Source organism: Stieleria magnilauensis (genome assembly GCA_007753675.1).
Classification (GTDB): Bacteria; Planctomycetota; Planctomycetia; order Pirellulales; family Pirellulaceae; genus Stieleria; species Stieleria magnilauensis.
Genome location: CP036432.1, coordinates 3682686 through 3740356 on the forward strand (window position 1 = coordinate 3682686; position 57671 = coordinate 3740356).

General features: G+C 55.9%; 41 protein-coding genes and 1 tRNA gene (1 of these 42 only partly in view). 29 read left to right on the forward strand and 13 right to left on the reverse strand.

What is annotated here, in order from left to right; all coding sequences use genetic code 11:
- The 4 genes from TBK1r_RS13035 to TBK1r_RS13055 all read left to right on the forward strand — a co-directional run.
- Window positions 1–1548, forward strand: partial view of a heavy metal-binding domain-containing protein gene (locus TBK1r_RS13035; RefSeq protein WP_419581296.1) — the 3' portion only. 693 nt of this gene lie to the left of the window's left edge; only the last 1548 of its 2241 coding nucleotides appear in the window; the start codon falls outside the window, past its left edge; it ends in the stop codon at window positions 1546–1548.
- A gap of 40 nt (window positions 1549–1588) precedes the next feature.
- On the forward strand, window positions 1589–5116 hold the full coding sequence (locus TBK1r_RS13040; RefSeq protein ID WP_145211068.1) for an efflux RND transporter permease subunit: 3528 nt from the start codon (window positions 1589–1591) through the stop codon (window positions 5114–5116).
- A 506-nt stretch (window positions 5117–5622) separates the two neighbouring features.
- Complete coding sequence (locus tag TBK1r_RS13045) at window positions 5623–6672, forward strand: hypothetical protein (protein ID WP_419581297.1); 1050 nt, start codon at window positions 5623–5625, stop codon at window positions 6670–6672.
- A gap of 311 nt (window positions 6673–6983) precedes the next feature.
- Window positions 6984–7748, forward strand: coding sequence for a GNAT family N-acetyltransferase (locus tag TBK1r_RS13055; RefSeq protein ID WP_419581298.1), 765 nt, complete (start codon window positions 6984–6986; stop codon window positions 7746–7748).
- Between the two features lie 29 nt (window positions 7749–7777).
- Here TBK1r_RS13055 and TBK1r_RS13060 read toward each other — a convergent pair whose 3' ends face one another.
- The 7 genes from TBK1r_RS13060 to TBK1r_RS13090 form a co-directional block, all read right to left on the reverse strand.
- Window positions 7778–9073: a PP2C family protein-serine/threonine phosphatase gene (locus TBK1r_RS13060; protein WP_419581299.1), complete on the reverse strand. Its 1296-nt coding sequence runs from the start codon at window positions 9071–9073 to the stop codon at window positions 7778–7780.
- Between the two features lie 293 nt (window positions 9074–9366).
- On the reverse strand, window positions 9367–10428 hold the full coding sequence (locus tag TBK1r_RS13065; protein WP_419581300.1) for a potassium channel family protein: 1062 nt from the start codon (window positions 10426–10428) through the stop codon (window positions 9367–9369).
- A gap of 1 nt (window position 10429) precedes the next feature.
- Window positions 10430–10717 (reverse strand): metal-sensitive transcriptional regulator, encoded by a 288-nt coding sequence (locus TBK1r_RS13070; RefSeq protein ID WP_145211084.1) that lies wholly within the window; start codon window positions 10715–10717, stop codon window positions 10430–10432.
- 132 nt (window positions 10718–10849) lie between these two features.
- Window positions 10850–12367 (reverse strand): multicopper oxidase domain-containing protein, encoded by a 1518-nt coding sequence (locus TBK1r_RS13075; protein WP_145211087.1) that lies wholly within the window; start codon window positions 12365–12367, stop codon window positions 10850–10852.
- 86 nt (window positions 12368–12453) lie between these two features.
- Entirely contained in the window at window positions 12454–13908 is a 1455-nt protein-coding gene (locus tag TBK1r_RS13080) for a TolC family protein (RefSeq protein ID WP_419581301.1), read from the reverse strand.
- A 290-nt stretch (window positions 13909–14198) separates the two neighbouring features.
- Entirely contained in the window at window positions 14199–16592 is a 2394-nt protein-coding gene (locus tag TBK1r_RS13085) for a heavy metal translocating P-type ATPase (protein ID WP_145211093.1), read from the reverse strand.
- Between the two features lie 367 nt (window positions 16593–16959).
- Complete coding sequence (locus TBK1r_RS13090) at window positions 16960–17868, reverse strand: hypothetical protein (protein ID WP_419581302.1); 909 nt, start codon at window positions 17866–17868, stop codon at window positions 16960–16962.
- A 903-nt stretch (window positions 17869–18771) separates the two neighbouring features.
- On the opposite strand from TBK1r_RS13090, the gene TBK1r_RS13095 reads away from it, so the two are divergent.
- Entirely contained in the window at window positions 18772–18960 is a 189-nt protein-coding gene (locus TBK1r_RS13095; RefSeq protein WP_145211099.1) for a hypothetical protein, read from the forward strand.
- A 268-nt stretch (window positions 18961–19228) separates the two neighbouring features.
- Entirely contained in the window at window positions 19229–19855 is a 627-nt protein-coding gene (locus TBK1r_RS13100) for a 3'-5' exonuclease (RefSeq protein WP_419581303.1), read from the forward strand.
- A gap of 289 nt (window positions 19856–20144) precedes the next feature.
- Here the strand turns inward: TBK1r_RS13100 and TBK1r_RS13105 are convergent, their stop codons facing one another.
- Window positions 20145–21410 carry a hypothetical protein gene (locus TBK1r_RS13105; RefSeq protein ID WP_145211106.1) on the reverse strand — a complete coding sequence of 422 codons (1266 nt, stop codon included), beginning with the start codon at window positions 21408–21410 and terminating at the stop codon, window positions 20145–20147.
- A 165-nt stretch (window positions 21411–21575) separates the two neighbouring features.
- Between TBK1r_RS13105 and TBK1r_RS13110 the strand changes: the two genes are divergently transcribed.
- Together TBK1r_RS13110 and TBK1r_RS13115 are read left to right on the forward strand one after the other, a co-directional pair.
- Window positions 21576–22406 (forward strand): ParA family protein, encoded by an 831-nt coding sequence (locus TBK1r_RS13110; RefSeq protein WP_419581304.1) that lies wholly within the window; start codon window positions 21576–21578, stop codon window positions 22404–22406.
- A gap of 3 nt (window positions 22407–22409) precedes the next feature.
- Complete coding sequence (locus TBK1r_RS13115; RefSeq protein ID WP_145211112.1) at window positions 22410–23318, forward strand: ParB/RepB/Spo0J family partition protein; 909 nt, start codon at window positions 22410–22412, stop codon at window positions 23316–23318.
- Between the two features lie 137 nt (window positions 23319–23455).
- On the opposite strand, the gene TBK1r_RS13120 is transcribed toward TBK1r_RS13115, so the two are convergent.
- A complete protein-coding gene (locus tag TBK1r_RS13120; protein ID WP_145211115.1) occupies window positions 23456–24937 on the reverse strand; it encodes a WD40 repeat domain-containing protein in 1482 nt (493 codons plus the stop codon).
- 321 nt (window positions 24938–25258) lie between these two features.
- Here TBK1r_RS13120 and TBK1r_RS13125 point away from each other — a divergent pair, with 321 nt between their 5' ends.
- Together TBK1r_RS13125 and TBK1r_RS13130 are read left to right on the forward strand one after the other, a co-directional pair.
- Window positions 25259–26119: an ArdC-like ssDNA-binding domain-containing protein gene (locus TBK1r_RS13125; protein ID WP_145211118.1), complete on the forward strand. Its 861-nt coding sequence runs from the start codon at window positions 25259–25261 to the stop codon at window positions 26117–26119.
- A gap of 929 nt (window positions 26120–27048) precedes the next feature.
- Complete coding sequence (locus TBK1r_RS13130; RefSeq protein WP_145211121.1) at window positions 27049–28020, forward strand: serine/threonine protein kinase; 972 nt, start codon at window positions 27049–27051, stop codon at window positions 28018–28020.
- Between the two features lie 6 nt (window positions 28021–28026).
- Here TBK1r_RS13130 and TBK1r_RS13135 read toward each other — a convergent pair whose 3' ends face one another.
- Both TBK1r_RS13135 and TBK1r_RS13140 read right to left on the reverse strand, forming a co-directional pair.
- Window positions 28027–29541 (reverse strand): hypothetical protein, encoded by a 1515-nt coding sequence (locus tag TBK1r_RS13135; RefSeq protein WP_145211124.1) that lies wholly within the window; start codon window positions 29539–29541, stop codon window positions 28027–28029.
- Window positions 29538–30581 carry a protein kinase domain-containing protein gene (locus TBK1r_RS13140; protein ID WP_145211127.1) on the reverse strand — a complete coding sequence of 348 codons (1044 nt, stop codon included), beginning with the start codon at window positions 30579–30581 and terminating at the stop codon, window positions 29538–29540. Before TBK1r_RS13140 ends, TBK1r_RS13135 begins: the two co-directional genes overlap by 4 nt.
- Before the next feature lie 209 nt (window positions 30582–30790).
- On the opposite strand from TBK1r_RS13140, the gene TBK1r_RS13145 reads away from it, so the two are divergent.
- The 15 genes from TBK1r_RS13145 to TBK1r_RS13205 all read left to right on the forward strand — a co-directional run bounded on the left by TBK1r_RS13145 (window position 30791) and on the right by TBK1r_RS13205 (window position 41154).
- Entirely contained in the window at window positions 30791–31129 is a 339-nt protein-coding gene (locus tag TBK1r_RS13145) for a hypothetical protein (protein ID WP_145211130.1), read from the forward strand.
- Window positions 31126–31761 (forward strand): hypothetical protein, encoded by a 636-nt coding sequence (locus TBK1r_RS13150; protein WP_145211133.1) that lies wholly within the window; start codon window positions 31126–31128, stop codon window positions 31759–31761. The genes TBK1r_RS13145 and TBK1r_RS13150 overlap by 4 nt, the downstream gene beginning before the upstream one ends.
- 137 nt (window positions 31762–31898) lie before the next feature.
- Window positions 31899–32450, forward strand: coding sequence for a hypothetical protein (locus tag TBK1r_RS38575; RefSeq protein ID WP_419581305.1), 552 nt, complete (start codon window positions 31899–31901; stop codon window positions 32448–32450).
- 16 nt (window positions 32451–32466) lie between these two features.
- On the forward strand, window positions 32467–35151 hold the full coding sequence (locus TBK1r_RS13155; RefSeq protein ID WP_419581306.1) for a type IV secretory system conjugative DNA transfer family protein: 2685 nt from the start codon (window positions 32467–32469) through the stop codon (window positions 35149–35151).
- Between the two features lie 32 nt (window positions 35152–35183).
- The gene (locus TBK1r_RS13160) at window positions 35184–35786 is read left to right on the forward strand and encodes a hypothetical protein (RefSeq protein ID WP_145211139.1); all 603 of its coding nucleotides are present in this window, start codon (window positions 35184–35186) and stop codon (window positions 35784–35786) included.
- Window positions 35787–36085: 299 nt separating this feature from the next.
- Window positions 36086–36451, forward strand: coding sequence for a hypothetical protein (locus TBK1r_RS13165; RefSeq protein ID WP_145211141.1), 366 nt, complete (start codon window positions 36086–36088; stop codon window positions 36449–36451).
- 157 nt (window positions 36452–36608) lie between these two features.
- The gene (locus TBK1r_RS13170; protein WP_145211144.1) at window positions 36609–37067 is read left to right on the forward strand and encodes a hypothetical protein; all 459 of its coding nucleotides are present in this window, start codon (window positions 36609–36611) and stop codon (window positions 37065–37067) included.
- A 104-nt stretch (window positions 37068–37171) separates the two neighbouring features.
- Window positions 37172–37429 (forward strand): hypothetical protein, encoded by a 258-nt coding sequence (locus TBK1r_RS13175; RefSeq protein WP_145211147.1) that lies wholly within the window; start codon window positions 37172–37174, stop codon window positions 37427–37429.
- A gap of 55 nt (window positions 37430–37484) precedes the next feature.
- A complete protein-coding gene (locus TBK1r_RS13180; RefSeq protein WP_145211149.1) occupies window positions 37485–37769 on the forward strand; it encodes a type I restriction endonuclease subunit M in 285 nt (94 codons plus the stop codon).
- A gap of 190 nt (window positions 37770–37959) precedes the next feature.
- On the forward strand, window positions 37960–38220 hold the full coding sequence (locus TBK1r_RS13185) for a hypothetical protein (protein WP_145211152.1): 261 nt from the start codon (window positions 37960–37962) through the stop codon (window positions 38218–38220).
- Between the two features lie 71 nt (window positions 38221–38291).
- Window positions 38292–38624, forward strand: coding sequence for a hypothetical protein (locus tag TBK1r_RS13190; protein ID WP_419581307.1), 333 nt, complete (start codon window positions 38292–38294; stop codon window positions 38622–38624).
- A gap of 83 nt (window positions 38625–38707) precedes the next feature.
- Window positions 38708–38872 carry a hypothetical protein gene (locus TBK1r_RS38580; protein ID WP_419581308.1) on the forward strand — a complete coding sequence of 55 codons (165 nt, stop codon included), beginning with the start codon at window positions 38708–38710 and terminating at the stop codon, window positions 38870–38872.
- Window positions 38869–39432 (forward strand): MT-A70 family methyltransferase, encoded by a 564-nt coding sequence (locus TBK1r_RS13195; protein ID WP_145211155.1) that lies wholly within the window; start codon window positions 38869–38871, stop codon window positions 39430–39432. The genes TBK1r_RS38580 and TBK1r_RS13195 overlap by 4 nt, the downstream gene beginning before the upstream one ends.
- Before the next feature lie 28 nt (window positions 39433–39460).
- Window positions 39461–39664 carry a hypothetical protein gene (locus TBK1r_RS13200; RefSeq protein ID WP_145211158.1) on the forward strand — a complete coding sequence of 68 codons (204 nt, stop codon included), beginning with the start codon at window positions 39461–39463 and terminating at the stop codon, window positions 39662–39664.
- Between the two features lie 5 nt (window positions 39665–39669).
- A complete protein-coding gene (locus tag TBK1r_RS13205) occupies window positions 39670–41154 on the forward strand; it encodes a recombinase family protein (protein ID WP_145211161.1) in 1485 nt (494 codons plus the stop codon).
- On the opposite strand, the gene TBK1r_RS13210 is transcribed toward TBK1r_RS13205, so the two are convergent.
- Both TBK1r_RS13210 and TBK1r_RS13215 read right to left on the reverse strand, forming a co-directional pair.
- Window positions 41142–41215 (reverse strand) — tRNA-Pro (locus TBK1r_RS13210). The two genes, TBK1r_RS13205 and TBK1r_RS13210, sit on opposite strands and share 13 nt — an antisense overlap.
- Window positions 41216–41976: 761 nt before the next feature.
- Window positions 41977–43590 (reverse strand): class I SAM-dependent methyltransferase, encoded by a 1614-nt coding sequence (locus TBK1r_RS13215; protein ID WP_419581309.1) that lies wholly within the window; start codon window positions 43588–43590, stop codon window positions 41977–41979.
- Window positions 43591–43998: 408 nt separating this feature from the next.
- Between TBK1r_RS13215 and TBK1r_RS13220 the strand changes: the two genes are divergently transcribed.
- The 4 genes from TBK1r_RS13220 (at window position 43999) to TBK1r_RS13235 (ending at window position 57614) form a co-directional block, all read left to right on the forward strand.
- A complete protein-coding gene (locus TBK1r_RS13220; protein ID WP_145206998.1) occupies window positions 43999–45270 on the forward strand; it encodes an IS110 family RNA-guided transposase in 1272 nt (423 codons plus the stop codon).
- Between the two features lie 660 nt (window positions 45271–45930).
- Window positions 45931–51297 carry a carboxypeptidase-like regulatory domain-containing protein gene (locus TBK1r_RS13225; RefSeq protein WP_145211167.1) on the forward strand — a complete coding sequence of 1789 codons (5367 nt, stop codon included), beginning with the start codon at window positions 45931–45933 and terminating at the stop codon, window positions 51295–51297.
- Between the two features lie 281 nt (window positions 51298–51578).
- Entirely contained in the window at window positions 51579–52550 is a 972-nt protein-coding gene (locus TBK1r_RS13230) for a hypothetical protein (protein ID WP_145211170.1), read from the forward strand.
- 39 nt (window positions 52551–52589) lie between these two features.
- Window positions 52590–57614 (forward strand): vWA domain-containing protein, encoded by a 5025-nt coding sequence (locus tag TBK1r_RS13235; protein WP_145211174.1) that lies wholly within the window; start codon window positions 52590–52592, stop codon window positions 57612–57614.
- The last annotated feature ends 57 nt before the right edge of the window (window positions 57615–57671 follow it).

Consider the following 57671-nt stretch of genomic DNA (forward strand, 5'->3'; position numbering starts at 1 on the left):
GTAGATGAAGGCGATGACCTCGCTCTGATCTACAGCCCCAAGCTCTACTCGGCTCAGACCGAGTACGTCACCAGCCTGGATAGCAAGTCGGTGGGACGGTTCAGCATCAACAGTCCCAACATGCAAGCGATGGCTCGTGAGAACCTTAGCGAACTGGGCATGACCACCGAGCAAATTGATGATTTGCGTGATAGCCGAAAGCCGCAGTCACGCATCCGAATCAAATCACCACAAACGGGAACCGTCTTAGAGAAAGCAGCCGTCGAGGGTGACTATGTCAAAACCGGTCAGAAGATTTACCGCATCGCTGACTTGACCTCCGTGTGGATGATGCTGGATTTGTTTCCCGACGATGCCGCGTCAGTTCGATTCGGCCAACAGGTCGAAGCCGAGATTCAGTCGATGCCGGGCGAAGTTTTTACGGGCCGAGTCGCGTTCATTGATCCAACGGTCAATCCAACCACTCGCACCGTTCGAGTGCGTGTCGAAGTCATGAACTACGACGGAAAGCTGCGTCCTGGAGATTACGCGACGGCTCGCATCAGCGTGCCCGCGATTCCTGCCGACATGGTCTACGATCCCGCCTTGGCTGGGAAATTCATTAGCCCGATGCACCCGCAAGTCATCCGCGATGAACCTGGGGATTGCCCGCTGTGCGGAATGGATCTCATTCCGACATCGCAACTCGGCTACTCGCCAGAACCGGTCACGGCCCAGCGCGTCGTGACCGTGCCCCGTGACTCGGTGCTGCTAACTGGTCAACACGGAGTCATCTATGTCGAAACCGAGCCAGGACGCTTTGAGATTCGCCGCGTGACCGTTGGCGCGATGAACGATGATGATGCAATCATTGTCGAGGGGATGAGTGCGGGTGAGACCGTTGCCACAAACGGCAATTTCTTAATCGACTCGCAAATGCAGCTTGCTGGCAATCCATCGTTGATGGACCCGAGCAAGGCACCGAGCTATTCACCTGGTCCACTCGAACTTCCCAAACGCGAACCAGTCATGCTGGCAGGTGAGTCCGGCAAGAATTTCGACCGTGCTTATGACGCCTACTTCGAGATTCAATGTGCGATGGCGGCCGACCAAACGCCTCCGCCCGTGGCACTCAATACGCTGTTGGATTCACTGAACAAGTTAGAAATGCTACCCGACGTTCCCGACGATGCCCAATCGCGATTTGCAAGCGCACGACGTGGGGCTTCGAGAATGGACGGATCACTCGAAACAGCCCGCGAAGCTTATCGCAGCGTCAGCCATGCCATGTTGCACGCCGCAACCATGGCTCGCGGGCCGAAAACGGCGAAGCAGCTGACTCACTATTTTTGCCCGATGGTTCCCGGCGGAGGTGGCGACTGGATGCAGCCCGGTGGCGAATTGCAAAACCCATACTGGGGCAGCGAAATGCTGACATGCGGCGAAGTAGTAGGGGATATGGGAGTGAAGAGTGAGGAGGTGGGAGTGACGAGTGAGGAGACGAGAATGAGGAGTGAGGTGGTGTTGAAACCCGACCCGGACGGTGTAATCCGTCTGTCCACCAAGTAACTCCCCACTCCTAACTCCCCACTCCTAACTGGCAAAAAAAATGCTTAACTTAATCATTCGCTTCTGCGTCAAAGAGCCATGGCTGGTCGTCTTCCTGACAATCGGGCTGAGCGTGGGTGGGTGGTTCGCATTCAAAGCGGTACCGATCGACGCAATTCCCAATGTCGGTGAAAACCAAGTCATCGTGCTAACGCCATGGCCCGGTCGTTCGCCCAAGGACATTGAGGATCAAGTTACTTACCCGTTAAGTGTATCGTTACTGGCGGTTCCCGGCGCTGAATCCGTGCGTGGCAAGAGCATGTTCGGTTACAGCTTTGTGCAGGTCACATTCAAAGACGAAATTGACTTTTACTGGGCACGCAGCCGTGTTTCTGAGCAGCTCGGAAGCGCGGCATCTCAATTGCCCGATGGTGTTGTTCCGCAACTAGGTCCCGATGCAACGGGACTGGGGCAAGTCTACTACTACACTCTGCAGCCGCCAGAAGAAGGCATGAGCCTGGCGGAGCTTCGCAGCATGCAAGACTTCGTTGTCAAGTATGAATTGCAAGCCGTCGAGGGCGTGAGCGAAGTGGCATCCATCGGTGGTTACGTCCGGCAATATCAAATCGAAGTCGACCCCGATAAGCTCCGCTTCTACAACGTCTCGCTTGACAAACTAGCGATGGCGATCAAGGGATCAAACTTGGATGTGGGTGCCAAGACCGTCGAGACGACTGGCATGGAATTCATTGTCCGCGGCAAGGGGTTTCTCGGCACCGACGGTGATAAGTCGAAAGCAATCACCGACATCGAAGAAACCGTTATCCTGCAGCGGGACGGCGTTCCGGTTCGCGTCAGCGATGTCGCTCAAGTCCAGCTCGGCCCTGATTTCCGACGTGGTGCTCTCGATTACAACGGAGCCGAAGCGGTAGGTGGCGTGGTCGTGATGCGATACGGGGAAAACCCTCGCGTTGTGATTGACCGCGTTAAGGACAAGATCGCAGCAATCACACCGGCGTTACAGGGAGTGAAGATTCATGGCGTCTATGATCGCAGCGGGCTGATCGACGAAACAATGGCGACGCTGACTCATGCGTTACGTGACGAGATCATCATCACTGCCATTATCATCCTGCTATTTTTGTTGCACATTCGCAGCAGCTTCGTGGTCGCGATCTGCTTGCCCGCCGCCGTGCTCATGTCCTTCATTGCGATGCACTTCGTCGGAGTGGAGGCGAACATCATGTCACTTGCGGGAATTGCGATCGCGATTGGGACGATGGTCGATATGGCGATCATTGTGTCCGAGAACATCTACCAGCATTTGGCGGATTGGGAGAAAGAAGATAGGGCGATTGGTACTCGAGGAGATCGAGAGAAATCGAGAACGGAAGTCGTCTATGAAGCTACAGTCGAGGTTGCTCCCGCAGTCGTGACGGCCGTGTTGACGACGATCGTCAGCTTCTTGCCGGTCTTCTTCTTGACCGGGCGTGATTATCGACTGTTCTCACCGCTGGCGTACACGAAGACGTTTGCAATCGCCGCCGCAATGATCACGGCGGTGACGATTGTGCCCGCACTCAGCCGCATTCTGTTGCGAAGCGCCAACTATCGAAAAGTGAATGCGCTGATTGCAGCGATTTCGCTCTCGGGACTGTTGGCCGCCATGTCGCACTTCATGTGGGGCGATGACTTGGGTGGGTACTTCGGTGTGGATTCATGGATCATCACTTTCGCTGCGGGCGTGATCGGATTTGTCGGCGGTTGGCAGCTGCTTCGCGAGCGGATTCGCCCGATTGAAGAGATTCCTTCGAGTCGATTCGTTCGCTGGATTTACGCTGCCCGATTGCGTCATGCTCTCAATCACAAGGCGTTCGCGCTGTCGTTTCCGGCAATGTTGCTGGTGCTAGGTGTAGGAGCTTATTTCGGGATGCCAACGGTTCTTCAGCCTGTAGAAAGAACCGCTCGGGTTTTCGGTGCAGAGCTGAATGACTTCCCTGGTTATGTCGATGCCAAACATGTTTTCACTGGACTCCAAAGTGACGACTGGATCGCTCTGGATGAGGGCAGTTGGTTCTACATGCCGACGCTATACCCGGCGGCCAGTTTCTCGCAGGCCATGCAGGTGCTGCAAACGCAAGACGTGTTAATTGGACAAATTCCTGAAGTCAAAGACGTGCTTGGGAAAATCGGACGCGTCGAATCGGCGCTTGACCCAGCTCCCGCTGCGATGGTTGAAACGTACGTCATGCTCAAGCCCGAAAGCCAGTGGCGTGAGGGCGTCACCGCACGCGACGTTTGGGATGAGATCAACAAGGTCGCCACGCTGCCCGGCGTCACTCCCGCATCGGCTTTGCAACCGATCGAAGGTCGTGTGGTGATGTTGCAGTCCGGGATCAAGGCACCGATGGCGATTCGTGTCTACGGCGATGACCTGACGACGCTCGCCAGCGCCGCAATGAATGTCGCCGGAACCTTGAAGAAATCGCCTGTTATCAATGAGGGAACGGTGAATCCGGACATCGTTCTTGGCAAGCCCTACATCGAATTCACCGTCGATCGTGAAGCGGCGTCACGCTACGGAATGAGTGCGTCGATGGTCAATCAAGTGATCGAAACGGCGCTGGGCGGAATGAATCTTATCAAGACGGTCGAGGGTCGCGAACGCTACCCGGTGCGATTGCGTTACAACCGAGATTTGCGTGAGCGGATCGACCAACTCAATCGACTGCCGGTTGTGACCCACAGCGGTGCCGTGGTTCCGCTTGAGGAGCTTGCAACTCTGGAAACGACTTGGGGTCCTGGCGCAATCAATAGTGAAAACGGTCGGTTGGTCGCTCACGTTTCCTTTATGACCAACGGGTCGAAAGGCGATTTGGAATCCGTGACGGCAATTGAGGAACAACTCAGGGAAGCTCAATCGCTGCCGCCCTCACACCCCGACCACCTGGGTCTTCCCGCCGGGTACTCATTGGAAGCAGTCGGTAGTTTCCGCAACCAGATTGAAGCTAACCTTCGATTGATGTGGATCATTCCCGTCGTAATCATGATCAATTTGTTGTTGATCTACTTTGAGTTCCGCAATCTTCCCATTGCCATGGCAGTGTTCACCGGTATCCCGGTCGCCTTTGCGGGAGGCATGATCTTGGTCGCCTGGATGGAGGTTGAGCTGAATACAGCCGTCTGGGTCGGATTCATTGCGTTATTCGGTCTGGCGGTCGACGATGGTGTCGTGATGGCAACGTACATTCACCAGTTGCTGCAAAAGCGAAAGGTCAGCAGCGTTCAGGATATTCGGGACACTGTCTACGAAGCAGGGCTGAAACGCATTCGACCCTGCATGATGACGACGGTGACGACGCTAGCCGCCCTGATTCCCGTTTTGATCGCGACCGGCCGTGGTGCCGACGTCGCTCGGGCGATGGCGATTCCTGTGTTTGGCGGCATGCTGGCCGAGCCGTTCACGTCGTTCATCGTCCCCACGCTGTATTCCGCTTATTTGGAGATGAAAATGCGATTCGGCATGAAGGACGAACTCTGGGAAGGGACTGAGGAAGTGCCCAAGGAGGAGTTGATGAAAGCTGCGTGAAGAAAGATGGGGAGTGAGGAGTGGGGATTTACAGCACCAAACTCCTAACTCCCAATTTTCTTCAAAACCTTGTGAAGAAACCAAACTGACCGAGCATCTAACCCACATCCAACGAATTCTACGACCGAACGGATTGGTCGTGAAACTTTAACGGAGTCTCAACCATGAAACATAAAATCCTACTTACAGCCGCATTGATTGCCGTCGCTTCGGTGTCGACTTCCAGTGCACAGCACAATCACGCTGGCCATAATCACGCGATGCCCGGTCAAACGGCGACCGCTCAAATGACTCGTCCGGTCGCTGGGCCTCACGGAGGGTCGCTAAAACAAGCAGGCGCTGTTCAGTTAGAGACGGTGGTGTCGCAAGGCGGCATTCAGATGTTCGTCTTCGACCGAAGTGGGCAACCGCTTTCCGTCGATCGTGGTCGTGGGGCTGCGTCCCTACGAGTCGAAGGCAACGCGAAACGGTATCGCTACGACTTGCTGCCTGACGGTAAAGGCGGCTTGACCGCTCCCGTCAATCTTTCGCAAATTGCTGGGCGTCAGATCGAAATTGAAATCCAGTTGGTTGGCATCAATGCTGCTGGCGGCCAACCATTAACGCTGAATGAAGTGGCGACAGTGCCTGCGAGCGAACTTCAGCTCGCAGCCGCCGCAATCGCTCGGCAAAAAATATGTCCGGTCAGTGGAAAACCACTCGGTAGCATGGGTGATCCCGTCGCCGTAGACGTCAACGGTCAACGCGTATTCGTTTGTTGCGGAGGCTGCGTCAGTGCAGTCAAGTCAGACCCGGCCAAGTACGCCGCAGGGCGTCCACAAATCACCGTTGCGACTTCCACCGCAGCGGATGCAGCAGCGATCGCCGCACAAAAGGTCTGCCCCGTGATGGATGAGCCTCTCGGTGGCATGGGCACGCCCATCAAGGTAACGATCGGCGACAAACCAATTTACCTCTGTTGCAAAGGCTGTATCAAGAAAATCCAAGCCGAACCTGCGAAATACCTCGCGATGGTTTACGGAGATCAGAAGGGGAGTGCGGGAGCGAGGAGTGACGGAGCACCTGCCTCCAATCCCAACATCACGGTCACTGCGGCAACACAGGCCGATGCCGCCATGATTGCTCAGCAAAAAGTCTGTCCCGTGATGGACGAACCACTTGGTAGCATGGGCGATCCAATCAAGGTGATGGTCGGTGATAAACCAATCTTCTTGTGTTGCAAAGGTTGTATTAAAAGAATCAAAGCCGATCCAGCCAAATACCTTGCGATGGTTTACGGCGCTGGCTCGACTGGTTCCGTACCTGCTGGAACCGAACAAGTCCGCGAAGGCATTTTCAAGGTCAGTGCCGAAGACGCACCCTTTATCGCAGCGCAAAAGAAGTGCCCCGTGATGGATGAGCCACTCGATGCGATGGGCGGACCTTACAAAGTTCACGCCGCTGGCAAAGCGATCTACATCTGCTGCCCCGGTTGCGCAAAAAAGATTGCTGCTGAGCCTCAAAAATGGTTGGCTGTCCTCGCGCAGCAAGGAGTCAGCGCCCCGCTGATTCGGTAACGAGTAACGAGCTGGGAGTGAGGAGAGAGAAATTGCAACTCCCAACTCCTCACTCCTCACTAAAAAACGCGGGGGCGGTGTCCCTGGAAATCGCGGCTCGTTCGAGGTCGAAAGTCACGCCGTCCCCGCCCTTTTACTCTTTTGAATGACATGGATTGTCAAAATGAATATCAAACGAAATGTTTTGCTTGTCGCTGCCGCGTGCTTTCTGTTTTCAACGACAGGTTGTGCTACGAGTCGGATTCCGTGGCTTGCAAAGAAGGAAGAGACTTCTGCGATGGAAAGCTATGTAGCTCAAGCCGCATCGAACATTGAGTACAACACCGAAGTTGATTTCGATCGCGACTATCAACCAAGTGCGCAGCCGGTTGCCAGCTACACAACTCCACCCGCTCGGACCGCGTCGCGATCTAGTGGCGGATCAGGCGAGAGTTGTTCCAGCGGATGCTGTCACTGATGAGTCTCTTCACAAGCATCAAATACCTTCCTATCGGGTAGTGCGGCGTTTCGCCATTGCCAACGTCTGCTGCTTCTTTGCGGCAGAACTCGGCGACCTGCAGATGACCAACCTGCCCGATGGGATGGTGTTTACGGAATTGACAGCTCCAATGCTCGACGATCTGTGTGCCGACTATCCAGACCACTTCAGTGACGAGCATCGCAAGCTTCTTGCAAGCGAGCGAATTCGAGGCTTTGCGGTTTTTTACGATCAATCGCTTGCGTCGTTCTTGTGGCTGGCCATCGAAAACGTGCCTGGAGAGATCAACCACGACGGACACCCGGCGACGCAAATGCCTCTCTACCTTCCTGATGCCGTGGGCTACGTCTTCAATGTCTTCGTGAAGCCTGAATATCGGGGGCGAAGATTGTACGGAGCGATGATTGCTCAATTGGCAAATTGCTTAGGCAGCGAAGGTTTTACCGGGCTAATGCTAACGACCGAAGGCTCGAATTATCGCGCGTTAAGCAGTGTCCGACGGATGGGTTTCCGGATGGTTGGACGCAGCATGCTATTCGGCATTGGCGGCTTCACATTGGCGAAGTATCCCGGACAACCGATGTTGGGTGGTATTTAGACGGGACGCTATGCTGGCGACACCAGAGCTTAGCCGACTTGAGCGACAAGCAACGTCGTGTCGTCGAAGGCGGCCCGCCCCTCGCGAAATTGATGCAGTTCGCTGGCAAACCGTCGCACCAAGGACTTAGCGTCGTCCCCGCTTCCCACGGAAACAACGCTTTCAACACGGCCGGTTCCAAACTGATCCTCGCTCGGATTGAAAGCTTCCGTGACGCCGTCACTGACAATGACGATCTTCGTGCCTTCACAAACGTTGACGCTGTGATCTTCGTAGGTCGTGCTATCTTCGACGCCCAAAATCAAGTCGCTATGCTCAAGGCGCTCGACAGGTCCATCTCCGCTTTGAATGAACGGGAGTTCGTGCCCGGCGTTGGCATACACGACCTGCCGCCGCAAACTGTCGACGCGAACAAGTACCATCGTTGCGAAGTGCCCCATCACGACGTACTCATAATACTTGCGGTTCACATGATCGAGAATCTCTGCCGGGCGATTCGATAGTTTCGCTGCGTCAGTGACAAAAGATTTCAGTAAAGTCGCTGCCATCGCAGCGGGGACGCCATGACCTGAAACGTCGGCGACGCATAGCAATGTTGATCCATCGCTGAGCTGGATCACATCGTAGTAGTCACCACCAACATCGTCGGCTGGCTCAAAGAGTTCAGCAACCTGCACGCCCTCTAATGCCTGGCTCTTGGGACGTAAGTTTTGCTGAATCGACTTTGCTTTTTCCATGTGGACACGGCGGTCTTGCTCGACCGCGTCCAGTTTTGCCCTCATCTCGTTGATCTGTTCCCCCAAATACGCTAGCTCGCGGCAGCTATGAACATCGACATGAGCGTTCAAGTCTCCACTGCCAATTCGCTGCAACGACGCCTCCATCCTTCTCATCGGTTTGGTAACAATCTGCCGTATGACGAGGCTCACAAGCGCCGCAGCGATGACGCCTCCCAGCAGGACCGCGATCATCTGTCGAAATAGGGCCTCCCGGGCGACGGCAAGGATGTTTGATCGCTTCTCCGAGACGTACACGCGACCTGCTGGTCCATCAAAAGAACCCACAACCATGGATTCGGCCATTGGCATCGAATTTGGATTCCCGGTCGCAGCCGCCATCATTGCATCGAACATATCTGAGGATGCTCGTCCGTGTGATTGAGCTTGCAAATTTTGGCCTTGCCACCGGAGTGCAATATGATGTCCTGGCGAATCTTGCGAGTTCATTCTCGCACAGACGCTATCGACCAACTTTTGCACGGCATCGCTGCCACTATCGTCGATCGCAACCGCCGACTCGTACAAAGTTTTCGCTTCTTCGGCCAACGCAATCCGAGTCTGCTGGACCTCACGCCGAATCCGTAACCGGTGATCAACCACGAGAAAAGTCGCGACCAGAATCAATAGGAACGAATTGACGGCAAGCAACAACTGTCTCGCCAATGGAAGCCGTCGCCAGAACTGGGGAGTAGGTATTCGTTTCATTGGCTCGGAGATTGACCGGGGACGTTCGCGATAGTGGGGCTGTCCGCTTGGATGCTTGCTACATAGGCGTTCTTCACATGTTCTTCACCAGCCGTGGAGATTCTTGAAAAAATCGCCCCATGGCCCGCAAGCATTCATTGCTGTTGGTTTGATTGCTGCCGAGGATGACTGTACGAACAGTGTTCAAGTGCATGGAGCTTACCTGCCCATTCTTGGCAAAGGGTTTCATAGCTAGCTGCGAATCTTTTCGTGTCATCGCATTGCACGTCGTGATCAACTTCAAAAACCTGGCTGACAAACTGATCTGCGACTTGCGGTTCATTGAAATGATCGTTTGATGTGCAGATGACAAAATGTCGTTCCGCATCATCGAGCATTTGCATACTCGCATTCCAAATGCGATCAATCGGTTCAGGGTTGCTTGGTGAACTCAAGTGCTTTGTTGCCCTGAGAGCTCGCAGGATCGTCGAGACTTCCAAGCAGAAGCGGAGCATCTGGCTCATGGCATATCGAGACTCCGAAAAACGGAAGTAGTGCAAGGCCGGATAGAAGTGGTGCGACTCCAGGAGTTCCGCCAGGTTTGACGAAAGCGTGTTGAGATCCTGCTGAAGAAGCGACCAGTCTCCCGACAACACATGCGGTTTCAAATAGATAATCGCATTCCCCGTTCGCTGCGTTCGGAAGTCAATTTCGCAGGCAAACTGGTTTCGTCTCGCAAGAGCCGAATAGATCGCAATGACGTACGCTAAGACAAGCGTGAAGAAGCTAAACCCCAGCCCCGCCGCCGTGACCGTTGAAATCTTCGTCCATGCCGTCGTGGGAACCAAGTCACCAACCCCAAGCGTGGTGATCGTAAATCCTGCATAATAAAATGCAGTCACGAATGACTGATCCGTTGGTTGCGTCCCGCTTGATATTATTCCAGTTCCTAGCTGGGGCCACACAACCAAGCTGATGCCGAACACCAGCAGTGAAGCCCAACAGATTGTCTGAGTGACGAGAAGAATCGGACCGCTAAAGACGATGAGTGGGCTGGGCCGGATGAACCGTGCGCGAATCACATCATGAAAGATGCGATTGATTGCTTTGGTTACCGGCCCCACGACTGCTCGGGGATGAAGGACAGCCATGAAGGTTTCCCAAACGCCCAAAGCACTCACCAGCAGTCCTGCGGTCGTCAGGAAGACATCGGTCACGCTAGTCGATCACGCTTGCGTACTTTCGGAACAGACTGATCAACTCTTCAAGCTTCTGTTCTCGATCGGCGGACGGACCACCTTCGAGAGCCTCGACGACACAAGTCTTCAAGTGCTGTTCCAAAACGATTTGACCAACCTTGCCGAGAGCACCTGTCGCTGCCGACAATTGCATCAAGACATCCACACAATATTGATCCTCTTCGATCATGCGGCCAACAGCTTCGACCTGTCCGATGACACGCCGGAGTCGATTGTTGACCTTCTTTTTCTCTTCGTCTGAGAGCATTGGAAACGCTTACGAAAAATGGCTTTGGTAGCGGAAGTCGTTGAGACTATCGGGCAGCAGGGGTCGAAACTCTAGACGAGTTCCGCTATGAATCCCTGATTTTAACCGGCAAACGCCTTCGCTGTTAGGCCGCTACATCTTCATTCCAGGCATCAACTTTTTGCCAGAATTGTACTTGGAGATGTCTCCAAATCGTCTCACGATCTCGGTGAAGACCTCGCCAGGTTTCACGGTCTCATTGGTTTCCATGACTTTATGGTACAGGTCCTCCGGCATGACTCGTAGCGTTGTCATCAGTCCCATCACCGCCATTTCCGCCATCGGACGCATGCCCATCATCTCGCGGCGCGAGCCGATCTTCTTCATCATCGCATCAGACATGTTCATGCCCTTCATCTCTTGCGGATAGCCGGGGGTCCCGAAGCCAGGGTCTTGGCGAATCGAATCAACGGCGGGTCTAGAATCAAGGTTGGCGAGGTATTGGTCCACCGAGGTGTTCTTTCGCATCCGCGGCCCGACTTGTTCGGTCATGTGGTTCATCATGTGATGGACCATGTGACAATGAAACATCCAGTCGCCGGGATTGTTTGCGATGAACTCGAAGTCAGCAGCTTGTGCGATGCCGATTAGTTCCGTGTTGCGTGGAATCCAAGCAGAGTGCGGAGTGCGGGCACCTTCGCGACCGGTTAGCCAAAACGTATGACCGTGAAGGTGGATTGGATGGTGCTGCATCGGTGCAAAATTCATAATTCGCACTCGCACTCGCTCGCCGTGCTTGACGACCAGTGGTGTTGTGTAGGGACCGCTGCGACCGTTAATCGTGTGCCAGTTCCAATCCATCTTCCAACTGTCAGCGATATTTTGCGAACTGTCGATGAAGAAGTTCTGGAAGATCAATCCGAAGTCACGGTCCACCGGTGGATCAAAGACTTTCTTGGGATGGACGATGAACCATCCCACCATTCCAAACGCTTCTTGCATGGGCACGTGCGAGTGGTAGAAAAACGTGCCTTCCTCATGAACATCGAACTCGTAAACAAAGGTCTCGCCCGGCTTGATCGGTTCTTGGCAAAGCTCCGATGCACCGTCCCACTGAACCGGAAGCTCCAAACCGTGCCAATGCACATATGTGTCTTCGGGTAGTTCGTTGGTAACAACAAACCGCACTCGATCTCCTTGGGTGACTTCGATCGTCGGCCCCGGCATGCTGCCGTTGTAGCCGTACACGTTCATCTCATAGCCGGGCAGAAACTCTCGCTTAACCGCCATCGGGACAAGTTGAAACTCCTTGACTCCGCCAACCATCTTGTAGGGAAGCTTATCCAAGTCGGGAGCTTCAAATGGAGCCGGGCCATCGGAAGCCGGTCGAAATCCCGGCATCAATTTGCCAAGGTAGTAGTCACTGTTGGGATCATTGCCGCGAGACGGTTTGAATCGCGAATAACCATCGTATTCGGCTTGAACCTCCGAGTCGGCTGGAATCTGGGGAGCTGCCTGTTCGCCGTGCTGATGCGACGACATTCCCTTCATGTCCATTGGCATCGGTTCTTGCGCCTGTGCATTTCGGCCAAGCAAGTTCCCAACGGCTCCCGCCGCGGCGGCCAGCGATCCTGCGGTTAAGAAGCGTCGGCGGTCTTCGGTGTTTGACATTCGTTTTTCCGATTGTTTGTTGGGTGGTGTTTCGTTTCAATCGTGCAGAGACCTGTAGCGGACGCCGCCAAGGCTTTCTGCCTGACTTATCTCGGCTTGGCTACCGCATCAATGTGCCCCGGTGGCACAGGGCCGTCGGCAGCCATGAGTCCCCCGCGGAGAAGGAAGCCGTTGATCATCGTTTCCTGTTGGCGAACGACTTTGAACTGGTCGATCTGCTCCATTCTGGCTTGAAAATAGCCGCGTTGGCCTTCCAAGACTTCCGGCCAAGCGATCCGATTTTCTTTGTAGCTAACGAGCAATTGCCGATAGGCCGCCCGCAGCTCGGGAATCACGACTCGATCGTACTCCGTGGCATGTTGTAGAGCGGTGGCGTAGGCCCGATAGGCTGACGCCAAACGCTCTTTCAGATGCAATTCCATTCGTTGAATCTCGAATTGCTGTCGTCGCAAGTCTTGGCAAGCCTGGCGAATCGTTCCTTGGTTGCGATCGTAAATCGGCAACTCGATTTGAACGCCGGCGTTGTAAACGTCGTCGCCATTGCTGAAGTTGTAGCCAGGCCCGCCCTGGATCGTGATGTCAGGAATCCATTCCACCTGTTCGCGCCGGACAGTGGTTTGATCCACTCGTAGTTTCGCCCGCGCGGCCAACACTTCGGGACTTTCCATCACTAAACGAGAGAGAACGTTGTCGAAGGACTCCAACGCATCGCTCGGACGTAACTCACCTTCAGTCGGTCCCATGGATAGCGGAACACCGACGATTGCGGATAGACGCCGCAACGCATCGCGGTACTCGTTCTCGGTCGCCATCCGTTCTAAACGCTGCTTTTGCAGCATGACGTTGGCGCGTCGAACCGCCGTCAAATTGGCTTGCCCTTGGTTGTACTGTTCGCGAGTCGTCACGGCACCGTCTTCGGCCGTCTTCTCAATCTCTCGTTGAAGTTCGAGTCGCATAGACGCCGCCAAAGCCTCGATGAATTGAACTTCGACAGCATTCGTCACGCGGTAAGTCTGTGCAATCGCGAGGTGCTCGGCGACATGTGCGCGTTGCCGATATTTCAAACGACTCAATTGCAGTTTGCCAGCGGTTACGAAACGCTGAGAGACCTCGAACCCCTGAAACTCCCCCGCGCTGCCGTCACTACCAATCTTCTCGCCGACATACATCAAGACCGGGTTTGGATAAAGACCTGCCTGCAACGCTTTGGAAGTTTCCGCCGAAACGTGCAATCTCGCTTGCTGGATGGTCGGGTTGTTTCCCGCTGCCAGCGCCAAGACGGTATCAAGCGTGTGAGTTTCAACCGCTCCATTGTCCGCGTAGTCATACGCCGTGTCGAAATCAGCAAACCCACTTGGCATATCGGGCAGCGGGGGCAAGTCGCTCTCAGGAACCACTCGGTCGTCGACACCGCCGAGTGACTGTGTCATTGACCGATCCATGCTCATCATCTGTCCCATCGAGACGTCCTGAGCAACCGCCGTTTGATAAGTTGTCGCCGCCGTCACTGCGATCAACAACTGAAGTAGTTTTAGTTTCATTGCTTCCGAATCCTTGGAATGATGCCGAGTCGTATTCAAACCTTCGGCCAAATACCCGTACCGGGTACAGCGGCGAGTGAATGAAGGCGTCGTCGACTCAGTATTCATTCCGCTTGTAATGATTGGGCAAGAATTAGCCGCCGGTCGGACTGTCCGAATGTTTCAGCAAAATTTAGACGATGCTTCGACGGATCGTCACCCGGTAATGCCTCTCCCAACCGGGTTGTCAGGCAAACGCTACCGACGCTAATGACGACGACGGGTTTCATGATCACAAACAATTTAGCTTTCTAGGTCAGCGAAGCTCGACGCAACCTCAACGCATTCGCGATCACCGACACGCTGCTTAAACTCATCGCCGCTGCCGCGATCATCGGACTGAGCAGCATGCCGAAGACCGGATATAGAAGTCCAGCCGCAACCGGAATTCCGAGCGTGTTGTAGATGAAGGCGAAGAACAAATTTTGACGAATGTTGCTCATCGTCTTGCGGCTCAAGTTTGCCGCCGCCGCGACGCCTCGTAGATCACCACCGACGAGTGTCACGCCTGCCGATTCGATCGCCACTCCGGTTCCCGTCCCCATCGCGACTCCCACGTTGGCCTCCGCCAATGCCGGTGCGTCGTTGATTCCATCCCCACACATCGCGACAGTCTTGCCATTGTTTTTCAGCTCTCTAACAAAGTCATGTTTTTCCTGCGGTGACACGCCCGCATGAAACTCGTCAATGCCTAATTTCGACCCGACCGCCTTCGCAGTCGGTTCCGCGTCCCCAGTCAGCATGACCACTCGCAACCCTAGCTCGTGCAAGGTCTTGAGCGCTGCGGGTGTCGATTCCTTGATCGGATCGGTGATCGCCAGTATCGCAGCCAATTGATTGTCAATCGAAACAAACACCACCGTAGCACTCTCGGCCTGATGTGACCCAGCACGACTTCGTCCTGCTTCAACGTCCGCGACACCTTTCTCATCCAGCAAATCCGCTTTGCCAATCAATACATCGCGACCATCCACGCGAGCGCGAACACCTCCACCAGTGATACTGTTGAAATCAATCGCCTCGACGACATTCAACCCATCCGTTTTTGCCCGCCTGACGACCGCTTGGGCCAAGGGATGCTCGCTTTGTGCCTCAACTGCAGCGGCGAGTCTTAGCACGTCCGCTTCTTGCCAGTCACTAAACGTCTCGATGGCCGTCACTTCAGGCCGACCCTGCGTCAACGTTCCAGTCTTGTCCACCACGATCGTGTCAACATTCTCCATTACCTCTAGCACCTCCGCGTTTTTGATCAGCACGCCTTCTTTCGCACCCCGCCCTACACCAACCATCACCGACATCGGCGTCGCGAGTCCCAACGCACAAGGGCAAGCAATGATGAGTACCGCGACGGCAGCAACAAACGCATGAGCCAACTGCGGTTCTGGGCCGAACACGGCCCAGCCAATGAATGCAGCAATCGAGCAGACGATCACCGCGGGAACAAAGTACCGAGCAACCACATCGACCAGCTTTTGAATCGGTGCCCGGCTTCGCTGAGCATCTGCAACCATTTGCACGATGCGGCTCAGCACGGTATCGCCGCCCACGCCAACCGCTTCCATCACCAACGCGCCGGTTTGGTTCAGCGTTCCACCGGTAACGTCGTCGCCTTCCGATTTCTTCACCGGAATCGGCTCGCCAGTCAACATCGACTCATCGACGCTGCTTGATCCATTGAGCACGCGACCATCGACGGGAACTTTCTCACCAGGGCGGACTCGCAGGCGGTCGCCTTTATGAATCGCTTTCAGTGCGACTTCTTCTTCACCATCGTCGGTGATTCGGTGTGCGGTCTCGGGTGCGAGTTGCATCAGTTCGCGAATCGCTCCGCCAGTTTGTTGACGCGCCCTCAGTTCCAAAACTTGGCCCAGTAACACGAGCGTAACAATGACCGCTGCAGCTTCAAAATAGAGCGGTGGCATACCGTTTTCAAAGAACGCCTCGGGAATCACACCCGGAACCAGTACAACCACCAAGCTGAATAGATAGGCGGCCAAAGTTCCAACAGCGATTAACGAGAACATGTTCAGATTCATGCTGCGAAACGACTTCGCGCCACGCACCAACAACGGCCATCCGCACCAAAACACCACCGGCGTCGCGAGAACCAACTGCATCCAACCAAATGCTGTATTGCTCATCCATGCCGCAACTCGCAATCCCACCATCGGTCCCATTGCAATGATCAGCAACGGCACCGACAACGCAACGCCAACCCAGAACCGCCGCTTCATGTCGGCATATTGTTCGTCCTCGCCTTGATCAGCCGTGTCGACAAACTTCGGCTCCAAGTCCATCCCACAAATCGGACAGTCCCCGGGACCAACCTGCTCGATCTCCGGGTGCATCGGGCAGGTGTAGATCGCCCCTTCATTAACGGGGCCAGTCGCTGGCAACGTCGGTCTACCGCCACCATGCTCATGCCCACCACAGCAACTTGCCTCGCTTCCCGATTTTCGGATACTGGTTGCCTCCTTCTTCGCGCGCTTAGCCAGGACTTCACCCGGATTGGCCGCAAACTGACTCTGACAGCGAGAACTGCAAAAAAAGTACGTTTGCCCCTCGAAATCGCTCTGAAGAGCACCCGCAGGAGACACACTCATGCCGCAAACGGGGTCAGTGACGGAACTTTTGTTGGTCATCATAAATTCAATCTCTTCTTGGCTGGTTGCCACGCAGCAAAGTTGTGGTCGTTGATAAACAAGTCATTCGTGCAGTCTAGCAGATACCCCTTAGCGGTATGCAAATTGCATACCGAGATGGAGAAAACAATGACGCGAGCCACTGCATGCACGCAAAACTGTAAAGCCACGTTCAACGATGTGCTAACGCCCACCTCCTGTCGAAGACGGGATCACGTCGGACAGACCATGTCATGGATGCTGGACTGCGCCGAGGCGTGCGCCAGCTACATCGACTTCATGAGCCGCCTACGTTTTGAGCACATACGATCATCTAAGCCCTGGCTCGCTTGCTCAACAACCGCTAAAGCAAGAAAACGAGTCAGTTTAGTCAGTTTCGCAATTTGGAACTGACGTCACCGAACGGCTTGACCACGCGTCTTCTTAGAGGAAGGATTTCGTAAGGCAGTTGCTTTTTGCCAGCCATCTTCCGAATTCGATTCACCTCCCGGAGCATCATTAGCATCTGGCGACGAACGGGAGCATAGGGAGCGATCGGCAGTGCGCAGAACGCCATCGCAAGTCGGTCGGTCGAATCCCGCAAGGCTCGCTCGGAAAACCAAGCTCGCAATTCAAGGAATTGGTCACGGTCCATTTCAACGTGAGCATGCCACCGGTCGTCATTGCTGCCGTCCTTGTTTCGCCCACCCGGTTTGTAGCTGATCGAATACCCAGCGTATCGAATTGGGACTCTGCGAATATCGCGAATCAGATTCGCCTCTTCCTCAAAAAAGCGATGCTCACCTTTGGTCGCCAGAATGACGAACGTTGATTCATGACGAATGTATTGCAGGTTTGCCCGGCCTGCCTTCTTACGACGTGCTCGCGTCGATTCACTGACGTCAATGCCATACTTCGCGATGAGCTTCTGATCGATGCTCTCCGCTCGCTTGCCTTCAGGAACGCGGCCTTCGACATAAAACCAATAGCCGTGCCGCAAATAGCAACAGGCAATCTGTTGAACGAATCCTTCCACCGATGTTGTCACAGCTCGATACTGCATTGAGCTTCCGTGCTCCACGAAACTAGCAATTAAAATGGTGGAACCTGTTTTGCGACCAAATTGGTGCGCACGGCACAGGTTCCCAAAGCCGCTGGAAAAGAAAAACGCTGGCGGAATGCCTGCGGTGCTGCCACTCTGTAAAGACCCAGCAGGTCCGCTCACAGAGGGCAGAAACACCACGGCAGGGTTCCATGCTGGCGCGTCACTACATTCATGTATTGTGCCACGCCAATGCATACAACCTTTCACACAAACAACCTCACAGCAGAACCATCAACGTGCAGACGCACGTCAGGTACCGCTGCTGAGTCATCGCCACAGAAGACCAGTGCTCCCGCACAAGTCTTGTGTGACCGCTTGCGTCCTTCCAAGAACTGCCGACTGAATTCCCTTCAGTCGACAGCACAGCATCATTGACAGAAAAACTGCCCGTCAGCCCTTTCGTCGTGGCAAAGCTCTCGGCACCACCCGAGAACACCAACGAGACTGCACTGCCTTGCACAGCCATCGCTCAAGTCGCACAGCAGGCTCCCGCCTGAAGGCAACTCGACTTCTAATCAGGCCACACTCCCACTCTACGGCGTTTGAATCACTTGACTGACCATGCCAAGCACCGGTAACCACACCGGCTGCCATAGAGCTTCCTGCGTTAGCTATTCCCTTCACCTTGCAGCTCACGTCGCTATCCCGTGTGACCGGGAGGGGATTTGGCTGTATGTCCAGTTCGCCAGAACCGGCATAGTTTCGATTGCAGGTTGCAATCATTTCTGAGGGCCGAACGTAGAAGCACCCTCTTACCCACCAGCCAAAGCCGTTCGCAATTCGGCTCCGTCTTCTGCAAAGTTCACCGGCAAGCCCTCGCGGGCCTTTCGTAGTTGAGCTATTCGCGGTCGTTGGATTTGCCAACGATCCCCGCAGTAAGTCGCCTGCGGTTCGGTCTGTCACCAGACTCGAAACTCCCCACGCCGGACAGGTTGAACGAGGTCGGTGACCTCGGACCCCCTGTACAGGATTACGCATCTTTGATGTCAGAAATTCTTTCATCTCAAATACCTCACCTGTTTTGGAAAATAGCGGCCTTGAGAACGTCTCAAGGTATTTCCGCATCGCCCTCGTTTGCTTGGGGCACAAGCGCAATCAATGGATTGCATCCGCGTTGGTCCCCAAACGAGCTATCGGATCGAATCGTCGGATTACTCGGTCTACGCGTTTGCTGACGTACGAATGTCAGCAGTCGAGACCGGATTACTCGACGAAGCCTCCGTCGAACCGGACAAGCACCTCTCGATGCATCCGGCTCTACGGGCCAATCGCGTCGTTGGTGGTTAGCCCAACGCCCTTAGCCTGAATGGTGAGTTCAGGTTTACCGGGTGCGATTGCCTGTCAACGTCTGTCATGCGTGCCACCGCTTACGAACTGAACTCGCAGTCCGTTCGCAGCAGCGCGTTTGACGTAAACAACAGCCGTGGAAGAGAGTCCGATTCTCGACCACCTTGACTCAATACCGTACCGGTGCGTGTTTGCAACTTTGACCTGAACGAAGGCGCGTTTGATTTTCTGAGTAAATCCGTGCTAACCGAAAGACATGAATGTCAACGTGCCAGATGAACGTCTCGTCTTTGTCGATTTGGAAACGGCTGGTCTGAAGCCGTGGCGACCGATCATCGAAATCGCGGCCATCGCAGTCGACAGCAATCAGCGAGAACTGGAACGCTTCGAGGCCAAAATTCAGTTCGAGAGAAAGTTTGCCAACGCAAAGTCACTTCGCAAAGCAAGCTACTCGCCGCAGCGCTGGGAAAAAGAGGCTAAGCCCGCTGGTGACGTGATGAAAGAGTTCACCGATTTGCTTCGACGACATGCCACGGTTGACCAATTGTCAGCCAAGGGGCGAGTCTTTCGTGTCGCTCAACTGGTGGCACACAACGGAGTCTTTGACGGAGCGTTCCTCAGTGCATGGTATGACCGCTACGACGAGTTCCTGCCAGCTTCGCCGCGAGTCTTCTGCACATTGCAGCGAGCGATCTGGCTGTTCCACGAAGACAAGTCGCTGACGCCGCCACCGGACTTCAGTCTGCGAACACTCTGTCACTATTTTGGGGTGTCACTGAGAGCCTGTGAGGCTCACGAAGCATTGAACGATGTTCGCGCAACCGTGGATCTGTACCGAGCCATTGCTCAACATCGCCAGAGCATGATGCGGCCACCGCTGCATGCCTGTGGATAATTTTCTCCAAGCGTGTAGTTCGCGTCGTAAAATGATCGTCCGAATGCGTGTAGCTGGCATCGTAAAACGCGGATTGATACGTGTAGATGGCGTCGTGTTTTCTGTCCATCATTCCCATTGGAGTCAGTGTAACCGCCCGCAAACTCTGGAGGTTTCCTGAACATTCGGCGAATCGGTCTCAACCACCAAAGTACTTGTACAAAGTACTACTGATACAACCAAAGGACATGCTTCTGCAATTTGCCTTCTGAGAGGTGAGGAAGTCTCGATAGTCGAGGTTCATTCATGGTCAGCGAATCGTTTTGAGAATATCGCCGACAGCAGCAACGCCTTTCGTTGACTCTGTGGATTCGTCAGACGCGCCGCTGAAAAGTTCAGACCGTATCTGGTCGAACACTTTTTGACTTTCATCCGTCAAGCTCGCTCGTTTGCTTTCTTCACGGCGGAGATCGTGCCACCAGTCGGGAGGTGTTCGCATTCCTTGATGGGCTTTGCTGACCGAATCAACGAGGTAGGCCATCGGTGAACGGCGAAATGAACCCAATCCCTGACGATCGATCTTCGCCTGAGTGATGTCAGCCCATTCTTCCAATAGCCGAGCTGGATATCGGCGAAGTAGACCACGGGCGGCACCCGTATCGAAGCCCAGCCCAACGAGCGTTTCCAATACTGGTTGTAGTTCCCGACCGTGCGTCCCGGAAATCGGATCGCGGTCAAAGTGTGAGCCTCGTCGAGCATTCACCACGTATTGATTCTTGGCGACTCGAACGACTTGGAAATCACGGACGACACCGGCAACGTCCAATCGTTTCAAGCATCGGAGGACTTTCATTCGCAGGTCGTACGCAGCGATATCGGCAGAGAAACCCAAAACGTCTACCGCCAAATGCCGCAAGTCGAACTGCGGAAGAGTCGCTCGACGGTGGAAAATCTTGGAGGCAAACAGGAACAGCCGTCGTGAAGCCGGGTCCAAGTTTCGGTACAGGTCTAAGTCGAATCGCAAATGACTCGCTCCGTGTTTTGCCAGCTCGAAAAACGTCCGGTCCCAAGACAGACGCCAAGCACGAGACGACAGTGGGTCGGTCGGCAGGCTGTAGCTGAGGAAATGGAAGCTGACCTCGCGATGTTCGGCTTGCACAGGATCGTAAAACGCGTCGCACAGGTAGCTCGCTACCGAAAGACGTCTCAACGCATCGCGAAACAGGCGATACTGTTCGCCGCCACGACCGGACCCGGAATTGACGATGCCAAGCTGTTTCAGGCACCAATGGGGTGTTGCTATTAAGTCTGAACGTTCGTCCGGCTGAGAGAGCGTCAAGGCCAACAAACCCCACAGATAGATTTCGTCACTGGCCGACAGCCCCAGCGGACAGAAGATGCGAGCGTTCGCAGTTCGCCGTTTGCGATTCGCATCACTGAATCGGTATTCCGTATGATGGACGAGGTTTTCGACCAGCGACGACTGCCGGTCGAGCGGACACAGGGAGTGTTCCACCAAACTTAGCTGGCCAAAACCAATCCGACGTGCTTTAGGTTGCTCACTGGAACGTGCCATTTACTTCAACTCCCTTGAAGTTCGTAGCACGTCGCCCGACCACTGAGCCAGCGAAAATCACGATGAACTGCGGCTGTACTGGAGAGTGCGAAAGTTCTTGACGACCTTCATCGGACCGTGCCACGATTCCACGAGAGATTTCGGACACTTGCCCGAAATTGCAACTTGCAATTTTCATGGAGGAACATGGCGGCGACGTTTTGCCTAATCAATCAAAAGGGCGGCTGTGGGAAAAGCTCGACCTGCTTTCATCTTGCTGGAGCATTCGCGGAACTTGGCCTGTACGTCCTGTTGCTGGACATGGACCCGCAGGGTTCACTGAGCCAAGGATTTTTGGGATCAGAGTTTGTCGAATCGCTGCGCAGTCAGGAAACGATCTCGATGTTGTTCGACGACAACAGTGCGTTCGAGCCGCGAGACACATTGCTGCGTGCGACACCGTTTGACCGAATCACAATTTGTCCGGCGAATCACATGCTCGCACGCTTCAACCTTCCGGAGCCGGAAAAAACTGGAATGCAGCAATACGCAATTCAGGAGTTCCTGACTGAACAATCCGGCTTCGACATTGTTCTCATCGACTGCCCACCGAACCTATATCGCTGTAGCTGGACGTCGATGGTCGCGGCAGACTACGTGCTGATTCCGGTCCCGCCGGAGGATTTCGGCACGCAAGGTTTGCGGGCCGTGCATCAGTGCATTGAACAGGCCCGTCAACTGAATCCGACGCTTCGCCTGTTGGGGCACTTGATAACCCGTCGCGACAAGCGATTGCTGGTTCACCGAATGTACGAACAAAAGTTGCGTGAGATGTACGGCGAAATGGTGATGACGACAGCTATCCCAGAAGCATCTGCTTTCAAGGTCGCGTTGACTCGTCGGCGACCGGTCGCGTTTCATGACAGAAGGTCCAAAGCCGCCAAATTGACACTTTGCCTTGCTCGTGAGATTCTTGACCGAATCGATATGGAAGAACGCAAGCGAAGGATCGCGTAGCCAATGGCAAACACAAGAAATGCACTCGAAGAAGTCGGTTTGAATGTTGATGAATCAATGGGTTTGCGAAGAACAGCACGGTCCGCACAACTGAGTCCGGTTTCGTCAGCGAAAGATATCGGACGACGTCCGCTGCGGACCTTCGGCTCGGTCGAAGTGGACCGCATTGTCCCGGATCAGGAACAGCCAAGAACTGAGTTCGACGATGCTGACATCAAACGCCTTGCCGGAAGCATTCGTGCCCACGGACAGCTTCATCCGATTCGTGTCCGCTGGAACGACGACATCAGCAAGTGGATCATCGTTTCCGGCGAACGCCGCTGGCGTGCCACAAAAGCTGCCGGGCTTCCCAACATCGATTGCTACTTCGTTGATAGCGAGTTGACAGCAGGTGAAGTGAGGGAGCAGCAACTTGTCGAGAATCTGCTTCGGGCCGACCTCAAACCGCTTGAAGAAGCCAAAGCGTATCAGTCGCTTATGGAACTCAACGGCTGGAATGGCAAACAGGTCGCCGACGCGCTTCGCGTGACCACGTCACGCATAAGTCGCTCGCTCGCGTTGCTTGACTTGCCGACCGAAATTCAACGAAAAGTCGATGCCGGAACTCTGCCGAAGACATCGGCCTACGAGATCAGCAAACTCAACAACACGGAACAACAGACGAAACTGGCGAGACGGGCGGCATCTGGTGAGCTTTCTCACGCCAACACGGTTAACCAGATCAAACAGCGTCGCGGCAAATCTTCCTCGAAGCCACGCAAGGGGATTCATCAGGTGTTCTTTCCCGAGAACGGCTTGAAAGTGACTGTCACCGCCGGGACCAAAGTCAACTATCACGAAGTCGAGTTGGCGTTGTCTGAGGCACTCGACGAAGTTCGCCACAGGATTCGGAACAACATCAAGCTGATCTAGATGCAAAACAATGCGCCACTGTCGGCGCAATGGGTCAGACCGACCCTCCAATTGGCGCGTGAAGAAGGGGCTCGACGGTCGAGCGAAGCAATCACCAACTAACCCACCCCGCGAGTGGCACCGAACTCGCACCCAATCTATCTACCTAAGTTTCTGACTTTCAGATGAGGTGCCAGCTTCGGACGGATTCGCCATTCGGGAACAGGCTTGTCATCGTCGCGACTGTAACCTTCGTAATGTACGTTGTAGTAAATTCCCTTCTTGCTGTTGTAGTTTGTTACCCGCGCAAGGATGACGGCGTCATACCATACTTCGTCGTTGTCCGGCTTCAGAGCGGCGACTCTGGCACCGGGCTGTTGTTCTTCGGTGTGAAGCATGGAACCGACGAGCGTTTTCGCTCCGTGAGGTTCGGTGACGATTTCTTGGATAAGCTCTGTGCCAGCAAAATACTGCGTCACGCGGTGAATCTCGCCCTCTGTGATGTGCGGCTTGAGTCGCTCGATTTTGAAGATGCTGACGCTCTCTACCGAACAGGCCACGAGCCATTTACCGTCCGGTGAGAACTTGACCATCTTGAGAGTCGGTCGCCCCACTCCATCGTCGTCTTTCCCTTTCCTTGGCCCCTTCGTCACTTCCAACGTCGCAATACGGTTGCCGCTCGCCGCGTTCCATAGGTGAATGCAACTGTCGCTACCAATCGAGGCAAGAACCTTGCCGTTAGGACTAAAGGCGACGCCTTCGATCCGCCACTGCACGGTGCCGTTTTCCGCAGACGATTTTCTGTTCAGACCTTCCTTGAACGGATACGCCACTTTCCCAGTCGACGGGTTCCACTTCGCAATCGCGCCGTAACTCCGGTCAGAACGGCCCCAGATTTCTGTCGTGCCAGGACGAATGACTGAGTGGCAGAACCCGCTTGGCGATATGGTGACCTTATGGCCGGTGCTCAGATCCCAGTAGTAACAGTCTGCAATGATGCGTTGTCGGTTGGCTTCGCTTTCGAGGCTCACGAGATCGATGACCCTGTCGATTGGATATTCACTCTGCAGTTCACCGGACGCGGAATATTGAACCAGTGCCTTGCTTTGCCGAACAACGATGCTGCCGTTTGGTCCCCAGCAAAAACCGCTCTTTAGCTCATTCGCCCAAGATGCGTCCTTCAGCAATTCAACTTTGGAACCTTCGCCGGACTCTGCGTCCCACAGGAGTAAATGGGATTCGTCTAATGCTGCAATTGACTTCCCATCTGGCGTGAACCGAATGACCTTGTGAGCACCTACCTCGATCCAATTCAGAAACCGTAGGCTCTCCAGTTCCCAAATCCCGATACCTGAGCCTTCGGGGACATCCTTGCAGACGACGGAATTCTCGTCATTGCCGTGTCGTTCCCAGACACTCTTGCGATTTGCCAACGACACCGCCATCCGCTTCCCGTCCGGCGAAAAACAGACCGGCGAATAGGGCCGCTTGTAGTCCGCCCCGCCGCCAACGTTTCGCAATTCCAAGTGCCATAGTTCACGTTCTTTAGCCTCGTCCGCACGTGCCGGTTCGAGAACCAAGAAACAAACCACGAGCGCAATCAAACCGAATCCGAATCGTCCATCTCGCGAAATACACATCAAATCCAACTCACTGCGAATACCGGTGGGGGGTGTCTACAGATTTCTATTCTGACCGCTTCGGTCCGGAATCACCACCACTACGAGGTCGAACGGAAGCAAAGCAATCGGAATGGCTGGGGCCTGTCTGCGGCATTTCCAATCGTGCCACAGCGTCAAGGTCCGTTCGTCCCGCCGCTTTGCTCTGGCCCTCACTGCTGCTTTCGCTACGCGAAAGGCTCCACCTTGACTTGCTGCGTCCGGTTCGGGGTGGCCACCGACAGGCCGACTGAAAACAGATTGCTGCAATGTCGGATGCAGCGAAATCAGAGGAACGAAACGATGAAGAAAGACGAAATCGCAAAACTGGTGTCGACTGGGATCAATGAATTGAATACCGCTCTTGCGGAAGGACGTTCTGTACGGCTGGAAGAAGTGCTGAAGTTGATGGCTCGGTTCAACAAATACAGCTTTAACAACTGCCTGCTGATTGCACAGCAGTTCCCTGATGCAACGAAAGTAATGGGCTTCCACGGCTGGAAATCGGTCGGAAGGTCTGTCAAGAAGGGTGAGAAAGGAATTGGCATAACAGCCCCGCTGGCGTTCCGAAAGAAGGATGCCGTCACTGATGAAAAGGAAATCCGTGGCTTCCGTGTCGTTCACGTTTTCGATATCAGTCAGACCGAAGGAGATGAGTTGCCGAGTTTGACTCAACCGACTGGCAGTGCGGCACAGTGGATTGAACCGGTTGAACGCCTGATTGAGTCCAAGGGAATTGACTTGAAATATGGCCTGCTTGGTGGCGGTGCTTATGGCGCGTCGTCCGTCAAGAAGATTACAGTCCTTTCCGGTCTGAAGCCGCCCATGCGACTGGAGGTTCTTATCCATGAACTCGCACACGAACTCCTGCACCCGGATCGAGAGACGAGAAAGCGGTTGAAGCATTCTGTGATGGAAACAGAAGCTCAGGCGGTTGCTCAAGTCGTGTGTCAGGCTCTCGGGATGGATGCTATCGAACATTCCGCCGACTACATTCACCTGCACAACGGTGACAGCGAAGTCTTTGCGAATTCCATGACACGGATTCAGAAATGTGCATCCGGAATTCTCAGTGACTTGTTGGGCAACGAGCAACCGCCGGTTTGTCGAAGCGACTCTGAAAACAAAAAAGAATCGAAACGGCAACCAACTTTGGCTGCCTAGCCGCAACGTTCAGGCGACCGCAAAACGGAATGCGAGTTGACTCCGTCCCGTGGTCGCTTTTCTCTCAACCTTCCATCGACGTTACCCCGATTAGCGTGACGACTGACACGCTAACCGATTGTCGAGTTACATTCTTGCTAAAAAAACGGGATAGAATGAATCGCCCTGCGGGCGATCCGGTCGTCGAGGCTCCTGCTCGGTTTCCGCAGACTTCATTCTGCGGAACACCTCGGCCGTCGCTTGGCTACGAACAATTCCCGACCGCGTTCGCGATCAGGAGATTGCCCTTCGCCCACCCCGCCGACTCGCTTGTGCCTTTCCGTTTCACGGAAGAGTCACGCACTCATTGAAGCTGTCTGAGCCACTCGGTTGAAGCGACGTCCGCCCGTGACTGACACTTCCCAAGTGCTTTCTCGGCAGTTTCGGTCGACCGTCGTTTCAACGCTCCCGGCCCACCTCTTCAGCGCCTCTCAGTCTGGCTGGGGCCAGACTTTCGGCTTTGTTCCGCTGAACGCTCCACCGTTCCTGTACGGAACGTGACGCTCACCGCTGGGGCGGTTCGCTGCGGGCTTGAACGCCCGCCCGTCTCGCTGGGACGCTCGACTCACGACCGAGCCTGCTGGGGCAGCCTGCGGTCGTCTTCCGCCTACGCTGTACGCTCCGGCGGTCAGCGGCTCACTACCGTTCGCCGCTCTCAGATTCGGGCCGCGCTGCGGCCCGTACCCCACCGAGAAAACCGGAACCTACACTGGAACCTCGGGTGACCCGCTGACATTCCGCTCCTGATTCCATTGACTTCCTTTGTGCCAAACGACTTAAGGTCGCTTGGCACTGGCAGGTGTTAGCTACAGGTGTTTGGCAACACTTTGCGGTACACTTCGTTCTGTGAGTCAGAATTGCCATCGCTTCACGCAGAAAGAATTTGCCCCATGCAGAACCGTTCGATTCGATATCGAGGGACCGAATATCCGGTCATCGAACGTTTTCGCATCGGGGGCCGCACCTACCTTGCTGTGGCCAAGATCGGCACTTCGGGACGTCGTGCATTCCAAGTCTTCGACGCAGGTGCAAAGCAGATGCGAGCATTGCACATCCTGCCGAATTCATCTGGCGGCTTTGACCGCGTTCGCACTCTGCAACGACTCACGCGAGGCGATAACGAGATTCTTCAGATTCTCGAATGTCATCGTGACGGTAGCGATGTCTATATCATCTTGCCGTGGATTGACGGTTTCAACTTGCGAACTGTGCTGAACGGAATCCGTGACCGTAACAAACAGCGGATTGCAGCTCCCGAAGCGGTGCGACTGGTGAAAGGAGTCGCCCATGCTCTGCGGCATCTTCATCGCAACAAGCAGATCATCCACGGCGACATCAAACCCGCCAATTTGATTCTCACCAAACGGACGAGTCTCGTGCTGATTGACTACGGCAACGCATGGACAATCGAGCGTACCACTCAGCGGGACGAGGGCGATGGTATGAGCGGCGTGTACTCCGCACCAGAGTTCTTACGGGGTGATGCCCACGTCAATTTTCGGGCAGACTGCTTTTCACTGGGGGTCGTCCTGTATGAAATTCTGACCGACAGAATTCCGTACGACGGTCACGGTGGCAAAGTTGGAATGCTGCCTGACCCCGTTAAGTCGGGGTCACAACTGGTTCCAGCCAGTAAAATCAGCCCGGAGAGAGATGAGATCCCCAAGCGAATCTGGCGACCCATCGACGATTTGCTCGCTCAATCGCTTGCCATCGACGCCAATGATCGGTTCGAGACATCAGGCCGGTGGCTCGATGCTTGGAACTCTGCGATGACCGAAATCCGGAGAACTGCGAAGACCGGAAACAAGAAGCGGCTCGGCTCGCAGGTGATCGATTGGATTCAGCGGCGACTCGGCTAACAAAGGTCATTCCAGCTTTCGCATCTTTCGGGTCCGCTCGTGTTTCGGCTTCCAGTGAAACCGATCACCGCAATCGCAGTGAAAGACCTTCTTGCCATTGTGGAACAGCACCGGATCAAGCGGTTCTCCGTAACGCATCGTCTTGTCTTCCAATGCGACCGATCTGGGATGCCCGAAATGACAGGCGCTGCAAGCATTGCCGGTGATGGGTTCGGGTGGTTGTCGTTCACCGTTGTCTGATGCGATGATCGCTGCGCGGGCACGTTCAAGAGCTGTGTAAAAGCGTTCTCGATTTTCTGCTGTGTTGGGCACCGTCATTCCTTGGTAGGTGTTGCCGAACAGAATAATCGCGAATGGACTGTCTGCCCCTTCCGTCCTTTCGATGAGATGGCAGTGGGCCATAACTCGCACGATATGCTGCGGTAGTATTGGCCCGTCCGGTTTTCTGATGCGATGAACCGGAATGCTCATCGTGCCTTTGTCTAAAATTCGCCGAGGTTTCCCGCTGAGCTTCCAACGCTCGTCCTTTAATGGGTCTTCAAGTCGACGAACTTCGTATCCTGCCAACAGAAGGCCCCACCAGTCCACTGGCTGAAATGCGTTCTTGCCGGAAACAGGGTTGCATTCCGTCGCAAGCAATGCAGCAAGTCTTCGATGGCCGATGTCACGCCAGTTCCAGAAGGCTTTTACGGCAAAGAAGAGCCAGATTGCAACAAGTAGAAGCACTGCGGCGAAATAAAGAGCGTGTCCCCGCATCATCAATGTCACAATGACAAAGGTAACGACCAGTCCGACTGGCATCGCAAATAGAGTGTACAGCGCATGGATGTAGGCTTCTTCGATCGCTTCCCGCTTGTACCACGGAAGCAATGCGGAGGACGGCAACTCCTCTTCCGGGTCCGAGAATCCGCCTTCGTGTGTCAAAATTCCCGCACGCGGACAGAAAGTGTATTCCGCAATTGTTGAAGCAGTTACCTCGGGGTCATCGTCGGCAGCCTCCAGCAGCGGTCGTGATTCGCGTTCAATCTCTGTCGCGTAGGTCTTCGGTTCCGATTCATTCGAGGAATTTGTCTCGAACCGAAGCGATGATGATTTCGACTTTCTCTCAGGCTCAGGAATCTGCGGAGCATTCGTCGATGGACGTGTGCTTGCGGACCTGCTTTCCATTTCCTCAACGTGCTTGCGGACCACTTCGAGAAAAACGCGTGTGGCTTTTTCCAGCTCTTCGTCAGTCGGGTTGCGGCGGCGAGTATGGTGAGAAACTCGGTTTCTCATCTCGACAGCGAAGTCCGCGTTGTCGAACAGTTGTCGGCCGAGAAACTGTCGTCGCATGCGGAGCAGTGTTCCAAGGCCGTGTTTTTCTCGGTCTGAACGTAGGAAGTAAGTCTTAATGATCTTCTCGACCAAAACCGCCGATTCAAGCAACCGCTTCTTGGGGTCGAGCATTTCGCGGATGTAGTCGATTTCACTGTAGTAATCTGCGATCGACTCCTGCCAGTCATCATGTTCCCCGTCGTTCACGACCCAACACTCCATTCTTCGATCACATGAATGATTTCGTCCACCGAATTCGGCCGGTCGCTACGAAAAACGGCAGCCGACTTGCCCAAGCAGTCGCGAACCAGAGATGGAATTGCAATCTGTTCGAGCGCCGAATTCTCCTGTCCAATTTCGGGTAACTCACCAAACAAGGCATGAATCCCAATCCGTGCCCAACTGTAGATGTCAGCTCGCAAATCCACGTCATCAGCGTCCGCTTCACCCGCACGGTACGGGTCGACGGGCCAATCATCTGTTGACACCGTAGGGCCACGATCAATCAGCTTCGCCAACTCAAACTCGGTGAGAATCGCCCGACGGTCTGAACTCCGAATCAGGATTGTCGTTGGATTCAGCTCTCGGCGAATGATTCCCTTTTCGTGAAGCCCTTGCAGGCCGCGTGCTATATCAAGCAACAGTCCTTTCGCCTCCGCTGCCGAGAACTGTTTCCGACCGAGATTTCGCTTTAACGATTCACCCTCGATCCATTCGTCAATCACCCAATAGAAGCTCTCAGCCGGATCGTGAAACGCTGTCAGGTTGCGAGCAATGTTTGGGTGATCCTGAAGCGATTCGCAGACGTTTGGATGTCGTTTGATCCAAGTGCGACACCGCTGCTCTTCGTCGGTGGTCATTTGTCGCAGATCAAACCGCTTCCCGCGAGCCTGTCGATCGAGTTCCAGATGACGCAAGTGACAAATCTGAAACCGCAAACCGTTGGACGCAGCGATCCAATCGGTCAGCACGTCGGAGACCAGATACTCATGGACCGTCGCAGCGCCGCCGCTTGAAGCAGATGCCCCCATGAGCACGCCGAGCGTCGTTTCAAGGGCTTCGGCAATTTGAGTTGCAGTGGTTCGGTAAACGGGTTTTCCAGCCAGCAAATTGTTGACGGTGCCAATTGATACGCCAGCCAGTTCCTTCAACTGCTCAACACTCAGGCCGCGATGATCCATCGCAGCCGACAACTTGTCGACGTTGATCTCAACGGTTCTTCCGTGTTGCAGACGTTTCTTTGCCATTGTTGGGGGAATCGCGACTTGGTTCGTGATGCAGGCAACTTGTTCGCAGATTGCATCAGCTTGAATTTAGCGTGAACCGCAGGTCGCGAATAATTCTGTCACTCCGGGTTGATTGACGTTCCCGGACAGTTGTTCCTCAACCCCTGACAGGATTCGCCATGCTCCAGAAAACGACGCAATGGATCACGGACCGACTTGTTGAACGAGCCTTGCCCAGCATCGGCAGCTTCATGGCTTCCGCTCTGCAACGCATGCTCATTCTCGGTCACGCAGAACATCATAACCAATTAGAAGAGCAAGCTCGACGTTATGAAGCTGCCGGCAAACCCCATTTGGCCAAGCTGATTCGAGACGAAGCTTCAGAAATGACGCTGAACGACCCGTTCAGCTCCGCTCCGGGAATCTGCGAACGCCTGACGGATGACAGCCAAAGCATTTCGGGACTGGCAATTGGACTACCGGACGCCACCACCGCGAAAAAGAAGCGGAGCAAGAAGAAGCCGGTTCAAACTGAAGATGCGGCAGACAACGGGGAACTGGCCGAATGAAGAAGCGGACTCAGTTCACCGATCGAGACGTCACTGTGCTCAGAGCACTCGGCCTGCAAGTCAGGCTTTTTGGTCAGCGTCAATTGGCCGACGCACTTTGGGCGGGCGACGTCGCCAATGCGAGGCGAAGACTTAATCGCTTCGTCGACATGGGCTTGCTTCAGCGCAACGTCGTGATGGCAAGGCCCCTGCCGGAGCTACTGAGTCCGGTTTTTGTCTGGCAGCCGGGCGACGAGAACCCGGATGCCAGCCAGATTGCATTTCAGTTGCAGAGTCGGTGGCGTTATCGAGCACTTCGTTCAACCGTCATCTTTCTGCCGACCGACATCACCGTGAATCACTTCGGTGGTCGCAACAAGACGGTGATGTCGGCTCAGGTGTCCCACGACCTTGGCGTTTCCGAAGTCTGGCTGTGGTTCTGCTGCAACCACCCGAGCTACGCCAAAGCATGGCGTGGCGAGAACCTGATCACTGACAACGAACCGGGGCAGTCAATGCCCGATGCCGTTCTCGTCGACTCAAACGACCAACCGGCAATGCTCATTGAATTCGGCGGCGACTACGAAGCCGACCGTATTGCCGCTTTCCATGACGACGCTGTCCTGCGAGGACTGCCTTATCAGATTTGGTAAACGCACCGATGCCTGAACAGACCTTCCGAACCCGAGACCTTGCGATCGTCGAATTCGTCCGACGCTATCGTCTCGCAACAAATCGAATCATCGCCTCGCAGCTTCTTCCCGGACGCTCTTTGAACGCCGTAGCGAAGGTGACCGCCCGACTTTGCTCAAATCAAATTCTCAGCCGCAATGTCCTCGTTCCGCCGGAAACTTACTTCCGTCTTGGCAGCCAAGCCGTCAATTCACTCGGCTTGTCAGCACGGCTCAGTGAACCGCTTGGGCCACAATCGCTACCGACCGACTACGCCACTCTGGTTTACGCCACCAGTGGCAGTGCTCGCCGTCGCCGACTCATCGCCGCCGAAGTTGCCCAGTATATGCCTTGGCTTCCTCACGACTTGTCTCAGTCGCCTTACTGTGTGGACGCAACGGGCCAACTGGAATTGGTTCGAGTAGACCTTGGTGGTTCGCCGCAGCATGTGGCCCGCAAGACAACGCAAGCGTCTCATGAACGCCTTGATGTTCCTCAGATTTCTGAGTTGGCTGCGGCCTCGCGATTCCAAGTCGTCGTTCTCACGACAAGCGAAGAGAAATCGAAAGCAATTTCTAAGGCTTTGGTTTCCTGCGGATGCACCAACGCGGTACGAGTCCACATCGCCGTCATACCCCGTCTGTCCTTTCTGTTACTTCGAGCCAACTAATCAAGGGATTCACCTTATGCCCAGAAGCGTTTATCGACAGTCGTCTGGCAACCCAATCCAACATCAACTGGTTCCAGCCGAGCCGTTGGAACTGGAATTCGCCTACTACCGTGGCGTCGACAATGACGATGCGGAATTCACAGTCAAAGTCCTGAAGGAATTGGTGTTCGCCAGCTTTGCGGCATTGCTGTGCTGCTGGGTTCAGCTATTTGTCTTCGATGTAACGCTGTTCGTGATGTTGCTCGCCGGGCTATTCATGTTTGTGGCGTGGCGACGTGTGAAATCACATCTTGTTGCCATCCGTGATGTCAGCGTTGCAGTCATTTGTATCTCGTGGGTTTACCATCTGTTTCCTGTGCCCGTCGCGATCGAGGTTTATGTGGCACTCACGGCAACCGCATTGGTCGCGAGAGAAGTCGTTCGACACTTCGCGTTCGTGGCAACCGTCTCGCCAACATCCGTCGACACAGCATGGGATACTCGTGAAGCACTCTGTTGGCAGACCTTGGCTAGCAGCCTGTTACTTGTGCCAATTGCTCTCAGCGTCTTGATTCCTCAGCACACGCCGATCTTGCTGCTGATTTCAACCGTTGGTTGGTTGATCATGACCGCCGCTTGCGGCAGTTCACCCGATAGCTTCGTTCGAGGGTTTCAATCGGCGGTCAACAGTTGGTGCAGTTACAACCGAGACGATGAGCCACTGGCTGGTGTGCTGGTGAGTCCATCCGGCAACTGTCGCCGACGGCTGACGGTGCTCGTGATTGCGGTGTTGCTCAATGTGTTCGCATTCTTTCGCGTCACCAATCTGTTTCAGGTTTCTGAGGTGTCCGTCAGCTTCGGAAACGTACTCCAGTCCGGAAACCTGCTCGAACTGTTCTTTAGCATTGGCCTATTGCTTCTGCTGTGTGCAGGGCTGGCCCTGATACCCGTTCTGCTTGTGTTTCTGGCAATCGTCATTGTGGGGACTCCCGTGTTTGGTCGGCTCTCGATACCCAAGCCGAGTTTTGTTCCGGCCAGTGAATGGAAAGAGATCACCAACCGAATCCGGTCATCACAAAACGACATCGAGCGAGAGAGTCTCTATCTCGGACGTGTGACTTTCGATCAGTCACCGATGCTTGTTCCATCGGAGGTGTTTCGCGAGCACGCACATTTCCTTGGCGACAGCGGTTCCGGAAAGACCGCTCGCGGATTGTCACCGTTTATTGAACAGGTCATCGGCAGCGGCAACGCCAGCGTGATGGTTCTCGATCTCAAGGGTGATTCCCCGGAGCTGCTTCAAACGCTCAAGCAGGGAGCAAAAACAGCCAAGGCATTGAACGGTACCGACGTGCCGGTGCGCTACTTCACGCAGCGTGACGACCTTGCCACCTATGGCTTCAATCCGTTCAAGCTTCCCTGCTGGGGTCGTCTCAACGAATTGCAGAAGACCGACATTCTTTGCGGTGCGTTGGGGCTGAACTACGGCAGCGACTATGGCGAAGGCTATTTCAGTTCCGCCAATGCTTCCGTTCTCTATGCCACGGTCAGCCACTTTCCGCAGATCAGCAACTTTGAGCAGCTTCGAGACAAAATCGCATACGTCATTTCATCGCCCAAACGACATGGACTCGATGACAAATCAAAAGACGCTGGCAACCACGTCAAGATGTCAGTGACGCGACTGGCATCCATCGCGGCCCTGAATATCACGGACAATTGCACTCCGAATCAAGCGGTTGCTGATCTCTGCATCGACCCGACGCGATTATTCCTGCACCCGGAAGCCCACTACTTCAGCTTGTCTGCAACACTCGGGCCGGGGTCTTCACCTGAAATCGGCCGACTCGCCAGCTACATGCTGCTCACAGCCGCAACGCTCACCGAACGCAAGGTTCCGGTCTATCTGGTTGTCGACGAGTTTCAGCGCATGGCATCGCGAAATCTCGACTATCTGCTGCAACTTGCCCGCAGCATGGGCGTCGCAGTGATTCTTGCGAACCAATCCATGCAGGATCTGGTTCGTTACGACCTGACGTCAACATTAGAAACGAACTGCCGCTATCGACAGTGGTTCGCCATCTCGGGCTGGGACGATCAGGAACGGCTTTCAAAAGCGAGCGGTGAAACCGTCGATACGATGGACTCCATCACTGTTTCTCAATCTGTTAGCGACCGTGGCACGACCACCAGCACCAGTCGTTCACGCAACGACTTCATTGCTCCAAGGCTGACCAAGAATGACATCAAGCTCGTCAGTGACGACGACCGCAAGAGCGTTGTATTGATCAATCGTGGAGCGGGTTACGCCCAATACGGCGGAATGCCAGTCATCATCGAAAGTGACTTTCACATCTCCGCCGAGGAATACAGCGAACGAAAAGCCACCCCGTGGCCATCAACCGATGTCGGGACTTTTCTGGCGTCGGACTGGGAACGCCCGCAGCCGGAAGTTCCTCATCGCGGACGCAAGCCGAACACTTCTCCGTCGATCTCAAAGGAGACCATTACAGTTGGCCCGGAACCACAGACGCAGTCGAATCCCGCACGCTCATCGAACAAGCCGAAGAAGCAGCGGAGAAGAAAGTCAAGAGGCCGAGCGAAGCCACAGGCAAAAACAGGCAACAAGCCCGCGAATTCTGATTCGGTTGGCATGTTCGACCAGTACCTGAAAGACCATCCGCTTGATTCTTCAAGCTCGACAGCGGGAGCAGAAGGATGATTCAACGAACTTGGACAACACCAATCTACGACTTGATGGAAACGCTCACATGCCGTGTGCGTCTCTTGTCGCTGGCACACATTCACCGCGTCTGGGCTGACCAGTTTGGCTCGTCCGGTGCGGTCATCGACGCGATCCAGCGGCTTATCGGTGCCGGTCTGCTCGTCGGCGATGTGTGGAATCTGCCCGCATCTCCCATCGGCGAGGAACCGCTCGCAGCTTGGACTCCTCAGCAGCCAGCGCCTGACTTCATACATCTCACTGACGTTGTTCAGAACAGATGGGGCGAACCTCCGACACCGACGCCCGTCGTCGCAGCGACCCACAAAGCTGCGCGACTCTTTGGCTCATCGGCTGGCGGCTTACCGCCAACGAATCACCGAAACCACGACCTGCTCTTGGCAGGTGTTTATGCCCGCTATCGGACTACGGAACCGGAACTGGCTAACACATGGCTCGGCGAAGACGCCGTGGCAATCGCTGAACGTGGCGTGAAGAACCCCGATGCGTTCTTGTTTGACGACGAAGGAAATGTCACCTGCGTCATCGAGTCAGCAGGTCGGTATTCACTGGAGCAAATCGAATCATTTCACCGGCACTGTCAGTCTGCCGAACTTCCCTACGAACTGTGGTAATCATGCAAAATATCAACACACTCAACATGAAACCCCAGAGGCTCATTCTTGAGTCCATCGACCGATACACGCTCGCAGTTGACCGCTGCTTGCCCGTCACTGACCGCGAGCTCGCAATGCTCGCGATTGACTTGCTGCTGCGAGCTGGCCACATCAGCGAATGGCACCACGTTTGCGGTCTTCGCTACTGGACAACAGCCAATCCGAAACCGCTTTCGGATCGGTCGCTGGCACGCTCACTGGGCACACTCACGTTCTGCCACGGTTCTGAGTCTCGGTCGGCTGTCACGCAAGCGGAAATGGAAACCTATTTCCCGAAGTTGTTCCGGCATGGCCTTCCAGCGGGTCATTATGTGGATGCCAAATCGCAGTCGACACGACTGGGAAGTATCCGTGTCGACGCTGGGCAATCAAAAATCAACCGGATTGCCGCTCGAACTCAACGAAGCATCCAGAAGTACCAACGTCAGGATGGATTCCGCGAGCTAATTCGCAACGGTGATTTTGAAATCACTTGGATCGTTCCAACTTATCCAAAACAACAACGCTTGGCAGAGGCACTGCGCCCGCTAAAAGGCAGCGGCGTCCACTTGAACGTCGTCGCATTTACGGAACTGCTTAACATCGTCGCACACATCCCCCAGCGAACAAACGCAACGCGTTAATCACTCAATCCCCACGCGGGTTTGAAAACGTCTCTCGGCCCGAGAGCAGAAAAAACAACGGGTAGGCATCTGACTCTGATTGCTTGGCACGCGCTGCAAGTGCTTGTCAATCAAACGTCGTCTGGAATGAACCAGCGGCGTCAACCGGAGGATTGTCATGAAAGTGACATTGACAGAATGCCTTGAAGGAATGGCAGCCGAGATACGTTGGGGTGTCTCGGACGCTCTTGATCATTCCGTGAAGTTCACACGCTACCTGCTGTACGCCATTGAGGCGGTCGCAGGATATGCCGGTGAGTTTTTCGGATGGCTCTACAAGCGAGGATACTCGCAGGTAGATGTTCAGCTTAGTAAGCGAGGCACACCAGTCGAGCTACGCTCGGCACTTGGGTTCGTCATTGGACTGCCCGCACTCGTAGTACGTCTTGTCTTGATCGGCATCGTCGCGGGTTTGTGGCTATTCCATGCACCGCAAGTTGCAGTTCATGCGTGGGATACCCTCGTGAAAGTTGAACAGTCCCCCAACAAAAAGAGAACGCCGAAGAAGAGTCGACCTCGGAAAAGACTCGACGACTTCGACGACGTTCGGGTTCGCGTTAGCGAGCTAACACAGTAGCCAGAGCAATGAGGCTTTGGCTCTTACAAAACGTGCTGGCGGAGACAGGAGGGCCTGCTCCATCAGCGAACGAACACAGTGTGGATAACACACAAGGAGAAATCATGGCAAATAATGCACCGATTAAGCGTTTCGCAGTAGGTAACGGTATTCGAGCTTCCGTTTGGAAGAACGAATCGAAGAAGAACGGGTCGTGGCTCAGCGTCACGATCACCCGCACCTATCGTGATGGCGAAGAATACAAGGACACCACGTCATTTCGACGTGACGACTTGTTGTTCGTCGCCAAGGCGTCGGAACTGGCGTTCTCATGGTGTCTCAGGCAGGCCGAAAAGGCCAAGCGTGAGGCCAACCAAGAGTAATGGATTATCAACTTGCCGGTGGGGTTCACCCACCGGCTTCACGGATGAAAACGCTATGGAAGATGTCAACCAAATAGCACTCTTTCCGCTGGGAAGAATTGTGATGACCAAGGGAGTTCACTTGGCGATTTCGGCAGATGAAATGCTGACCGCGTTGCTGAGACATGCTCAAGGTGACTGGGGTGACGTTTGTGATGGAGACCGAAAGACCAACGAAGAATCGCTCGCGCGAGGCTTCCGATTGTTCTCGGTCTACCACGCTTCGGACAAAACGAAGTTCTGGATCATCACGGAAGCAGATCGCTCCTACACCACAATTCTTCTTCCTGAAGAGTACTGAGTCGCTAATCGGTTTTCGTCGTTCAGGGAACGACATGGGTTTTACCCACGGTAACGCCGGGCTGTTCGTGTCAGCCCGGCACTTTTCCAACTTACCTCTCCCTGACAGGCAACTGTCAGGGAGGGGCGATTGAAAAACGGGGAGTTCACGCCCCTCTGTCACACGTGAACTTCCCCTTCGGAGAAGAACAATGACACGACTTTATCAAAAACTATTGGTTCGGCTGATACCTGAAGATGTGCTTGAAGCAATTCACATTCTGCATGAAGAGCAGGTGGAACGCATGAAATGCAATCCGCCCGCCATCAATCGTCGCTACCCGCTGTATCCGCAAGAGCACGCGGTTGAGCTTATCGACGAATTGCTCGACGCCGCCCGCGATGCGGGTTGGCGTTCGGTGCAGGATCAATTGTCAGAGTGCTTCTCTGATGCACCAGACTACGACCAATAGCAAATCCGCGTGGAGAGAGTGACAGCTCTCCACGCATTTTCAATTCAACATTGCCAATCGACAGCCACACGATGCCTGACAAATCAAGAAAGCCATACACGATGGTTGGAGCCGAGCAGCTAACCGCATCGGTCTACAAGACCGGCGATGAACTGATGGGCTTTGACTACCGATTCAACATCACTCGCCTGAACAACCGCACTGGCCGAGTGAATCAATGGTTCACGCCCGACGACCTTTGCGCGATGGTCAAGTTGGTTCGCGTCTTGTCAGCCGAACTTGCTCACGATGGCTGTATGGATGAGGAAAGTCGCAATCTGTTGTTTCGCCTCGCAGCAGGGCTTGATGACGCTATTGCCGAAGTGTCCACCAACAACAACGTAAATGGAGCCACCAACCAATGAGAACAAAACTCGTACACGAAATCCGGCAGGGGCTTCTTATTGTTCGCATACGTCGTGCGAAGTCAGGCGACACAATTCGCCACATGCTTTCCCTACATCGCCTCTATAAGAACGGTGACTTGTGGCACGAATCAACTCGTCTTGGCCGCGACGACATCCCGTTCGTTCGCTTCCTGCTTGACGAAGCCCACACGTGGATGATCGAGCAGGAGAGTGGAGTCACACAAGGCATGGAAGCCGCCGAATGAACGAACGGCTCCCAAGCATCGTCGAAAGCCTCGAAGAGCTTGTTTCTTCCGGGTCGAAGTTCGGCACGGTCTACGCTGACCCGCCTTGGTCCTATTCCAACAAGGCGGCTCGCGGTGCCGCCGACAATCACTATTCGACGATGGATCTCGAATCGATCTGTTCAGAACCGGTTAGCCAGTTGATTGCGAACAACGCTCACTTGCACCTCTGGACAACGAATGCGTTTCTTCGAGAAGCATTCGATGTCATGGACGCATGGGGCTTCCAATTCAAATCGTGTTTGATCTGGATTAAGCCACAACTCGGCATGGGCAACTACTGGCGTGTCTCACACGAATTCTTGCTTCTTGGTGTGCGAGGCAGCCTGCCGTTTGCTGACAAGACCTGTCGTAGCTGGTTGCTGCATCGACGAACGCGCCATAGCCGAAAACCGTTTGCGGTTCGTGAACTCATCGAGAGAGTCAGTCCGGGGCCGTATCTCGAACTGTACGGTCGCGAAGAGCATCCCCGAACGCAGTGGACCGTCTACGGCAACCAAGTCGAACGTCGCTTGTTTTAACCCTCTCCAACGAATCTGACATTTACTGATGCGAAACCCGAAAACCAATCGACGAAAGGAAGAGTGTGACCAGAGGTCGCGTTCCGACCTGCCCGATTGGGTTTCGGATGAACTGCTGAAAAAGACCATTGAAATCTGGCAACCGTACTACCCGAACCAGTTGACCCGCGACGATGCCATCGCGATCATCAACAATGTCGGTGGTGTCATTGATTGTCTTCGTCGGGAGTAGTGAAAATGAAGCGGTTCGTCGCCTTAGCTCGCGTCAGCAGTCGCGAACAGGAACGAGAAGGATTCTCACTCGAAGTACAGGAAGACGCACTCAGGCACTACGCGGAATTGCAGGGCGGTGAAATTGTCCGCTTCTTCCGCATCGCCGAAACTGCATCCAAGAGCGATGAACGCAAGACCTTCAAAGAACTTGTACGTTACGCCAAGAAGCACTGCTTGGAAATTGACGGTCTGCTGTTCTACAAACTCGACCGGGCGGCACGAAATCTTTACGACTACGTTGAGCTGGAACGTCTGGAATCCGAATACAACGTCCCGTTCATTTCCGTCGCACAACCCACCGACAGCAATCCTGCTGGCCGCATGATGCGTCGCACGCTCGCCAACATGGCCAGCTTCTACACCGAGCAGCAATCGGTTGATGTACGCGAGGGCCTCGCTCGCCGCGTTCAGGAAGGCTGGTTCATCGGTCTCGCTCCCTACGGCTACAAGAACGTTCGTAAGAACGGTCGCGGCATCGTGGAAGTCCATCGGCGAAACGGCAAAACCGTGAAACGGATCTTTGAGCTATTCGCCTTCCATTCGCTGACGCTCGACCAACTCGCCGAAAAGTTGCATGAAGAGGGGTTAATTTACCGGGACTCCACCCACAAGTTTCCGCGTAGTTCCCTCCACAACATGCTCCGCGACCGGGCCTACATCGGAGAGATTGAACACAAGGGCAACTGGTATCCCGGTAAGCACGAGCCACTGGTTGACCGAGCAACGTGGGACCGCGTTCAGACCATTCTGGGCGGACACGTTTACCAGTCCCATGAGCTGACCTACGCGGGAGACCGCATCAAATGCGGACATTGTGGACATCGAATCACGGGTGAAGTCAAAACGAAACAGACGAAAGCTGGGCCAAAGCGATACATCTACTATCGCTGCACCTACTACAACAAAGGCGACCATCCACGTATCCGGGTCCGCGAGGCTGACTTCGACTCTCAAGTGATGGCGATTCTCACCAAGATGAAGATCGAAGACGAAGGCGTGCAGGAATGGTTCCGCACTGTGCTTGCTTCCAAGACACGCGATACACAGTTGGATTCGCTCTCGCAACGACATGAACTTCAGCGTCAGGAGACCCTGATAGTCGGCCAGCAGGACCGTCTGCTCAACATGCGATTGGCGGAAGAGATTGACGAATCAACGTTCGCCGCGAAGCAAACAGAATTACGTGATCGCCTCAGTAACATGAAGCTGCAACTCGACGTTCTCGACCGCTCCCACGACGAATATGCCGACTTGGCGAGCAGAATTTTTGAACTTTCGCAAAGCCTTACTAGCAAATGGCTTACCGCCGATGTGATGGAAAAACGTCAGATCCTCGATATCGTGTTTTTGAACTGCGTCCTCGATGACGTAACTCTAGTCCCCACAATAAGAAAGCCCTTCGACGTACTGGCCGAAGGGCTCATTTCTAAGAATAGTCGGGGCGACTAGATTCGAACTAGCGACCTCTACGTCCCGAACGTAGCGCTCTACCAGGCTGAGCCACGCCCCGATGGTGGGATTGTGATGCGGGTTTCTTTGGAAAATCCACCCGCTCACGGATCTCTTCGCTCGGCTTGCGTCCCGATCAATCGACCGTCGCAACCCGAACGGACGCGTAATATAACCTCGCCCCGCCGAGCTGCAAATACCCACCTGAAAACTCCTCCGACCGCCTTTTCCCGGCTCCCCAACCCCCGCCGGCGGAATGGCGGTTGCCAAGTCCTTGGCTGGCTCCGCGGAAAGCCCGACGGGCACGCACAAGCCGGATTGGAGACAAGGCGGATTGGAGACAAAGGCCGAGGCATGGTGTCGGGCCGCCGGAGCCTTGGGATCCCGCTGGATTCCCTCCGGCGGTCGACGCTCCATGCCGTTTCCTGGGCATCGGATGAGATGGCGGAACGGCGGGAGACGTCCGGTGTCGGTCTTGGAACACAGTGAAAGACTCGCGGTCTGCCGCAAAGTGAGGCGTCGGTTCCTTGGGTTGGGGCCGGTAGGCTCGCGCCAAACGGCTGATCGTCGTTCGACATCAGCCGGTTCGCGCCGGCGCGAGCCGCCTCCTCGTTGCTGTCAACTTAGTGGGATTGGGTCGGCGTCCCACCGGTATCCAATGCACTCTGTTGGGCGTCAATGTAGTTGACGGACCGGAGGGCTCGCGCCCTACCGCTAACAAATGCGTACCGTTTGGTGGCAAAGTAGGGGCCCGTAGGCTCGCGCGATACCGCTGATTTCGGGGGTGGTTCGATTGCGTCGAGAGACTCTTGGCTTGTTCCGCTACGGTCGGGCATTGGGTGAGGCGAGTAGGCCGGTTTGGGCGAATCGTTGCAGCTTTTGCTCGACGACGGCGCGGAGTTGCTCCTGGGTGGGGGTGACCGACTGGAGTTCTGTTTTCGGATCCGGCGATTCTGCGTCCGGTGACTCCGCCTGCATCGCGACTCCAAACTCAAGTAGCGCGGCGGCGATTTGATCGATCGTTGCGACGCCGTCCATGCGTTTGATGATCTCGCGTTCGAAGTCGTCCAGGTGAACCGATTCGTGTCGCAGATTGGTCACCCGGCTGTCCTGCTCGGCTTGATGACGGATCAGTTCGGTTGTGACCGGCGTCGGGCCGATTTCCACGGTGCAGTCGGACGGCGCCGCGTAGAGCGCAACGAGACTGGACGAATACAGTTCCAAAAACGTCTCGTACAACTCATGACGACACTCTTCGACGCTAGGTCGCTGCTCGGCCGGAATGGCTTGACGAGCGATGTCGGCCAAGGCATCGATCGAAATGTCACAGGGCCAGATCGATGCGAGATGGCGGAAAGCATGGACCTGGACCGGATTGCCGACGGTCAGGGTGCGGCCAGAGGCGTGTTCGAAAACATGGGCATCGCGTGATTCGTCCGCGTCTGCGTCCTCGGGCTCTTGTTCGGCCAACGGTGAGTTGACGTACAAACGCTTGAGCCGTTCTGGACCGATGGCTCGATCGAGTTGGACGTCGCAGTGGCAAAGCAGTGATTGCCGAAACTTTCGATTGCGAAGAAAGTCCAAATACTGCTCCATCTGAACCAAGCCGGGCGCGATCTTCGACAACGTCCCTCGCGTCTCGTCGCCGTACTCGTTCGGAATCATGCTGGCGAATTGAGCTTCGCACATGAACCGTAATCCACTCGCCTCGGCGCGGGACACGAATTGGTGAAAGAAGAGCGGTTCGTTGTAGTCTTCGAGATGTTCATGGTAGATATAACTGTCTTCGCTGGCCCGCACGATGCTCAGTTCTTCGTGCAACAGTTTTTCATATGCGTCTTGATTCTGCTGGACCGCCGAGGCGAGAAAGTCGACGAGGGCGCGCGACTGATTGATCTTGGTTTGCGTGTCATCGAATCCCGATGCGTGATAGCTCATCATTTCACGCACGCCGCGTCGCAGGTACCAGCCGGGGTAGGTGTTGTAGCTGACGTAAGCCACCCCGTTTTCAGCGAGATGGTGACGGCAGACGGATAAGATCTTTTCTTGAACCTCTGGCGGAACCCACGAATAGACTCCGTGGCAGATAATGAAATCGAATTTGCCTTCGCTGGAATCGAATTCGAGAATGTCTTGATGCCGAAGCGTGATGTTGCTCAACGACAAGGCGTCAATGACCGGCTTGCCCTCTTCGACCTGACGCTTCGACGCGTCCAAGCCCAGAAATTCGGAACCGGGAAAACGGGCTGCCATCGGAATCAAGTTGCCTCCCGCGGCAGATCCGATTTCCAAGACGCGACATCGCGAAACGTCGGCCGGCTGCATCCCAAAGAGTTGTGCCAGGGCGGCTAGATTGCGCGGGTGACTGGACGCATAGGGATAGCTGGCATAGGGATACTCGTCGTAGCTGAACGGTGGTGTGGATTCGGACGGCATCGAGGGGCACGCGGTTGGGGGTTGGCGGAGAGGAGAGGGGTGGATTGCGACGGGATGGAGAGGTGATGGGATCGGCTGGGGAGCCTCGGTGAGAGCCCTCCCCTTATAGCATCTCCTCAGTGTTCGGCGTTGAGCGTCCTTGCCATCGCGCAGCCCTTTCCGCAGCGCAGCTTTGGCATGGCGGATTCTCAACGCCGCGCTGATTATTATTTGAAGCGGTAGCCAGCGGAGTGCTACGGATCCCCTCCCCAGCCGCATGACGGCTTAGCGAGACTTCCGAGCACACCGCTCGCTTCATCCCAAAACGGATCACTCAGATGTAGCTTAGCGGGCTCTCTATAAGGTTTCCGAAGTGGGTGAGGCTGGACTACCAATCACACAAGCCTTTCAACTCGGTGAGACTACAGCATGAACGACAATTCACCCACACTCAACCAATCCATCGCGCTTTTTGTTGGAATCGATTGGGCTGATCAGAAACATGACTGCCACATCATTGATTCTCAAGGCAGAGAATCGGCGATGGAACTGCCCCACACCCCCGAAGCGATCAACCAATGGATCGCCAAGATGACTGAGAAAGCCAAGGGCGGGAAAATCGCGATCATGCTCGAACAGTCCAAGGGCCCCCTGATCCATGCCTTGATGTTCCGTCAGAACATCGTTCTCTACCCGATTAACCCTAAACAACTCTCTCGCTATCGAGAAAGCTATCCGGGTGGCGATGGCAAAAGTGATCCTACCGACGCGATGTATCTGGCCAGGCTTCTTCGCGAACGAATCGAGACCCTTAAGGCATGGCTGCCTGATGATGAGCAGACGCGATTGCTGAACCGGCTTTGCGAGCAAAGACGCTTCATCGTAGGCAGCCAAACAAAACTGCGTCAGCAGCTTATCAGCGTACTTAAACAGTATTTTCCTGTAGTTTTGGAGCTGTTCGGCAAATCCCACCAGCTGGATTTGCTACTGGCTGTACTCAAGCGGTGGCCTGATCCCAGGCAACTCCGTCGTGCTGATCGTCGGTTGATTGTTCGGGTTCTGCGAGAACACGGAGTCCGAAATGAGGAGCGGCAAAAAGAAGCCCTCGATGCCATTCGTAGCTCGCCGTTGCTCTGCGATGACTCTGCCCTGATCACTCCCATGTCCATGACGGTTAAGCATTTGGCTCAGCAAATCGAAGGATCCATCAAAACGATTGAGCAGTTCGACCAACAGATTAGCGAGTCGTTCAAGGCTCACGGCGATGCCCACCTGTTCTCCTCGCTCCGAGGAGCCGGCCCAGCACTTGCGCCTCGACTTCTGTGTGCGTTCGGTTCGCAGCGTGATCGCTGGTCCGATGCCGATGAACTGGCTTCCTTTAGCGGAATCGCACCCATCACGCGTCAAAGCGGAAAGCAGCGTCATGTTCAACGGCGCTATGCCTGCCCGAAATACCTTCGCCAAACCTTTCATGAGTTTGCAGCCGCAGCCCGGACATGGTGTCCGTGGACCAAAGCTCGCTACCAAATGTTACGAGCCCAAGGAATGAAACACCACGCGGTGCTACGCAAGCTCGCACGTAGTTGGATCCGGATTCTCTACCGCGTCTGGCAGACCCGCATCCCGTTCGACTGTGGTCGATACATTGAAACTCTCAAACGCCGATTACCCGGTATCGTCCCCTACCTCGAAAATTCCTGAAATCCGAAAACAAGCCACTTGCTCAGAGCTCAGATGTCTCGCTTCGCTCGCCCCTCCCGCGTACGGGTCGTGCGGTTTTTAAGCCGTTGATCATAATGGGTTTTCGTCACCCTCCCCCAGGGCATTGGTATCTACACATCTTTTGCATGTCAGAAGGTTGTGCATGGCCGTTGGCCAAATTGAACCTCATTGCGATGACGTTCCTGGGGCGGCGCAACCCTCGCAAATGCTCGGTTTGCTTGCCCCAGGCTATGGATATGCATGCCCTTTGGGCAAAAAGCGACTTGTGTCGATACTAATGCCTGCCAGGAGGGTGACATTAGAAACTGCACGACCTCCACACGGGAGGATCTGTTCAGTCGGGTCGACCTCCGTAACTGCCATGGAAGCGTTTCGTATTGGGGCGCGGTACATTCGTCACGTTCGGCAACCTTTCACAGTCATCGAGACGGCGCAAACCGTTCATCCCGTAAAAGCATCTCTGCGTGACGCTTGCGAGCGGACGAGGTGCGGAATCGTCGAAGAGAGTATAGCGCTGTGCGTTCGCGTCGCAACGGGCACCGCGCGGAGCAGGCCATCATGCCGATGGCGCTACCCACATTGTTCCACGGCACGATGCCAGACGGGACAGCCATCTTGATTTGAGCAGAACGGATTATCATGCAACCGAATCAGCAACCGTCGTGGCAGGCAGCGGCAAAGAAGCGGAGTCGCGCCAAACTGGCGCGGGACCTGCGGCGGGCGGCGATCGTGATCGGTCTGATCGCTCTGACGGTTGTTCTGGTGTTTCTGTTGTTCCCGCCATTTTTTGCACCACAAACTCACTTGGTGCTGCTGGGTTCACGCGGCAACGAGGCATTCAACGCGCCGCCGATCGCGTTCGTGGCCGAGGACTTGGAGGCGATCGCGTCGATCGAAGAGGCGAAGGTTCGCGACCAGAGCGACGTGTTGCATTCGGCACAAGCAGCCAAAAACCTGGCAAACCGATTGGCGGAGGCGAGGATCTCGTCGCGTGACAAGCTGATCTTGTACATCAACGCGCACGGGGTCACCGACAACGCGTCCGCCTACTTGCTGTGTGACAACTTTGACTTGCGGCAGCCGGATTTGGGGCGGGTGTCGGTTGAAACGCTGATCGACCAAGTCCGACAATCGCCAGCGGCCACGAAGTTGATCCTGATCAATGCGGGAACCATCGACTATGACCCCGGACTGGGCGTCCTGGGCAACGATTTCCCCAGGCTGTTGGAACAGGCGGTGCACCAATCCAAGGACCCTTCGTTGTGGGTCTATTGTTCACATTCGTCCCTGCAGTACTCGCATGTTTCACGCGCCGCCCGGCGAAGTGTTTTTGGGATGTTTGTCGGCGAAGGACTCAAGGGTGCCGCGGACTTGGATCATGATCAAGCGATTCAGTTGAGTGAACTGGTCGCGTTTACGTCGGCAAACGTGTCCAAGTGGGTCGCCCAAAGTACCGACCGTGGGGCGGAGCAGACTCCGCAACTGATCTGGGGCGGTGGCAAAGCTGGACAGTCGGATCCCAAACTGCTGACATTGTTTGAGCAAGATCCGGATCAGGAATTGACGGCCGCGTCGTTGATCATTCCACCCGATGAGCTGGCCGGTGGCGGCGGATCGTCCGCGCGTTCGGGCAGGGTTCGCGGGCTGCTGCGGCGACAACAGGTCACGTTGGCATCGAATCGGATCGCCGGCGGGGGCGTGAAGTCGAACGACGTGGCAGACGCGGACGGTGGCGCCGACGCGGAAGCCGGAGGGAGCGACGACGGTAGCGGGCAGCCGGCCGACGGCGATCTCTCGGCGGCCGATGGTCCAACCGACGCCACCGCGGACGACTCCGCAGACGGAGCCGAAAACACCGACAAGTCTGGTGAAGCGGGCGATGCGAAATCGAAACCGTCCGAGGCTGACCAGAAGGCCAAGGCCAAGCAACTGCTCACCAAGGCCTGGCGACTGCGCGATGCGGCGTCATTGGCGTGGTCGGCGGCCGATCCGAGTTTCAGTCCGGTCGAAAACAAACCGCACCTGTGGCGGGAACTGCAAGCCGAATTGTTGGCCTTTGAACAGCAGCTTCACGGCGGCAAGGGATACGATCCCGAGAAGATTGAAACCACACTCGAAGACTCCTTTCCCGCCAAAGCACCGGCCGGTCCGGCAGCTGGGGCGACATCAAAAACCACACCGCCTCTCGCGTCACTGTTCGGTCACGCATCCGACGACACCGTTTCACTGCTATCCATCCTTGAACCGGAACAGGCTCACAGTCTGGCTCTGGCACAATCGGCTGCCGTGATTCGCGGCCAATCGTTGGACATCGATGTGAAGGTATTGCAGGCGGCATTGGAGCAAGAAACGCGAGAAGCCTTTGACGAGTGGCTGAAAACACGCTGGCGCCCGAAGTTTTCCGGTACCGTTGAAATGACGTTTTTAAAACGTCTGGCCGACTCGCCGGAGCTGGATTGGGATCTGGTTCAAATCGCAGCGTTGACGTGTTTGGCGGGAGAGCGAGTCGCGGCACTGGATTTGTTGTCGCCGGGCTGGATGCGAGTGGACGTGGAGCGGGCCGACCAGTTTCGTTTTTTTGCCGAACAACTGGTGTTTGACCAGGTCGGTTTGCAGTGGCCACAGCGATGCCGGACGTTGTTCGAAGACGCCGGAAAAATCTACGCGGCCGCTGAGCTTGAATTCGTGGAGGTCCGTCGGGCCGAACGCGCGTTGGACGTGCTGCTGGCGAAGCTGCCGTCGTTGATGCACTGGCATTTGATGTCTCGGTTTGTGCCCGATCGACGTTCGGTGATTTACGACGACCTTTCGACGCTGCTAGAACTCGCAGGCGAGCTTTCTGGGTTACTGAACCATCCGGGGCAGTCGAGCGTCGCAACGGTGACGAAGGTGCGGGAGCAATTGGAATCGATTCAGTCACGCCTGGAAGCCGCCTGTGGAGATGTCGCGGCAGAACGACTGTTGGCACAAACGGCGACACCGGGAGATTCCTATCAAGCCGATCTGTTGCTCAAAACGCCATTGTTGAGTTCGGCGCTGCGGAACGATCTGCTGGCAGCGATGGACCAACGGGATCGGCAACTGGCGTCCAACTACGATCTGGCCAACGTCACGATCGACGACGTGTCAGCCATGTCACTGGGCGATGCAATGTCACTGGGCGATGCACGTCAAATGCCTTCGCCGGAAGAATGGCGGTTTCTGTTCGAACAGGCTCAATTGGAATCGCAATACGTCGGGCTGTCGCACTTTGAGGGCGTTTCTGCGGACGCGTTTGCGGCAATCACTGCGGCGCGTGAAGTCGAGGCGGCCTTTCAATCGTTCGAAGTCGTCTATCGGACGATGGACGCAAACGACGCGGCGAACGTCTCGGAACTCTGGAACCGACATTTGAAATTCGGTGCCGCATTGCAATCGTTTTACCGCTCGGCAATAGAAGTCGACGGTGCGTTGTCAACATGTGCCGTGTCACCGGCGGCATCACGGATGGCGATCCGCTTGTTGCGGATGATCGACCCGCGTGATGCGTGGCAGTTGGACGACGTTGACGTGAACTCACTGTCGTTGGAGACGCAACTTCGTTCGACCCTACAGTGGCAAGCCGAACGTCTCGAACAGATGTCGACCTACCGCGCTGGAAATCAATCGGCGACGTTCGCCGACTGGGCGGAACATTACCGCGCCCAATCCGAACGACTCTGCCGCGTCTCGGCCTCGGTCACCGAACCGACACGAATCAGGATCACCGCCCCGCCGACGGTCGACCTGCAATACCACGACTGGCGGCAGGTGATTCTGGGTCTTGAAAACCCCAGCGACCGCGAGGTCTCGATCACGGTCTCGTTGGAATACGAACGGGGATTGGTCGACGTGATCAACGTTGCCTCGAGTGAATCGAACGACTCGGCGGCGGGCATCCGATCGATTCGGCCTGAATTCTTCGACACCCCGTCTCAATTCGGAACCTGGCGGTCAAAGCCGATCACCATCGCGGCGGCGGGTACGGTAACGTTACCGATGAAGATCGTCCGGCGCGACAATGCGTCGGAAACGACCAAGTTGGTGGTGGACGTGTATGAGCGATCCGAGTTGACGCGTGCGGAATCCAAGCCACCCGTTCTGCTGACGCGGCGAACACTTGACCTGATGTTGCCCGTTGCCGAAGTCTACGTCGAACGCGGCGCGGCGTCGTTTGTGTCGGACGTCGAGGGAGTGGAACTGTTGCCGCACCCCAATCGGTTGGAGAAATTCCGGTTAGGCGTCGTCAATCATGCATCGCGGACCAAACAGATCTCGATGCGGTGTTATGCCCTGGGTCAAACGTTGATCGGCCCGCTGCCTGCGGACCCGAGCACGTTGCTGGTCGGTGCGTTGCCGCTGGCCAGTTTTGACGTCAGCGTTCCCGGCGACGGTCAACCGGCGTTCCCCAGTGCCGGAGACGCTGAACAAGCCGACGGCGAAGACGCGGAGGCGAAAGAGGCGTCCCCCAAACAGGACGATGCGGGCAAAGACGAAGAGGAGAAAACCGAACCGATCGAGTCGACCGACATGCCCCACGGAATGCTGGTCGAATTGAGCGACCGCGACACCGGGCAATCAACGTATCGTCACGTCCGCTTTGCGATCCAACGACCTCGGCGGTTCGTCTCACCGCGCGTCGGCTTTGACACCAAGAAGCAGCAGATCACCGTGGAAGTCAGCGCGGTTGACCCGAGTCGGTTGCCCGAGGGGGCTCCGGTCCGTGTCGAGTGCCGATTGGCAGACGACCGCAGCGGCCGCACCAGGGGCAAGCTGCAAGGGATGATCACCCGCGCGAGTCCGACGACGAATTTGTTCATTGCGACGACGGCACCGCCGCCGAATGTCGCACGGGTTTATATCGACGTCGATGGTTATCCCCGGTCGTTTATCTTTGATGTGCCTTGTGGCAAACACCTGACGAATGTTCCCGAAGTCACCGATTCGGTTGATCTGCGGATGACGACGTCGTCGAAGGGTGGCATTCTAGGGGCGACGAAATCGATTCCTGTTTCGGTTCAGATCGATGCACCGGTTGGATCGTTCGAGAACGGACGAGATCACTTGAACCTTGGAATCGATCTGGACGGGTCGGGCGTGCCCCACCCCGAGGACAGCGTTCGATTGACGACCGATCGCGGCGTGATGATCGGGTTTGTCAAATCGACGCCCGACGGCACCGTCGAACTGACCAATGTCGTTTCGGACCACCTGATCGGTCTGCCGGCGGAGCGACTGGAGAATCTGCTGATCGATGTCGCAGCCAGTTTGACCATCAATGACCAAATCCAATCGTTCCGCAAGATTGAGTTGTTGATCGACACCGCGCCGCCGGTCGTCGGTCCGGTGACTCGAACCGACGGCTTAAGTTTTGCGGCGGTCAACAGCCAAGTCGATCTGGAGGTTTGGGCCTGGGATGAGGGATCGGACGTGACGAAGGTGCAGGCAGCCTTTGACGTCGATGGAAACGGCGAGTTTCCCGCGGCGGGAAACATTTTCACGGCCTCCCGGACGTCCGATCGTCAGTGGATCTTGACCGTCAACGCGGGAGCCGACGCCGGCAAGAAATCGTTGCTGGTGCGGGGTGTGGATCGTGTCGGCAACGAAAGTGATCCGGTAGCGGTCGAAATGGAGGTGGTTTCGCCGACCGAGAGCACCAAGCGGGTCAAACAGCAGACCGTGAATCTGGTGGGAACAATTCAGTTTCGCGAGAAAAACGTGCCGGACGCGGAAGTGGTTTTGACGGCCCTGCCGGAGGATCCTGCCGTGGCGACGGTTGCCGCGGCCCCGGATGCCGCATCGGCTGCGTCGGGGGTGTCCGTCCGTTCGACGGAGAATGGAGCGTACGTGATTGCCGGGGTTTCGCCGGGCAGTTATCGGTTGGCCGCGCGTGCGGTGATTCGCAATCGCGTCCATCGCATGGAGCAAGACGTCGAAGTGACGATCGGGCCGGAGCGGACGATGCGAGTGGACGTGACGTTGCCGTAGCGCGGGAAGCGTTCGCGTCTCAAATTAGCAGTATTGGGTGAAAGCCAGGCCACCGACGGGTTTCTTCGATGCCTGCCGGCAAAGTTTCTGTGGTTCGCTTAAACGTCATCAACGGAATGACCGATACAGAGGGGTGTGCGTGGCTATCGATGCGCCCCGGTGCCCCCCGGAGGCGAACGTCACCGCCGCTGCGTGGAGTCCGGCAGGGACTTCTTGACCGTTGAGGTCCAATCCTACAAACGTGTTAGCAAGGCGCGATTCGTATTTCGTTGAAGAGACAAATGACCTACAGCCGCAACCACTTTTCGATAGGGATCTGCTTTATCGCAATGGTTTCCTGCGCGGGTTGTGCGTCGGTTCCGCCGGCGGCCCCCGCCCCTGCACCCCCGACATCGGCACAAGCCGGGGCGACGACGATCGTCGCGGTTGCGCCGCCGGCCGCGGCGCCGGGCATGACGCTGCCACAGTTCTTGGGGTTGGACGTGGTGTTCGGGGGAGTCCGCACCGTGGGCCAACGGGTTCGCAACCGATTGGGAACCCGGTTTCCCGGACTGGAGGCCAAACCGCCGATCAAGTCGATCACGGATCCGGCCAATTTGGGACCGGACGCCAGCCCGGCGGAGAAAGCGGCCGCGGAGGCCAAGATGGAAGACGACAAGGCACCCCAGAAAGCCAAAGCGATTAACTATCTGGCAAGTCGTGGATGCGGGGAATGCTATCCGGATACCGAAATGGCGATGCTGGCGGCACTGGAAGACTGCAGCGAAGACATCCGCTATGCCGCGGTGCGTGGTCTGCGCAGCGTGAGCGGTGATGCGTGCAAGTGCTGTCGCGAGAACAGTTGCTGTTCGCCGAAATTGTTAAAGAAGCTGTATGAGATCGCTTATGAGCGTGACGATTCGGGGTGTTTCCTGGAATCATCGGCAAGGGTTCGCCGCAACGCCCGTCTGGTGATCTGTGACTGCGGCGGCGTGCCATCGCTGGACGGTGATGGTCTGCCGATTGAAGGACCGACGTCGCCCGCCGCCGTTCCCACACTGGCCGGAGAGATCACGCCGGCGGTCGCCGCGACGACCACGCCATCCGATTCCAGCGGCGACGCGACGACAGCCGAAAACCCCGTCGCGGTTGTCGGCCATACAACCGACGCAGATTCCGAAACGGATGCCTCGACGGCCACCGCGGGATTCTTGTTGCCTGAAAGTTTTGACCCGACGCTGGAATCCGACGACGATTCGGTTCGACGCGAGTAACGTTCCCTTCGGACGACGAGCCCCACGGACGACGAATCCATGTCGACATCACCGATCCAGCCCGCTGGCAACACCAAGAAATCGACGCGCAAGGTTTGGCAAGGTGACCGATCCAGCGGCGTCGACGTGTTCGGTTTTCTGTGGCGGCGGTCGCGTCAGTTTCTCTGGGGTGCGTTGTTGCTGGCCGCACTGCTGTTGTTCGTCTGGCTGATCTGGCTGTTGTTGCTGTCGCCCAAACGGACCCCAATGGTGGTGTTGTCGGCCGCACCGTACAGTTGGCCGTTGCCGCCCAACGCGTGGGCCAAGGAAGATTTTGAGAAGCTGGCCGCCATGGACGGTGAAACCATCACCCTGCGCGGCAGCGATGATCCGGTTTTTAAAGCGACGGATTTCTACCAGCGGCTGGACCGCGAAATCAAACGGGCCGAGGGCCAAAGTCACCGCGTGCCGTTGATCGTGTGGGTCAGTTTGCACGGTGTTGCCGAAAGCAACAGTGGTGCGATTCATTTGATTCCCCCCAAGGCCGCGATGACCGATCCCAAATCCTGGATCGAGTTGGACGCGCTGCTGGATCGCTTTGAACAGCTCGGCGCCAATCGCAAGGCACTGCTGATTCTCGATTGCAATCGGATGCAGGTGAATTGGAACATCGGGCTGGCTGCCAATCAGTTTGCCGACAAGGTGCAGACCGTCTTTCGTGATCGAGTGGCCGCGAAAAAGACGACCGCCGATCTGGCCGTTTTGCTGTCCGCGGGACCGGAACAGACCTCGCACGTTTCGGCCGACTTGGCTGGATCGGTATTCGGTCACTACGTGCAACGCGGCTTGGCCGGCGCCGCCGATCAAATGGCCAACGGCGGCAATGGTGACGGATGGGTGGATTTGAGCGAACTGGATCGCTACGTCCGATCGCATGTGCAATGGTGGGTCCGGCAAAGCCGCGGTAAATCACAGCGTCCCACCTTGTTAACGACCACTTCGAAATCAGACTTTCGACTCGCGCGGAGTTTGAACCCGGAGCTATTGAAACAACTGACCAGTCGCCCGCTGTCGCGACGCCCCGGGCCGACGATTTCGGACCCTCAGCTGGATGCACTTTGGCGATCGCTGGACCAGATTCGCGAAGCACAGCTTTATCGTCGCGAGCCGATCGCGTTTCGTGATTTAGAACACGACCTGCTGTGGCTGGAACAACTCTCCAGCGCCGGCAAGGGGTACCAAACGCTGGCCAAACGAACCTTCAATCGGGTGGTCGGTGACATCACGGCGACCGAGCGACGGATGGCGCAATTGCCGCAGACCCCAACCTACGCGGCGGCCTATTCGTTGCTTTCCGGCGATCCACCACCGCTGCCGCGTTCGCTGAACGTCCACTCGCTGTCACTGGCCGAATTCTTTGGCACCCAAGATGTCATCTCCAGCACGCAACTGCGAGATCGATGGAACGAACTGTCCGATCAGCCCGACGCCGGACTGCTCGCCAAGGTGCGTGAGGCGTTTGAAACGCAGGCGACGTCGGACTATCGCGACGCCCACTTCCTGCGAATGCTCGATCGTTACCAGACGCCACGCCTTTGGCAGCAGCCGGAGTCACTCGGCAAGTTGTTGACGCTGCAAGGGTCCATCGACGATCTTTCGGTCCCGCGCGATGCGACTGGGATCCCCTCGGACCTTCGCATTCATCGCTGGAAACGTGTCTTGCTGGGTCCGATTGATGCCGCGCGTCGACGTGCCGAAGACAGCGTGTTTCTGCGATTGCAGAACGGACTGGAGGAAAGCGTCCGAGAAACGGAGTCCAGATTCGCAGCGTCCTCGGAAGCGGCAAACTTGGCCGCCGCGACGATGCAGATCTGCGATCAATCGATGGCCGTCGCGCCGTACTACGCACAATGGATTGCCCATCCCGACCGCGCGATGGCGTCCGAAGAAACCCAAGACGCGATTGATAATCTGATTGTGCCGTTGATCGCAGGCACTCAACAACTGGCAGCCCAACTTGACGCGGTACCCAACGCGGCGACGGATCAACAAGCGGTGATCGACTCCATCCGTGCGGCCCACGCCGTGGCGAATGAAACGATCCAGCCGGTGATGGGGTCGCTGGCCGAATCGCTGACCCTGCGGACACGTCAACTGATCCGCCAGAGTCTGACGAATGAGTTGACGACGATCGGTGAAATCGAGGCTGCCTTGTCGGTCCCGCTGGTCGATTGGGAATCCAGACGTCAACTGCGAACGGCACGCAACGAAATGATCACCCGCGTTCAGCAAACGTTGGACGCGCCGAGTGCGGAAGACGCTGAAACGAACGCTGAACCAGCCGATGAACGAGCACTTGCTTATTCGGCTCGCATCGCCAGTTGGGAACAACATCCGCTCGACCTATTGCTCGGTAGTGAACGGACCGGATCGAATGTTTCCAACAAGAATCGAATCGCAAACTTTGTCGATTCGATCGGCCGCCAGATGGAGCGATTGGAAACGGAGTCGACGCTGGAGGGCGAGCATCAGATCTGCGGCGGCGCGGCGCGTCGGATGCGTGCCGCAGCAGCGATATGGTTTCCCCGCCCGAAATCAGACCCGATCGCGACGCTGCGCACCGTCGGCATCAAGTCACTGTTGGTGTGGCATGTCGATCGAGCGATCGGCGATTTTTGGGGACCGGCCGGTGGCGAACGGTCGTTCTATGACCTTGCCGCGAGCGACTACCTGGAATCGGCTGACGAACTGGATCGTCTGGGGAAGGATTCCGCCGGCGGTGGCGCCCGGCTGGTCGAGATCGAAGCTGCGAAGACGCGGATCGAAGCGAGTCGCCAGTTCCTGCCGAACTGGTTGACGACCACCGCCCCGCGAACGATTCAGCTGGATCCTATGGATGCGGTTCGTTCATCGTTTGTTGTCAGTTCGGAACCGGGCAATGTGGCGTTGGCCGATGGATTCACGCCGCCGTCGGGAACGGCCGCGGTTGCGGTACGGACTGAAACGCGACGCATTGACTTTCGCACGATCGAGCCTTCTGACGCCTTCGTCCTGTCCGCGGCGAACGCCCGCTATGAAGTCGTCATGCCTGCTGAGGTCGCGACATCAGACTTGGCGTTGAAAGCACAAACGGTTTTTCGCGGCCATGAATATGGCGGCACGCTGGATGTCGACCAGCTGGGCGGTTTGAGGATTGATCTTGAACCGTTTCACTATCAGAAAAGCGAAGTGACGTTAAACGGTCCCTGGGACGAACTGTCGGTCGTGTTTGTGCTGGATTGTTCGGCCAGCATGGGCGAACCGCTCGACGACGAAGGCGCGGGGGGCGACGGCGAGGGTTCCGAAGGCGAGGGCGGTGCATCGCGGATTGCAGTCGCCAAGGCGGCGCTCCAAGAAATGCTGTTCGATCTCGGGCTGCGTCGCAATGTGCGTGTCGGCGTGCAAGCGTTCGGGCATCGCTTGGGATGGAGTGTCGACGAACCGATCAAGCTGCTGACCCGGCCTGATTTCACCGGTCCGATCGATCCGACGTTGACGCCCGAACAGGACGTCGAATCCATTTTGACGCTCAGCGAGTTTGATCTGGCGACGGCGCAGTCCCTGGTGCCGGAGATCGAAGCCTTGAAACCGTGGGGACAATCGCCACTGTATCTGTCAGTGCTGCGGTCAATTCAAGAGTTTTCCGCTGTGGATGCGAAAGCCGATCGCCACGTCATTGCGATCACCGACGGAGCCAACTATCAGTACATCCCTTCGTCGGCGACCAACGTGTTGCCGACGACCGACGACGATGTTCGCGGGGCGTGGATGCAACGCCCCGTCCCCGTCCACATCCTCGGCTTGGGGATGGATCGGACGCAGCAACGAGACGCCGTGCAAGCGTTCGAAAGCTTGAGCCGCGAGACCGGTGGGCATTTCCAGGTACTGGACAGTTACACCGACCTGAAGCAAGCCGTCCGCAATCTGCTGGCCCCCGGCATGTATCGGCTGCGGTCGTATCAAAACGCCGAACGCCCCGAGATGCCGACGACGCTGGCCACACCGACACAAGTGATCCCGGCCCCGACAGCTCCCGAGTTGTTTGCACTGCAGTACGAAGGTCGCCAATGGGTCGATACCGCCGCGGCCGACGCCGATCCGTCACCGCTCGCGGTCGAACCGGTGGTCTTGGAAGGCGGCGAAGCGTATCAGTTGTACGTCAATGAGGCGGGTACGGAGATCTACGACTATGCCTACGACGACAACGTCGAAGCGATGGCAGAGCTGGTAACCGGCGATGGGATCGCGACCGAGCAAGTGGTCCGTGTGCATCGAGCGAACCGTCGAGCGCCCGGTCAGATCGTCTTTCCCGTGTCGTGGCAGCGGAGAGATTCTGCCGGCGCGACAGATCGTCCGCTGTGGCGGGCGACACGACGCCCGTCGGATGTTTGGATTCAAGTACAACCGGTGGCAGTCGATGGCAGCGAGATCGGCCAGCCGTATACGTTCTTTGATGCGACGTTCCAGCCCGGTGAACCCGTTCCAGTGATGAACCTTGTGGCGAACGACTGGCCAGCGACTGCCGTCCGCGCCCGGCTGCGACTCTGGTCGCGACCGGCGGAAGAGGCAACGACGATCGAATTGCTTCCGCCGGCGGTTGCGAGCGGTGCCAACCTGAATGATCCGAGACGTCGGCTCAGTCGTTTAAACACGACGATCGCCATCGATGAAACGACCACCGAATCGGTCGAAGTCGCCTCCGGAATCCAGCTGCGCATCGATCCGCTGGGAACCCAGTTTGTCGACGGCGTGGCCCGTCGCAGATACGTCGTTGATTTTTCCGATCCGGACGTGCCGGTGACCTCGATCAAAATCAGTCTTCGCGAATCGATCGATGAAAAACCGGTTCGCATCGTGCGACAGTTCGATCCCGAACGCCGCATGTCGGTGCACACGTTTTATTATCGATCCAGACGGAACGAGCCGGTCGGCCAGATCCGTGTGACGAACCGCGAACAGGAAATCGACGGGGCCTGGAAACTGGATCGTGATTGGATCGAAGTCGCGATTCCCAACGCAGGCGGCTTGTTGCCGGTGGGCCGTTAGGGTTTTTGTCAACGATTGAAACGTGGGGTAAGCATCTTGCTTGCCGTTTCGGAGAGG

Coding starts and splice junctions, on each gene's coding strand:
- TBK1r_RS13040 (WP_145211068.1), top strand. CDS start 1,589: ATGCTTAACTTAATCATTCGCTTCTGCGTCAAAGAGCCATGGCTGGTC.
- TBK1r_RS13070 (WP_145211084.1), bottom strand. CDS start 10,717: ATGCTCTCAGACGAAGAGAAAAAGAAGGTCAACAATCGACTCCGGCGT.
- TBK1r_RS13075 (WP_145211087.1), bottom strand. CDS start 12,367: ATGTCAAACACCGAAGACCGCCGACGCTTCTTAACCGCAGGATCGCTG.
- TBK1r_RS13080 (WP_419581301.1), bottom strand. CDS start 13,908: ATGAAACTAAAACTACTTCAGTTGTTGATCGCAGTGACGGCGGCGACA.
- TBK1r_RS13085 (WP_145211093.1), bottom strand. CDS start 16,592: ATGATGACCAACAAAAGTTCCGTCACTGACCCCGTTTGCGGCATGAGT.
- TBK1r_RS13090 (WP_419581302.1), bottom strand. CDS start 17,868: ATGCATTGGCGTGGCACAATACATGAATGTAGTGACGCGCCAGCATGG.
- TBK1r_RS13095 (WP_145211099.1), top strand. CDS start 18,772: ATGGATTGCATCCGCGTTGGTCCCCAAACGAGCTATCGGATCGAATCG.
- TBK1r_RS13105 (WP_145211106.1), bottom strand. CDS start 21,410: ATGGCACGTTCCAGTGAGCAACCTAAAGCACGTCGGATTGGTTTTGGC.
- TBK1r_RS13115 (WP_145211112.1), top strand. CDS start 22,410: ATGGCAAACACAAGAAATGCACTCGAAGAAGTCGGTTTGAATGTTGAT.
- TBK1r_RS13120 (WP_145211115.1), bottom strand. CDS start 24,937: ATGTGTATTTCGCGAGATGGACGATTCGGATTCGGTTTGATTGCGCTC.
- TBK1r_RS13125 (WP_145211118.1), top strand. CDS start 25,259: ATGAAGAAAGACGAAATCGCAAAACTGGTGTCGACTGGGATCAATGAA.
- TBK1r_RS13130 (WP_145211121.1), top strand. CDS start 27,049: ATGCAGAACCGTTCGATTCGATATCGAGGGACCGAATATCCGGTCATC.
- TBK1r_RS13140 (WP_145211127.1), bottom strand. CDS start 30,581: ATGGCAAAGAAACGTCTGCAACACGGAAGAACCGTTGAGATCAACGTC.
- TBK1r_RS13150 (WP_145211133.1), top strand. CDS start 31,126: ATGAAGAAGCGGACTCAGTTCACCGATCGAGACGTCACTGTGCTCAGA.
- TBK1r_RS13155 (WP_419581306.1), top strand. CDS start 32,467: ATGCCCAGAAGCGTTTATCGACAGTCGTCTGGCAACCCAATCCAACAT.
- TBK1r_RS13165 (WP_145211141.1), top strand. CDS start 36,086: ATGGAAACCTATTTCCCGAAGTTGTTCCGGCATGGCCTTCCAGCGGGT.
- TBK1r_RS13170 (WP_145211144.1), top strand. CDS start 36,609: ATGAAAGTGACATTGACAGAATGCCTTGAAGGAATGGCAGCCGAGATA.
- TBK1r_RS13175 (WP_145211147.1), top strand. CDS start 37,172: ATGGCAAATAATGCACCGATTAAGCGTTTCGCAGTAGGTAACGGTATT.
- TBK1r_RS13180 (WP_145211149.1), top strand. CDS start 37,485: ATGGAAGATGTCAACCAAATAGCACTCTTTCCGCTGGGAAGAATTGTG.
- TBK1r_RS13185 (WP_145211152.1), top strand. CDS start 37,960: ATGACACGACTTTATCAAAAACTATTGGTTCGGCTGATACCTGAAGAT.
- TBK1r_RS13190 (WP_419581307.1), top strand. CDS start 38,292: ATGCCTGACAAATCAAGAAAGCCATACACGATGGTTGGAGCCGAGCAG.
- TBK1r_RS38580 (WP_419581308.1), top strand. CDS start 38,708: ATGCTTTCCCTACATCGCCTCTATAAGAACGGTGACTTGTGGCACGAA.
- TBK1r_RS13195 (WP_145211155.1), top strand. CDS start 38,869: ATGAACGAACGGCTCCCAAGCATCGTCGAAAGCCTCGAAGAGCTTGTT.
- TBK1r_RS13200 (WP_145211158.1), top strand. CDS start 39,461: ATGCGAAACCCGAAAACCAATCGACGAAAGGAAGAGTGTGACCAGAGG.
- TBK1r_RS13205 (WP_145211161.1), top strand. CDS start 39,670: ATGAAGCGGTTCGTCGCCTTAGCTCGCGTCAGCAGTCGCGAACAGGAA.
- TBK1r_RS13215 (WP_419581309.1), bottom strand. CDS start 43,590: ATGCCGTCCGAATCCACACCACCGTTCAGCTACGACGAGTATCCCTAT.
- TBK1r_RS13220 (WP_145206998.1), top strand. CDS start 43,999: ATGAACGACAATTCACCCACACTCAACCAATCCATCGCGCTTTTTGTT.
- TBK1r_RS13225 (WP_145211167.1), top strand. CDS start 45,931: ATGCAACCGAATCAGCAACCGTCGTGGCAGGCAGCGGCAAAGAAGCGG.
- TBK1r_RS13230 (WP_145211170.1), top strand. CDS start 51,579: ATGACCTACAGCCGCAACCACTTTTCGATAGGGATCTGCTTTATCGCA.
- TBK1r_RS13235 (WP_145211174.1), top strand. CDS start 52,590: ATGTCGACATCACCGATCCAGCCCGCTGGCAACACCAAGAAATCGACG.